We start from the raw sequence: 57,671 nt of genomic DNA, 5'->3' as shown, positions 1-57,671 counted from the left end.
AGCCGGCGCTGCCTATACTGCAGCAACTATCCCATGGGAATGCCGGCATGAACGCGCTCAATCACTGGTCGTTGCGCAGCAAGGTGCTGGCTGCGGCGGCCATTGCCATCTTCATCGGTTTTTCCATCACCATCGGCCTGATCGCCACCACGGTTTACCAGGATGCCCGTGCAGTCGGCTATCAGCGTGCCACCGAAGAAGCGCATGCCTATGCCGGCAAGGTGGAAGACTACTTCAGCAATGGCTTCAACCTGCCCCGCCATCTGGCATCGGCCATCCAGGGCTTCCAGATTGCCGGCGCAGTGCCCGAGCGCAAGGCGCTGGACCAGATGATATTGCGCCTGCTGGGTGATTACCCGGATGCCTCCGGCCTGTGGACGATCTGGGAGCCGAACGCGCTGGACGGCAAGGACGATGCCTATCGCGCCGACCAGCCGCATCACGATCCCAGCGGGCGCTATTCGCCGTACATGACGCGCAGCGCAGACGGCAAGATCACGCAGGACCAGATGGTGGCCGGCGAACAGGCCAAGGGGCTGGCTGACTTTGCATCGCACCCGCAAGACTACAAGCCACCCTATGAAGCACCCGGCTGGGGTGATTTCTACTACGTGCCCAAGCAGCGCCAGCAGGACACTGTCACCGAGCCCTACCCGTACGAGGTACAAGGCAAGAAAGTGCTGATGTCCTCGCTGGTAACCATCATCAAGGACAGCAACGGCAAGTTTGCCGGCGTAGCTGCGGTCGACTTGCCCCTGGTCAGCCTGCAGGGCCTGTTTGCGCAGATCAAGCCCATGGGCACCGGCCATGTGGAGCTGCTCTCCAACGGCGGCATGATGGTGGTGGACGAAGAAACCGACACCATCGGCAAACCGGCCGATCCGAAAAACTACCCGGATGGCTTTGCCGACAATATCAAGGCGGGCAAGGCGTTCGAATTCGAGCGCGATGGCGAACTGCACATCTACCGCCCGATCAAGGTGGGCAATACCGGCCAGAACTGGTCGCTGGGCGTAGCCATTCCCATTTCGGCCATCGTGGCGGATGCCGCAGCGGCACGCAACAAGGCCATCGTGGTGGGCATCGTTGCGCTGGCGGCCATTCTGGTGGCGCTCAGCGTGCTGCTGACCGCGTTGACGTTGCCACTCAAGCGCCTGGCAGTGGCGATGGAAGAACTGGCCGGTGGCGAAGGTGACCTCACCCGCCGCCTGACAGTCAGCAGCCGCGATGAAATCGGCCGTACCAGCGATGCGTTCAACCGCTTCATTGGCCGCCTGCAGGACATGTTCCGCGAGGTACGCACGCAAAGCGATGCAGTGGGCGGTGCCACCGGCCAGCTCAACCGCAGCGCGCAGGAAGTAGCACGGGCCTCGGGCGAACAGAGCGAGGCAGCGACGGCCACCGCAGCCAGTGTCGAGGAAGTGACGGTCAGCATCCAGCATATCGCCAACAGCAGCAGCGAGTTTGCCCGCATCGCGCGCGAGGCCGGCAACACCACCAATCACGGCCAGCAACTGGTGGAGCGTGTGGCCGGCGCGATCGAAACCCTGAACGAGCGCATCGGCAATCTTGCACAAACGATGCAGAACCTCGATACCGAATCCAACAAGATCAACCACATCGTGCAGGCGATCAAGGAAATTGCCGATCAGACCAATCTGCTGGCGCTGAATGCATCAATCGAGGCCGCACGCGCTGGCGAGCAGGGCCGCGGCTTTGCGGTGGTGGCGGACGAAGTACGCAAACTGGCCGAGCGCACCGGCTCTGCCACCGTGGAAATCAGCCAGATCGTGGTGGAAATCCAGCGCGAGATCGGCGCTGCGGTGGGGGGGGTCAGCCATGCGCAGGAGCAGATCAGCAGCAGCGTGGCGCTATCGCGCGAGGCATCGGGCGCCATAGGCGAAGTACGCAACGGCACCGGCATGCTGGTGGACAATGTTTCGACCATTGCCGATGCAACGCGCGAGCAAGCCACGGCCAGTACCGATATCGCCCATAACGTCGAGCGTATCAGCAGCATGACGCAGGTGAACAACGATGCCATCGCCCAGGTATCGCAGGCGGTGGCGCACCTGGAAACACTGGCGGGCACGCTGCGCGAGATCGTCGGCCGTTTCAAGCTCTGATCGCGCGTGGTGAATGCACGCAGCACCCGGCGGCAGGGTTCACCTGCTGCCGGTGCGGGCTGCTTTTACTTGGCCATGCTCAGCGTGTCATCCCACATGATCTGGTTGCGCCCGGCGGCCTTGGCGCGGTACAGCTGCTGATCGGCCGCACGGTAGCGCTGCGCATCGTCGATGTCAACGCCCGCATGCAGGCCGATGCTCACCGTCACGCACTGTTGCGTGGTGCTGACTTCATGCGGAATGCCCAGCGAGGCCACCGCCGCCAGCCCGCGCTCCGCAACCGACAGTGCACCTTCCAGATCGGTTTCCGGCATCAGGATGGCGAATTCTTCGCCGCCCACGCGTGCCACCAGGTCCGACGCGCGACGCAGGCTGCCTGCCAGCGCATTGGAGACCATGTTCAGACATTCATCACCCTTGGGGTGGCCATAATGATCGTTGTAACGCTTGAAGTGATCGATATCGATCAGCGCCAGCCCCAGCGACAGCCCGTGGCGGCGATGGCGCTGCACTTCCAGCCGCAGCGCCTCGTCAAAATGCCGGCGGTTGGCAAGGCCGGTAAGGGCATCGGTAATCGCCAGCCGCTGCAGCAGCTCGCGGTTGCGCTTGAGCTCCAGGTGGTTGCGAACGCGCGCACGTACCGATGCGGCGGTGAACGGCTTGGCAATGTAATCGACCGCCCCCACGCCGAAACCCAGCTCCTCTTGTGCCGGCTGCCCCAGCGCAGTAATGAAGATCACCGGTATTCCCGCGGTGCGCGGATCTGAGCGGATGCGGGTGCAGACTTCAAAACCGTCGATATCCGGCAGCATCACATCGAGCAACACCAGATCGGGCAACGGGCCATCCTGCATGGCGGCCAGCGCATCGATGCCCGTCATGGCAAAGCGCAATTCGTAATGGGGGTCCAGCACGGCGGCCAGTGCTTCGATATTGGCGGGCTCGTCATCAACGACGAGGAGTGTGGCTTGCGGCATGGATCGCATCATTTCACCTTGGAATGCACAGGCCGTTCCTCGCCGGGCAACAGCAGCGGAACGATCCCTGCCAGTATCGTACGGGCACTGACATAGTCGAGTTGTTCGATGGCAGCGGCCAGCTTTGCCGTTGCAGCTGCATCGGCAGCAGCAAGCAGCGGCTCGGCATAGCGGAACTGCTGGCGCGCGCTCAGGCTGCGCAGGCGCAGCAATTGGTCCAGATCATCAAGCGACGCCGTTGTATCCGGCGATTTCTCCCGGTGGGTCTCGGGCACAGCCGGTGCACCGTCACGCTCGAACTGGTTGATGCTGCTGATCACTTCGATCAACGCACTATCCAGATGCTGCAGCTGTGCGTCCAGCGCGGTATCTCCGCTTTGCAGACGTTGTTCTATTTCGCTGGCAAGACGCGCCACCATGGTGGCCTCCAGCGTGGCGGCCACCCCCTTGAGCGTATGTGCCAGGCGATGCGCGGTTTCCACATCGCCCTGCTGCAGCAGATCACGCAGGCGCACCACTGTGTCGCTGTAACCATCACGCAGGCGCGGCAACACGCGGCGCAACGTTTCTTCCCGTCCGCCCAGGCGCAGCAATGCTGTCGGCAGATCAAGCCCCGGCAGCGATGGCACCCGGGCCATGCTGCGGGGCGTGCCGCCGCCATGCAAACCACTTTGTTCAGAACGTGCCCAGCGCAATGCAGTCTCCACGAGTCGTGCCGGTTCGACCGGCTTGGCCATATGATCGTTCATTCCGGCGGCAAGGCAACGCCGCTGCTCTTCGATCATCGCGTGTGCAGTCAACGCGATGATGGGTAATTCCTCGGCACTGCGCAGCGCGCGGATTTCGCGACAGGCCTGCAGGCCATCCAGTTCAGGCATCTGTACATCCATCAGGACCAGATCAAACCGGCTGGACGGTGCAATTGCAGCACGCACCGCCTCCCGCCCATTGACCGCCAGCTCCACTTCCGCGCCGAGCGACAGCAGCAGCTCCTGCTCGAACTCGCGCAACACCTCGGTATCTTCGGCCAGCAGGATACGCAAGCCTGCCAATGGCATGGGGTTGCCTACCCCCGCGTGCGGCGCCTGCACCGGTTCGGAAATCCCCAATACACGCTGCAACGCATGATGCAGCCGGCGCGGCAGTACCGGCTTGTCGATCACCGGCACCACGCAATCTGCCAACCCCAGCGTCGCATCATGATGCGCCGGTGTGGTCAGCAGCAAGAGTGAAGAATGCCGTTCCCCCAACAACTGAAGCGCTTCGTTGGGGCGCAGCACCGGGTCGCCCGCATCGAGCAGCACCGCATCGAAATCATGATTGCTCTCGCGCGCGGCCAGCAAGCAGGCTCTCGCATCATCGCCATCGGCGGCAACGATCACCGAGCACCCCGCATCGGAAAGCTGGCGGTACAGCGCAGCCGCACAGGCATCCTGCTCTTCCACCAGCAACACGCGCTTGCCCAGCGGCGCAATGGCAGGGGCAAGCTCATCGGCCACATCGAGGATCACCGCAAAATGGAAGGTCGACCCCTGCCCGGGCGCACTGAATACATCGATCTCCCCGCCCATCTGCCGCACCAGTTGCTGGGCGATCATCAGCCCCAGCCCGGTACCGCCATAGCGGCGGGTGGTCGAGCTATCCGCCTGCGTGAACAGGCTGAACAGGCGCTTGCGCTGCTCGTCATTCATGCCGATGCCCGTATCGCGGACCGAAAAACCCAGCTCGATCCGCCCATCCGGCGTCAATGCAGCCAGCACGCGCAGCTCCACCTCGCCGCGCTCGGTGAACTTGAGCGCGTTGTTCACCAGATTGAGCAATATCTGCCCCAGACGCAGCGGATCACCCCGCAACGGCGTGGGCACATGGCCATCGATGGCGAAGACCAGCTCCAGCCGCTTCTCGTCCGCCAGCAACATCACGGTATCGGCCAGTTGCTCGAGTACATCTTCCAGTTCGAAATCGACCACTTCCAGCTGCAGCTTGCCCGCTTCGATCTTGGAAAAATCCAGGATGCTGTTGATGATGCCCAGCAATGACTGCGACGATGCACGGATGCGCGACAGCTGCTCGGACTGGCGCGGCGCCAGATCACTGTCGGCCAGCAGATGCGCATACCCCTGGATCGCGGTCAGCGGCGTGCGGATTTCATGGCTCATGTTGGCGAGGAACTCGCTCTTGGCACGCGCCGCCGCGTTGGCCTGCTCGTTGGCCTGGCGCAGCACCTCGGTCTGCTCGTTCAATTGGACCAGCGCATCACGGAAAACCAGCAGGCTTTGCGCCATCACCGCAATTTCGTCGCTGCCGCGCGCATTGATCGAGACATCGAGCTGGCCACCCGCCAGATCGCGCATATGTTGCGAAATGGTCGACAGGCGCCGCACGATGGAACGCCCCACATACCAGAAACCGATCAGCAGCGACAGCGCCAGTGCCAGCGCGGTGGCCGATCCCAACAACCAGCGACTGCCGGTCAGCCGTTGTTCCAGCGTATCGATCTGGCCGTCCAGCTCGCCTCCCACCGATTGCCCCACCTGGCGTGCCGCGCCCACCAGTTGCTCCGCTGCCTGCCGGTTGCGCTCCACCAGGCCCTGCAGATCACGCACCAGCATCAGTTCGCGGTGGGCGATGTCGAACATGCTGCTGGGCTCCATGCCCAGCGCCTCCAGCCCTTCCAGCTCCTTGCGCACCGCCGCATGGTCGGGCAGGCCGCCCATGTCGGTCAGTGCCTTGCGGGCGCGCTGTTGTGCCTCGCGGTAGCTTTTGCGGATTTCGCTAATACGGGTCTCGTTGCCGGAATGCATGGCCTGACCCAGCAAACCGGCCATCAGGTTCACCTCACCACTCAGCCGCTCTGCCGCAGAAAGCGATGCCACCTGCTGCGAGACCAGCAACACCACGGCATTGGTCGAATCCAGCGTCACCGATTCGCTGCGAGCCAGCAGTTGCAGCGTTGACTTGCGGATCATCGGTGTGGCCAGTTTGTCGAAATCGGCCACCGCCATTTGTACCGTTGCCAGCGGCATGGGCTCCTTGCCACGCGGGCGCAATGTTTCCAGCAGTTTTTGTGTGGCCACGCGCCCTTCCGGGCTGGTTTGTGGCAGCGTCCGCTCCATTTCGCTGAGAATGATGCCAGCGCGGTCGCGCCAGCTGCCACTGTTGTTTTCACTAGCCAGCAGCTGCAAACGGTAGGCATTGGTACGCATCTGCATCAATGCGTGCAGTACGGCGAACTCACTGTCGATCAGGCCATGCACGGCAGCGCCGGCAGCGACCGATGCGCGCCGGGTGGCCGACAGCAGATCGGCGTTGGCGGCGGTCAGCACCGGATCCATCGCTACGATGAAGCGTTGCTGGCCTGCCTCGCTCTGTGCCAGCAACGACTGCATGCGCGCATCCAGCACCAGCCGCTCCCCCACCAGTTGATCGGTTTCGGCCACATTGCGTTTCAGCGTTTCCAGCAGCGTGGCCAATCGGGTATAGCTGCCCTGTCCGGACAGCGGCTGCAGCGAATGCCGCAAACCGGCCAGCGTGAAATCGATGCGTTCCTCGGCCGAGGTTCTGGCCTCCGGGGTGGTCGCGCCCGCCAGCGCACCCAACACTGCAGCCACTTCACGGCTGCCCGCCTGCAACTCTGCAGCAGCAACGGATGCCGGAAAACTGTGATTGGAGACAACCCGATAGGTTTCACTGACCGAGCGGAACGCCCACAACGCCGCACCAGACGCAATCAGCGTACTGGCAGCAGCAAAGCCGAAAGCCAGACGCAGGCGGAATGCGATCGACCGGTAAGCAGAAGCGGGTTGGGCTGACGATCCAGCAGCGTTCATCTTGCTCATCTTTGGACTATTTATATATTTGCTGGCTGCCTATCCGGCACAGGTTAACCATTGTTTGCAGCAAGTGCAGACTATGAACTATGAATGAAATTCGCCAAATCAGCTTCATCTTATCTTTCTTGTATTCTTCATTATTTTGTCCTGATTAGAAAGGAGTCATGATGTCGTCAGCCAAGCCGATCCCCGTCAGCGCCCCGCAAGGCACACCCAGCCTGCGTGCGGCCTATCAGGCCTGGCTCAATGCCAATAGCCCCAGAAGCAACAAACCTGCCGTTACGGCAAGCCGTCCGGAAGGCGCGTTGAAGATAGGCATCGTCGGCGCCGGCATGGCCGGTCTTTATGCCGCGCTGGTCTTGCAGGAAAACGGCCATACCTGTCATCTGTTCGAAGCGCAGCCGGACCGGCTGGGCGGACGCGTGTATACGCATCGCTTCAACGCTGAAAAAAACCAGTACTTTGAAGCCGGCGCGATGCGCCTGCCCGATACCGAAGAACAACAACCGCTGTTCCATCTGGTGGATTACATCAACCAGAAAGTGCCCGCCAGCAAGCGGATCGAACTGATTCCTTACCAGCTTTACGACGACACCGGCGATCTGGTTTTCGTGAATGGCCGGCGCGAATTGTCCGGCCAGACCATGAGCGTGGCGTTTGCCAATGCGCATCCGGAAGCACTGGGCTTTCCGCTCTCGCCGGAAGACCGCAACAAGACCGCCTCGCAATTGCTGGATGAAGCGCTGTCCCCGTTCCTGCAGTTGCTGGAAAAGGACTTCGATGCCGGCTTTGCCGAGATCGTCAAATACGACAACCTGTCGCTGTTTACCTACCTGACTGAACTCAAAGGCTGGTCGATCGAGAAGGTCAACTACGTTGAGACCATGACCTCGGCCACCAACCAGTTCCAGCAAAGCTTTACCGAGCTGGTGATCGAGAGCATGGATTTTTCCGGTGCGCAGTGGAAAACCATTGCCAACGGCATGGACCGGCTGCCCAATGCCTGCGCGGACGTGATCGGCCGCGATCACATCACCATGGACGCGCCGGTACGGAAGATCGAAAACTTGCCGGATGGCCGTGTGGCCGTGCACTACCGCGAGCGCGATGTCCAGGTGTTCGATCGGGTGATCCTGGCGCTACCGCCTGCCGCGGTTCGCATGATCGATACCCCGCAATGGTCTCCGACCAAGACGCAGGGCATACGCGCGATGCACTTCGAGCCGCTGTACAAGATCGGCATGCGCTTCAAGAGCCGCTTCTGGGAAAAAGTGCCGCGCCCTGCCAACGGAGGTCAATCGATCAGCGATCTGCCGTCGCGCTGGTGCGTGTACCCGTCATATGGCATCGGCGACGACGATGCCGGCGTGCTGCTGCTGTACTCGTGGATGACCGATGCATACGACTGGCTGCCGCAACAGGAAGATGAACGCATCCGGCTGGGACTGCGCGATCTGCAGACGCTGTACGAAGGCGTGGTGGATGTGCACGCGGAATTCATCGAAGCGTTTTCGGTAGCCTGGCCGGACAAATGGGCAACCGGTGACGCCATGTTCTTCCCCGGCCAGTTCCGCCGGCTGTTCAATGTGGCACGCGAGAACGAAGGGCACATCTACTTTGCTGGTGAGCACCTGAGCGTGCACCATACGTGGATCGTTGGCGCCATCGATTCGGCGCTGTATGCATGCCAGCAGATACTGGGCGATACGGAGCTTGAACCATTGCATCGCGAAGGCGCTGAACTCGTCGGCAACGATTACGACTATAGTGCGTGCGCAGCTGCCCCTGCACCGTCGAAATAAAAGGAAACCCCCATGCGTACGTTGCTGGCATCGCTGTTGTTGCTGTTCGCTTCGGCCCATCTGCACGCCGAAGAGGAAACGCCAGCACGTACGCTCAAGGTGATCGGCTCATGGAGCATGCTGAGCCAGTATCAGGATTACGAGATGCCTTTCTGGAGCAAGACTGTCCCCGAGATGAGCGGCGGCCGTATCACCACCGAGGTGAATGCCTTCAACGAAATGGGCCTCAACGGCGGTGAAGTGCTGCGCCTGATGAAGCTGGGGCTGACCGATTTCGGCACCACCATCCTCTCCTACGTATCCGAGCAGGACCCGCGTGCCGAAGCCGTCGATCTGGCGGGGCTGACAACCGATCTGGCCGCCAGCCGCAACGTGGCGCATGCCTACATGCCGGTGCTGGATAAATACTTCAAAGCCAGGCACGGTGTTCACGTGCTGGCACTATGGCCTTATTCGGCACAGGAGCTGTTTTGCAGCGGGCCGATCAAGAACCTGAGCGAGCTCAAGGGCAAGAAAGTACGCGTAAGCCTGCGCACCACCAGTGATCTGATCGAAGCGTTTGGCGCCACCACGGTCAACATTCCGTTTGATCTGACCTACGCCAAGGTCAAATCCGGCGAGGTCGACTGCCTGGTCACCGGTACCTTGTCCGCGCATTCCGCAAAAATGTATGAGGTGACCGATCACCTCTACAACCTGCCACTGGGCTGGAGCGTGCTGATGCTGGCCGTGAACAGCAGCAGTTGGGAACAGATCGCCCCGCAAGACAAGGCCACGCTGGAAAAAGGCATTGCGCAGCTGTCTGATCAGCTCTGGCAAGCAGCCAATGCACAAACCGAACTGGGCATCGCCTGCAATAGCGGCGCCGCCAGTTGCACCTTGCCCAATCGCGGCAAGATGACAGTCGTAACCCCCAGCGCCGCAGACAAGGCCAAGCTCAAACAGGTAGTCAAACAGGTGGTGGTCAAGCGCTGGCTCGACCGCTGCGGGCCGGATTGCCGGGAAGAATGGAACAAGACCGCCGGCATGGCTGCGGGCATGAGCATTCCGCAATAGCCCGGGCAGATAGCAAAAAGCGCGGCCAGGCCGCGCTTTTCTTCGTGCGGCTCATGGCAGTCAGCAGCGCACTTCCAGGTTGTCGATCAACCGGGTTTTACCCAGCCGCGCGGCAATCAGGATCACCAGATCGTGATCGGTATGCGTGGCCGGCTTGAGTGTTCTGGCGTTGCGCGTTTCCACGTAATCGATCTCGCTCCAGCCGCGGATACGCAGGTCCGCCACCACTTCAGCAGCCAGCTTGGCATAGTCGCGCTCGCCGCCCAGGATGGCTTTTTCCATGCGTGCCAGATGGTAATGGATGCGGGGTGCCTCGGCCCGCTCGGCGGTGCCCAGATAACCATTGCGGCTGGACAGCGCCAGGCCATCGTCTGCGCGACCGGTATCCACCGGGATGATCTCGATCGGCATGTTCAGCTCTTCCACCATGCTCTTGATCACGAACAGCTGCTGATAGTCTTTCTTGCCGAAACAGGCCACATCCGGCTGCACGCAATTGAACAGCTTGGTCACCACGGTGGCCACACCACGGAAGTGGCCGGGGCGGAATGCACCGCACAACTCATCCTGGATGGCCGGCGGTTCCACCTTGTATTGCTGGATCACGTGCGGATACAGCTCGCGCTCGTCCGGGGCGAACACCACGGCCTGCCCGCACTCGGCAGCGATCAGCTGGGCATCCTGCTCCAGCGTGCGCGGGTAGCGGTCGAAATCCTCGCCCTGCCCGAATTGCAGCCGGTTGACGAAAATGCTGACCACCACCTGATCGGCATGTTTCCTTGCTTCGCGGATCAGCGCCATATGGCCGGCATGCAGGTTGCCCATGGTGGGCACGAAGGCCACGCGGCCTGCGGTCTTGCGCCAGGCGCGCAGCTCGGCAATGGTATGGATGATATGCATGATGGCTACCGGAAAAACGGCCCTCAGGCCGGGATGAAATCAATAGGTTGGGCGCGATACGCGGCAACACAAGTCAGGCGGGTCAGTTGCTCGACCAGTGTTGCTGGCGGGGCATCAAAAATCTGCGGGTAGGTACACTCGCCCGGATGCCGGATTGCGAACGCCAGTTGCTCGTGCGGCGGGTCGAACCGGCAATCGATGCCGGGCTTGTTGCCACGCGCATCACAGCGATACCAGCCGGTGCCGGGCAGATACGCGGCAACAAAGCCGTGCAGGCAATACGGCGCTGCGGCGCCATCCAATGTCAGGCGCTGGTAGCCAAAGCCAGCCGGGATGCCATTGGCGCGCCACAACGCCACCAGCAGATGGGATTTGGCAAAGCAGAAGCCGGTTTTCACCGCCAGCGTTTGCGAAGCGGAACACGGCACTTCTTCGCGGTTGAAATCGATGCAATGCGCAATCTCGTCGCGTACCCAGTCAAAGCAGCGGCCTGCGGTAATCAGCACATCGGGCCCCGCCCGTTGCGCGGCCAGTGCCGCAACCTGCGGGTGCCGGAAATCGATCACATCGCTGGCCGCCAGATAGCGGGCCAGATCGGTTGCCTGCATCAGAAACAGTGCTCGTCAGACGGGAAGGTACCGGCCTTCACCGCTTTAACATACGCTTCCACGGCGGCCTGGATACTGGTTGAGCCCTGCATGAAATTCTTCACGAAACGCGCTTTCTTGCCCGGGTAAACACCCAGCATGTCGTGCATCACCAGCACCTGGCCATCGCAATCGGGCCCGGCACCGATACCGATGGTGGGGATTTCCAGCGATTCGGTCACCGCCCTGGCCACGCGGGCCGGCACCATTTCCATCAGCACCAGCGCGGCGCCGGCACCTTGCAGCGCCAGCGCATCGCGCTTGAGCACTTCGGCCTCGGTATCCGATTTGCCCTGCACCTTGTAGCCGCCATAAGCATTCACCGATTGCGGCTGGAAGCCGATATGCTCGCAAACCGGGATGCCGCGCTGCACCAGGAAATCGACGGTTTCCGCCATCACCATGCCGCCTTCGAGTTTGACCATTTCGGCACCGGCAGCCATCAGCCGCGCGGCATTCTCGAATGCCTGCTGCGGCGATAGCTGGAAGCTGGCGAAAGGCAAATCAGCCAGCACCAGCGCATCACCGGCGCCACGCGCCACGCATTCGGTGTGGTAGATCATCTGCTCCATGGTCACTGCCAGCGTATTACGCTTGCCCTGGATGACGTTGCCCAGTGAATCGCCAATCAGCAGCACATCCACACCGGCTTCGCTCATCAGCGTGGCGAAACTGGCGTCGTAACAGGTCAGCATGGCGATCTTCTGGCCATCCTGCTTCATTTTCTGCAAAGTCGAGAGCGTCGTTTTCATGGGCATTCCATGGAGTTGGCATGTATTCAAGGCCGGAGCGGGCGAGCGGGATGGCGCTGCGCCCGGTCACGGCGTGCAGGCACTTGTGGTGCGCTGCATCATCCAGCTTACACTGACGAAAGTCCCCTACCATCAGGGATTCCGGCAGGTAGCCAGATCATTCTTCGTGCAGGCTGATCGGCTGGCCCGCTACCGAGCCCAGAAAGGCCTTGGCCGCCCCCAGGCCGGGGATCACCACATCCGGGGCGATTTCCAGCAGCGGATTGAGCACGAATGCGCGTTCGGCAATGCGCGGATGCGGCACGGTCAGGCCGGGCTTGCTGATCACGCTGTCGCCGTAAAGCAGCAAATCCAGATCCAGCGTGCGCGGCGCATTGCGGAATGAACGGATGCGGCCATTGATGGCTTCGATGGCAAACAGCGCTTCCAGCAGCTCATCCGCCGACATGCCGGTTTCGAGCAAGGCAACCGCATTGATGAAGTCCGGCTGATCGGCATAACCCATGGCCGGGCTGGCGTAAAAACTGGATACCCGCAGCAGCTCGGTACCCGGCAGGCGGGCCAGCAGTTCGCAGGCGCGGCGCAACTGGCGCGCCGGCTTGCCAAGATTGGCGCCCAGCGCCACGAAAGCACGCGTGCTCATTGCTCCGAACCGCCACCATCGGGCTTGTCGGTCGCCGCTTTTTCGCTGGCGGGCTTGCGGCGCGGCTTCTTGCGGCGTTTCTTGTCACCGGCACCGGCAGCGCCCTTGCCAAGATTGGCCACCATGGCGGCGCGGGTATCCTGATCACAGTACTGGAATTGCGTCCACCACTCGGCCAGCGCCTTGTCGGCCAGGCCGCATTCGGCGCGCAGCACCAGGAAATCGTAACCGGCACGGAAGCGCGGCTGCTCCAGCAGGCGATGCGCACGCATGCCCACACGCTGCTCGAAGCGCGGCTGCAGCAACCAGATTTCCTTCATGGCCGCACTGTAGCGGTTGGGAATGGCCAGCTTTTTCTCGACGCGCGCTTCCACATCGTTCATTGCGTTCACGAGCGCCGGCATCGCATGCTCGCCGGCGGCTTCGTTCTTTTTCCAGCGCAGCTCCACTTCCTGCCACAGCAGCGCGGCAAACAGGAAGCCCGCGGAGACCGGCTTGTCTTCTGCCAGCCGCGTATCGGTGTTTTCCAGCGCCTTTTGCAGGAAAGCGCTGCTTTCCGGGCGCGAGAGCAAGCGATCAAGCAGCGGCAACACATGCTTGTGCAGCTTTTCATCCCGCAGCATGCACATGCATGCCCATGCCTTGCCGGACAGCAGCAGCTTCATCATCTCGTCGAAAATACGTGCCGACGGAATGTTCTCCAGCAGGTCTGCCAGCTCGGCCATCGGCTTGCGCGTGGCGGGGGCGATGGTCAGCCCCAGCTTGGAGGCCAGCCGCACCGCGCGCAGCATGCGAACCGGATCTTCACGGTAACGCTGCACCGGATCGCCGATCATCACCAGCCGCTTCGCTTCGATGTCTTCCACGCCATGATGGAAATCGACGATTTCCTCGGCATTCGGGTCGTAGTACAGCGCGTTGGCGGTGAAATCGCGCCGCGCGGCATCTTCTTCGATGGTGCCGTAGACGTTGTCACGCAGGATGCGGCCCGCATCATCGGTGGGGGCATCGGATGCACCACGGAAGGTGGTAACTTCGATGATTTCCTCGCCGTCGCGGTCGTAGAACGGCACATGCACGATGCGGAAGCGCCGGCCGATGATGCGCGAACGATGGAATACGTGGCGCACCTGCTCGGGCGTGGCACTGGTGGCGACGTCGAAATCTTTGGGGCTTTTGCCCAGCATCAGGTCACGTACCGCACCGCCGACGATATAGGCATCAAAGCCCGCGTCCTGCAGTTTGTCGCACACCTTGAGTGCATTGGAATGCAGCATTTCGCGACGTATGCCCAGATGCTTGGCGTGTAACACCTTCTTGCCTGGACGGCGCAAAACCTTGCCGATCAATTTACGGATCATGAGTTCTTTATTATCTGCGAGTAAGCGCAAAAAACGCATTATACAGAGCGGCGCCGTTGCGACTGTGCCGGTTTGTTATCCGGCGGACTGCCGCTGTTGCGATGCCACACTGCACGGCACGATAAACGCATTAGCGTTTTCACTCCACGCCATCCATCGGGGCACGCCATGTCGACTTACCAATACCGCATCGTCAACGTTTTTGCCGAAACCACTTATGCCGGCAATCCGCTGGCCGTATTCGAGGATGCCCGCGGGCTGGATGATGCTGCCATGCAGGCGCTGGCGCGCCAGCTCAACCTGTCCGAAACCACCTTCATCTTCCACAGCGATGCCGCCAACGCACGGGTACGCATCTTCACCCCCGGTTACGAGCTGCCATTTGCCGGCCATCCCACGCTGGGTACCGCGGCCACGCTGGACAGGCTGCATCAGCTGGGTGGCCAGGTCACGCTGGCGCTGGAAGCCGGCATCATCCCGGTGCGCGTGGATGGTGAGCGCGCCACGCTCACCGCCAACGCACCCGCGTATCGCGATGCCGCCCCCGGTGATGAACTGGCCGCTGCGCTGGGCTTGCCGGCTGCCGCCATCGTCGGCACGCCGCGCTTTGTCGATACCGGCACCGAGCAGCTGGTCATCCAGCTTGCTAGCCCGGAAGCCGTGGCCGCCGCCGCGCCGGATCTTGCCGAATTCAACCGGCTGACCTTCAACCGGCAGCAACGCGCGTGCGCGCTGGTGTGGGCGTTCGATAGCGCTGCGCCCGGCACCATCCAGGCACGTTTCTTCTGGGTGCAGCACGGTCAGTTGGGAGAGGACTACGGCACCGGCTCGGCCTGCGCCAACCTGGGTGGCTGGCTGCTCGATGCCGGCCATGCAGCGCCGTTCAGCTACACCATGATCCAGGGCCAGGGCACCGGCCGGCTGGCACACCTGCAGCTATCGGTAGCTACGGAGCATGCCATCCGCGTGGGCGGGCGGGTGGTGGAAGTGGGTAGCGGCAGCTTCGGATACCCGTGAATGCGCGCGCGGCAAAGCGGTTTGCGGAACAAGGCATAAATCCCGCAGTCCCAGCGGGGCCGGCTGCCGCTGGCTCCCGTATAATTCCTTTTCTTTGCACCGCAACATAAAGCCACCGCCCCATGAAATCCCGCCGTCTGCTTGCTTCTGCCCTGCTCTCCCTCGTTGCGGTCCAGCCCGCGCTTGCCTTTACGCCCCCGGTGCCGGCCATTGCCGCCAAGGCCTACTACCTGACCGATTTCCAGAGTGGCCGCACGCTGGCGGCACTGGATGCCGACAAGCGCATCGAGCCCGCGTCGCTGACCAAGCTGATGACCGCCTACCTGACCTTCAAGGCAGTGAAGGAAGGCCGCATCAAGACCGACCAGATGCTGACCGTTTCCGCCAAGGGCTGGAAAACCGAAGGCTCGCGCATGTTCCTGGACCCGAAAGTACCGGTACGCGTGGATGACCTGATGCGCGGCATGATCGTGCAAAGCGGCAACGATGCGTGCGTGACGCTGGCGGAAGCCATTGCTGGCAGCGAGGAAGTATTTGCCCAGTTGATGAACCGCGAAGCGGCGCGCCTGGGCATGAAGAACAGCCACTTCACCAATTCCACCGGCCTGCCGGATGCGAATCTCTACACCACCACCGCAGACCTGGGCATTTTGTCGGCGGCGATCATCCGCGACTTCCCCGAGTTTTATCCGATCTATTCGATGAAGTCGTTCAAGTACAACAAGATCGACCAGCCCAACCGCAACCTGCTGCTGCAGCGCGACCCGAGCGTGGACGGCCTGAAAACTGGTCACACTGAAAGCGCCGGCTTCAACCTGATTGCCAGCACGCACCGCGATGGCCGCCGTTTGATCTCGGTGGTGGTGGGCACTACCGGTGATATGGTGCGCGCGGATGAATCCGCCAAGCTGCTCAACTGGGGGCTAAACTTCCATGACACCCCCAAGGTGGCCGCAGCAAGGCAACCGGTGGGCGAGGTACGCGTATGGAAAGGCGCGGCAGAGAGCGTGAAGGCCGGCGCGGCACGTGATCTCTTCATCACCGTGGACAAGGGCGATGGCGCCAAGGTGAGCAAGCAGTTTGTGCCGACCGCCCAGCTGGTTGCACCGGTGAAGGCTGGCCAGCAGATCGGTACGCTCAAGCTCAGCGTGGGCGGCAAGCCGCTGCAGGATGTTCCTGTGGTTGCGCTGGACAACGTACCGGAAGCCGGCTTCTTCGGGCGTGCGTGGGACAGCATGAAAATGAAGTTCAACTGATAACCGTGGGCGCACTGCATGCCGGGACATGATCCGGTACGTAGCGCCCATGCACGGATGGCTGCACCGGCATGCTGGCGCAGCCTCTGCAGCGCGAGTGAGCAATATGGCGGATATACCTGATCTGATTGGCTATCTGAATGGCCGCTTCGCGCCGCTTGCCGAGCTGCAGGTGCCGGTGCTGGATCGCGGCTTCCTGTTCGGCGACGGGGTTTACGAGATGATCCCCGTGTACGGGCGCCAGCCATTCCGGCTGGCCGAGCATCTGCGCCGGCTGCAAAGCAGCCTGGATGCGATACGCATCCCCGCGCCGCACACGGCGGCAGAATGGTCCGACATCATCCACACCCTGATCGCCCGGCAGGATTTTGCCGATCAATCGCTGTACCTGCAGGTAACGCGCGGGCCGGCTTACCCGCGCAACCATGCATTCCCGGCCGAAGTTACACCCACGGTGCTGTTGTTTGCCGATCCGCTGCTGCCCCCTGCACCGGCATTGCTGGAGCAAGGCATCGCGGCGGTCACGCAGGCGGATATCCGCTGGCTGCGCTGCAACATCAAGGCCATTTCGCTGCTGGCCAATGTGCTGGCCAAACAATATGCCACCGATGAAAACGTGGCGGAAACCATTCTGCTGCGGGATGGGCTGCTAATCGAGGGCTCAGCCAGCAATATCTTCATCGTGCACGATGGCGTGATCCTGGCCCCGCCGCCATCACACCTGATGCTGACCGGGATCACCTATGACCTGATCATCGAGCTGGCCGGCCAGCATGGTCTGCCACTCAGCGTGCGGGAAATCGGCGAAGCCGAACTGCGCGCCGCGGATGAGGTATGGCTGACATCATCGGGCAAGGAAATCCTTGCCATTGTCGAGCTCGATGGCCAGCCAGTTGGAAAAGGCGTGCCCGGCCCCATTTATCAAGCCATGCACGCGCACTACCGTTCATTCAAGAACGATGTGATGCGACAAGGCAAGGACCAATAGAATGACCCAATTTACCGATATCCCCAGCAAGAAGCTGGAAGACCTGGTGACGTTCCCGGTACTGATTCCGGTCAAGGCCGTCAGCCACAAGCAGGTGCCGCAGGACGACTTCCACGCCGCGCTGCTGGACGTGACTGCGCAGCATGTGCCGGGCTTTCATGCCGGGCTGGTCACCATTCGCAGCTCCAGCTCGGGCAATTATTACTCGGCCACGCTATCCATCACCTTCGACACCATCGAGCAGGTGCACGCGGTGGACGTGGCGCTGCGCGCGCATCCGCTGGTGCAGATGCTGCTGTGAGCAATGTCGTGCTGCGGCCAGCCACCGCCATCCGGCAACTGGGGCTGGCCGACTACACCACCACCTGGCAACAGATGCAGGCGTTCACCGCCGCACGCAATGACGAGACGCCGGATGAAATCTGGCTGCTGGAGCACCCGCCGGTGTTCACGCTGGGCCAAGCTGGCAAGCCTGAGCATATCCTGCAACGCGGTGACATCCCCATCGTGCAGATCGACCGTGGCGGCCAGGTGACCTACCACGGCCCCGGCCAGCTGATTGCCTACACGCTGTTCGATCTGCGCCGGCTGGGGCTGGGTGTGCGCGAGCTGGTGCGCCGGCTGGAAAACAGCGTGATCGCCATGCTGGCCGATTACGACATCGAGGCGTACGGCAAAGTGGATGCGCCCGGCGTGTACGTGCGCGGCAGCGCTGGTGACGAGGCCAAGATCGCCGCGCTGGGCTTGCGCATCCGCAACGGCTGCTGCTTCCACGGCCTGTCACTCAACGTGAACATGGATCTGGCACCGTTCGGCATGATCAACCCCTGTGGTTATGAGGGTCTGCGCGTGGCGCAACTGGTGGATTTTGGCGTGAACGAGACACCCGGGGGCATCGCGGGTAAAATGGCCGACAAAATTCTGCAACAAATCAATTGACTAACCGTACCCCAGCCGGCGCGGTTTCAGGCCCATGACTGAAGAACTCAAGATTGCCTCCAACGCTGCAGGCGTGAAACACAAGGGCGAAGCCAAGACTGCGCGCATCCCGATCAAGATCGTGCAGCTGGAAACCCGGCTGAAAAAGCCGGAGTGGATCCGCGTGCGCGCGCCCGACACCAACAGCCGCTTCTACGAGATCAAGGAGATTTTGCGGGAGCAAAAGCTGCACACGGTGTGCGAAGAGGCATCCTGTCCCAATATTGGCGAGTGCTTCGGCAAGGGCACCGCCACGTTCATGATCATGGGCGATATCTGCACCCGCCGCTGCCCGTTTTGCGACGTGGGCCACGGCCGCCCCAACCCGCTGGACGTGGACGAACCCCGCCACCTGGCAGAAACCATTTCCGCGCTGCGGCTCAATTACGTGGTGATCACCTCGGTAGACCGTGATGACCTGCGTGATGGCGGTGCGCAGCACTTTGTCGATTGCATCGGCAACACGCGCGCCATGTCGCCCAATACGCAGATCGAAGTGCTGGTGCCCGATTTCCGTGGCCGCCTGGATATCGCGCTGCAGATTTTTGCCAACGGCCTGCCGGACGTGATGAACCACAACCTGGAAACCGCCCCGCGGCTTTACAAGCAGGCACGGCCGGGTTCGGATTACATGCACTCGCTCAAGCTGCTGAAAGACTTCAAGGCCATGTACCCGGACGTGAAAACCAAATCCGGCATCATGGTGGGCCTGGGCGAAACCGATGAAGAAGTGGTGCAGGTGATGCACGACATGCGCGCGCACGACATCGACATGATCACCATCGGCCAGTACCTGCAGCCATCCAATGGCCACCTGCCGGTGCTGCGCTACGTGCACCCGGATCAGTTCAAGGCCTGGGAAACGCTGGCGTACGAGCTGGGCTTCAAACACGCCGCCGTCGGCGCCATGGTGCGCTCGTCTTACCATGCGGATCAGCAGGCTCATCACGCGGGGATTTGATTTCCCGCGCTGCGGGAAATCATGAAAAACGGGACAGCGGCCCTGTTTTTTTGCTGCTGCAGGGCTTTGTTGCACAACGCCCTGCACCTGAGCCCCATCGGTAAACTCCGGCCATGACCAAACCGGTAATCCCCCCTGAAATTAACCGTCGTCATAAGTAGAATTTTCTCCCTGAACGACCGAGGAAGTTTTACATGAAGCGCTCACGCTTTTCCGACAGCCACATCATTGCCATTCTCAAACAGGCCGAGAGCGGCTCACCCGTTCCTGAACTGTGCCGGGAACACGGCATCAGTTCGGCCACTTTCTACAAATGGCGCAGCCGCTTTGGCGGCATGGATGCCTCACTCATGGCCCGCCTCAAGGAACTCGAAGACGAGAACCGGCGGCTCAAGAAGATGTATGCCGAAGAACGCCTCAAGGCCGAGATCGTGCAGGAAGCACTCACAAAAAAGTGATGAAGCCATCTCTCGTCGACGAGAGATGGCACAACGCGCAGTGCGGGATTTCGGCTGCGCCATTGCTGCAGCCTGCAAGGCATTCGGTATCAGTCAGACCTGCTATCGCTACCAGTCCAGAGGTTCCGGGCTCAACCATGAAATCGCCGACTGGCTGATCCGGCTGACGCACAACCAGCGCAACTGGGGCTTTGGCCTGTGCTTTTTATACCTGCGCAACGTGAAGGGATACCGCTGGAACCACAAGCGGGTGTACCGGATTTACCGGGAACTGGCGCTGAACCTGCGGATCAAGCCCAAAAAGCGCATTCTGCGAGAGAAGCCCGAACCCCTTGCAGTCCCGCAGGTCGCCAACCCGTGCTGGTCGATGGACTTCATGCACGATCAGTTGGCGGATGGGCGCAGCTTCAGGCTGTTCAACGTCATTGATGACTTCAACCGGGAGGCGCTGGCCATGGAGGTGGATCTGTCCCTACCGGCAGAACGGGTGGTACGTGCACTGGATCAGGTCATCGAATGGCGCGGTACACCCGATGCCATTCGCAGTGACAATGGTCCGGGTATATCGGCAGCACGCTGACGCACTGGGCTGCCAAACGGGGCATCCAGCTACTGCATCTCCAGCCGGGCAAGCCTCAGCAGAATGCTTATGTTGAGCGCTACAACCGCACCGTACGATATGACTGGCTGGGCCAGTACCTGTTTGAATCGATCGCCCAGGTTCAGGTGCATGCAACGAACTGGATGTGGACTTACAATCACGATCGCCCGAACATGGCGCTTGGGGGCATCACCCCGAAACAGAAGCTGGCATTAGCCAAATGACGTCTATTCTGACCTCGCTTAAAAACGGGGGGATTACCGGACAAGCTCCCAAGCATTTTCAGCTGTGATTCGTCCAATCGTCGCCGAGATAGAATTCATTCCGCTGCTGAAGTCTCCGCGTACCAAGCAATGGTAGTATCTAGACTCGAAAACGAAAGCGCGCCGGCGCGTCATTGTCGCGGATGCTAGTGTGGGTACGTTGAATTTCAGTGTGATCGAGTTCGAGTGGCGTAAGGGAGAGCATTACAAGTTAGGCATTGTTGGGAAAGTCGATACTCCCCGGCTTCGCGATACTGAATTACATTCAGTCTTGTTTGCGGTCGCAAAAGCGGAAGGCTGCTGGGAGAAAGCAAAGCACCCCAACCAAGTAGGCGTAGCAGCGCTAAAGCATACATGGCCTACCACTCTCGATTGCGCCAAGAGCTTGCGCATGAGAATGGAGAATTTTATTGAGGCCGGGGCTAATATAGGCAATTAAGAATGGAATGGGCGCCAAACCTTCGATCAAACATGGAAATCACCGTTCAAGCACTCCGGAAAGGGGCCAACGCGTGAAGGGCATTGCTATCCAAGGCGCTCCACTCCTGAACCGATTCCTCAGAATGGCGGTCATGGCTGGCGTAGAAAGCGCAGTTCAAATCCACATTGATCGCGGAGACGACCTCAATGCCCGAGACAACAAGGGCCAAACGCCTCTTATGCTTGCTGCGGCCCGCAACAAGGCCACTATCTGTAAACTCCTACTAGCTGCTGGCGCCGATGCCGATTTGCTGGATCCTTTGGGAAGCAATGCCTACGCCATCGCCCAAGCCACAGGAGCTCTTGATGCAGCTGCGGTAATTGAGGCAGCGTGTGTGCCGAAGTCAGCCTCCGCCGGTGACAATGGTCTGGATGGGCATACGCATTTCATTCAGGATGAGTGTTGGGAGCAAGCTGAGAACGACATAGCTTTCGGTGGGAATGGTTGTGCGGGTCCAGTGCAGCCGACCGGAGCGCTCGCTGCAATCTTGGAGCTTAAGTCCGCTACCGTTGCCGTAGCCTCACAGGCTTCTGACGATGAGTGCGACGAGTTTGACTTGACAGGCTGGGAAGCCGAAGAAGACCAGCCGCCACCCGAGGGCGACCAGACCCTTTCTACGGCTGCTTTTGAGATCCAAAGCGCAATCAACGAACACCAGCCCATCGACACGTCCGCCGACTGGGGCGACTTTGAGGCTTTCCTGCCCGACAGGGCGACGCCCCTGCCTTGTTCAGATGACAGCGAGGCACGCGAACGGCTGCGCCTGGTTGTGCTTCGCGCCATTCGTGAGGGTAGCGTCCCGCATTCAGCCATCGAAGACTTGACGCGTGGCGATGATGGCGAGTCCGACGCGGAAGCCGACGCGCTCTTGGGTATGGTCATCAACGACCTCGGTGCTGAGACGGACGAGCGATTTGAGTATTCGGCTCCGCACGAGAGTTTTGAGGTGTTTGTCGCGCCCGGCGAGAATTCTGACGAAGAGGAGGTGGTTGCAGACGCTTTGGCGTTCGTGGACGACCTCGCTGGGCGCCGTAATGAACCTTTGCGTATCTACCAGCGGGAATTCCAACGCGAAGCGCTGCTTACCGCTGCGGCTGAAGTCGCCTTAGGCCAAGCCATGGAGCGCGGAATCGAGAGATCGCTCGATGCACTAGCCGCCTGGCCATCCGGCATCGGCGCCGTGCTGGAAGCGGCCCGCGAGGTAGCGCGAGGCGCGAAGCCCCTGCGCTGCATGTCGTCCGGCTCGGAAATTGAGCCAGAAGAGACTGAGTTCAACTCCAAGTTGGAGCTGCCGGCCGAGAGCGAAGCCATTGACGCCGAAGAAAGCGACTCCCAATTTGACCTTGACGCCAAAGAATTCCCCGACAAGCTGGCGGAGTTCTGTACCAGCGCGGAGCTCTTGTCGAACCTCGCTGTCGATACGAGCCAGGACACGCCCGAATGGGAAGCGTGCCGAAGCACCCTCACATCGTTGGGCCTGACCCGCGGCTTTCTCGTGGAGCTGGCCGACTCCGGGCTCGCTGGAGAATCCGAGCGCTCCCTGGCGTTCGCGCAGGCAATGAAGGGTTATCGGCGCGCGCGAGACCAAATGGCCGTCGCCAACCTGAAGCTCGTCTTCTCCATTGCCAAGAAATACATGTTCAGCGGTCAGCCACTTGACGACCTGCTGCAAGAGGGGAACATCGGCCTTATCAAGGCTGTGGACCGCTACGACTGGAGCAAGGGCTTCAAATTCTCGACTTATGCCACCTGGTGGATTCGCCAGCAGATCGGGCGCTTCATCGCCGACAAGGGCAAGACTATCCGCCTTCCAGTCCACGTCTACGAGAAGACCCAACGAATCGCGCAGGCTGCCTGCGACTTTGAACTCAAGCATGGTCACGGCCCCTCTGTTGAGGAGATCGCGGCGCTCGTCGAGTTGCCCGCTCACAAGGTCTCGACTCTCTCCCGCCTGGGTATGGACCCGCTACCTCTCCATGGGTTGCCCGACATCGACGACCTCATCACTGCCGACGCCAAAGACCATTTCACACTCTGCGACCCGATGGAGATAGTCGAGGACATCCAATTAGGCGAATCCGTGGATCGCTTCCTGAGCATGCTCAAGCCCAAAGAAGAAAACGTCCTACGCATGCGCTTTGGTATCGGTGTTCAAAAGTCGATGACGCTCGAAGAGGTCGGCGTTCACTTCGAAGTGACACGCGAACGTATCAGGCAAATCGAGGCGACTGCTCTTCGCCGATTGAGGCATCCTGCGCGGCTCGACCGGTTCTTGCTCGAACTGGGCCTAACCCCAAGGTGCAAGCTGAGAGTTAACACATCAAGCGATTCCGACAGCGACTTTGAATGCGACGCACCAATCGCAATGGTCGCCTTCCCTGCTCCAGAGCCCAAGGTGGCCGCCCGGCGACCCGAGCAGCAGATGGACACCGGGCCCATGGCCCTAGACAAGGTCTTGGATCAGGTGCGAGAGGCTGGCATCCTCGTTGAGGACTCCCTTGAAGGCGATACACGCAGGCTGTGGGTACACATCACAAATACACCCGACAACCGCTCCCGCAAGATCGTCCGAAAGCTGATTGCGCTTGGGTTTGAATACTGGCCAGGGAAAGGCTATTGGCGATGAAGCCCAAGACAAGAAGCGCGCCGCCGCGCGCGATGGCGATGCTCGAATCTCTGCGGGGCCTGGGCTACTCAACCGGCGCGGCCTTGGCTGACATCATCGACAACAGCGTGTCGGCTGGCGCCTCCGAAGTCCGCCTTGATTTCACTTGGGACGGTTCCAAGAGCCGCATCGCGATCCTCGACGACGGGCGCGGGATGGACGATGCCGAGCTCGAAAGCGCAATGCGCCTGGGCGACAAGAACCCGCTTGACGCGCGTTCGGCCCACGATCTCGGGCGTTTCGGCATGGGCCTGAAAACCGCGTCCTTCTCTCAGTGCCGCCGACTCACTGTCGCCACCCTCAAAGGCGGCGCCGCAAGCTGCCTGCGCTGGGACCTCGACGAGCTCGCTGCAAATCCAGATGGTGGTTGGCTATTGTTCGAGGGGCCTGCCCAAAGGTCCAAACCTTTCCTCGCTAGTCTGAAGGGCAAGAAGACCGGAACGCTCGTGCTGTGGGAGGCGATGGACCGCGTCGTGACCGCCGGCTACACCTCTGATGATTTCCACGACCTCATCGACACCGTCGAGTCCCATCTGGCGATGGTCTTCCACCGCTTGCTCCAAAGGCCGCGAGCCAAGCTCAAACTGCTCGTCAACGGCCGGGCAGTTGCTCCATGGGACCCCTTCATGACGGGCCACCCCGCGAAGCCTTGGACGTCGCCGCCTACCAATCACGCCACTGACTACGGGACGGTCACGGTGCAGGCGCATGTCCTTCCGCACCGCGACAAGCTGACCGCCGTCGAGTATGACGAGAACGCCGGCCCGGCCGGCTGGACCGCGCAGCAAGGCTTCTACGTCTACCGCAACGAGCGGCTATTGGTCGCGGGCGGTTGGCTTGGCCTTGGGGGCTCACGCGCGTGGAACCGCGAGGAGGCCCATCGCCTGGCGCGCATTCGGCTGGACATTCCGAACACGGCCGACGCCGACTGGAAGATCGACGTTCGCAAATCGACGGCTCGGCCACCCGTGTCGCTGCGGCCGTGGCTCACCCTGCTCGCTGAGAACACCCGCGAGCGAGCGCGCCGCGTGTTTGCCTACCGAGGCACGCCAGCTCCGGCGAAGGGCAGCGTCCCCATCGAACAGGCCTGGCGCGTCGAGCGAGTCAAGGCCGGCATGCGATACAGCATCGATGAGGCGCATCCGTCGGTGGCCGCCGTCTTGGAGAGCTCTGGCGCCCTCGCCCCGTTGGTCAAGTCGATGCTTCGGGTGATCGAGGAGACCGTGCCGGTGCAGCGCATTTGGCTGGACACAGCCGAGAACAAAGAGACGCCGCGCACGGGATTCGAGGGCGAGCCCAACGCGGCGGTTGTCGAGGTTGCCAGCGTGCTCTTCGACGATCTCATTGAGCGCAAGGGCCTGAACATCGAGGAGGCGCGCAAGTCGATGTTGCGCACGGAGCCGTTTCAAAAATATCCCGCGCTCATCGCGAAACTTGGGAGCAAAAAATGACCGCAGTGGAAGAGGCAGCAGCGCAAGCCCAGTTGCTGGAAGATGTCATCGCCACCGCGCAGCGGCTGGTGAAGGCGGAGAAAGACTCGTCGAAGATCACGCCGGCCTTCATCGCCGAGAAAGTGAAGCTTGCCGCCGAGATATTCGCCAGCGACCCACCTGTGACGCTCGACGAGGTCAAGCTGGTCTCCACGCTGATCCAGCGGTTCAGCCACCGCATGGGCAAGGCCACTACGCTCAAAGACAACACCGGGCACATCGACTGGCTCAATGCTGCCCGCAAGAAGGACTGGCACTACTGGCGCCGCTACCGCGACTATCAGGAGTCGAAACTCTCTGACGTGGTCGTCGATGGCCTCGACGAGTCCACCAGCGACATCCTAGGCCTTCTCGAAGACCCGCTGCGGACAGACCCTTGGGACCGCCGCGGCTTAGTCGTCGGCCATGTACAGTCGGGCAAGACCAGCAACTACACCGGCCTCATCAACAAGGCCGCTGACGCGGGCTATAAGATCATCATTGTGCTGGCGGGCCTGCACAACAACCTGCGCTCGCAGACCCAGATTCGCCTTGAAGAGGGCTTCCTAGGCTACGAGACGACGCAGGGCGGCGATCCTGGCGCATCCATCGGGGTGGCCGCGTTCGGCGAGGACCTCAAAACCAACTCAGCGACGACGCGCGCCGAGAACGGGGATTTCAGCAAGGCCATCGCCAAGCACTTCAACGGCATCTCTCCCGAGGAGCGCCCTTGGATCTTCGTGGTCAAGAAGCAAAAGACCGTGCTCACGGAGCTTCTCAAGTGGATTCAAAAACGAGTGGCCGACACGCCCCACCCGCTTCCCTACACAATCCCGCTCCAGCATCCCCTCCCGGACGGGAAGGAGTGGAGGCTTGTGACCAAGCTGCCACTGCTGGTGATCGACGACGAGGCGGACAACGCGTCGGTGGACACTGGCGAACAGCTCTTCAACGAGGACGGCACGCCGGACGAGGAGCACTCGCCCAAGACCATCAACAGCCTCATCCGGCGGGTCTTGCACTCGTTCAGCCGTAAGGCCTACGTGGGCTACACGGCCACGCCCTTTGCCAACATCTACATCCACCACAAGGGCGCAACCACCGCCGAAGGCCCGGACCTGTTTCCCAAGGCCTTCATCATCAACCTGGCCGCGCCGTCGAACTATGTCGGCCCCGCCAGAATGTTCGGCAAGCTGACCAAGGAAGGCCGCGTCGGCGCTCTGCCGCTCTCGCGCAGCATCCTCGACCACTACGACCCGGAGGCCGAGGCGGGGTGGATGCCACCCAAACACAAGAAGACCCACGTTCCGGTCCACAACGGCCAGGAGACGATCCCCAAGTCCCTGCGCGAGGCGATCCATTCCTTCATCCTCGCCTGCGCGGTTCGCGAGCTGCGCGGCCAAGGGCTCGAGCACAGCTCCATGCTGATCCACGTCACCCGCTACGTGGCGGTGCAGGACCATGTGCGCGAGCAGGTCGAGGAGACCGTGCGCCGGATGCGCCAGAAGATCACCCGCGGCAGCGACGCGGACGAGCTGATCGCGCAGATGCGCGCGATCTGGGACGAGGACTTTGTCCCGACGTGCGACAAGGTCGCTGGGCTCTCGGCGCCCGAGGAGCTACCTCCTCCGATGCCCTCTTGGGACGACGTGCTCGCCAAGCTGCCCGACGTGCTCGCCGACATCGACGTGCGCTCGATCAACGGAACGGCCAAGGACGCGCTCGACTACGCCACGCCTGGCGCGGCCTTGAAGGTCATCGCGGTCGGCGGCGACAAGCTCGCTCGGGGCCTAACGCTCGAAGGCCTCTGCACCAGCTACTTCGTGCGCACAACGAAGATGTATGACACGCTGATGCAGATGGGCCGTTGGTTTGGCTACCGCCCGGGATACTTGGACCTCTGCCGGCTCTACACGTCGCCGGACCTAGTGAGGTGGTTCGGCCACATCGCCGACGCCTCCGAGGAGCTGCGCGAGGAGTTCGACTTCATGGCTAAGGCCAAGCTCACGCCCGAGCAATACGGCCTCAAGGTCATGTCGCACGAGACACTCACGGTCACATCGCCCTTGAAGATGCGCAACGCGCAAACGCTGTCGCTGAGTTACAGCGGCACACGCCCGCAAACCATCCTCTTTCACCGCAGCGCGGCCATCCAGCAGGCCAACCTCGACGCGACCGACGCGCTTGTCACCGCCCTCGGGACAACTTTCGTGGATGGCCCGAAGTATCTGCGCGACGGCGACACCGACTCGTGGCCCGGCGCGCGCCTTTGGAGCGACGTGGACGCCTCTCACGTCCTGGCGTTCCTGACCGCATACATAACCCACCCAAACGCAACGAGCGCGAAGGCTGCGGTGCTATCCGACTTCATCGCTAAGATGCTCGACATCGGCAAGTTGAAGCGCTGGAGCGTCGCCGTGCTCTCCGGCGGCGACGGCGTTGGCGAGCCCTATACGTTCCCCGGCGGCTTCGAGGCCAAGTCGCTGCAAACCCGCAAGATCGACGGCACGCCCGGCGCAAAAGACCCGGCGATGTTCGCCATCGGCGTTCTGACCGATCCGAAGGACGAGGGCATCGACCTCGACGACGGCGCGTGGCGCGACGCGCTCGCCCGCACCCACGCGGCGTGGAAGCCCGACCCGGCGCGGGGCCGCGTCAATCCGCCCACGATCCCGAGCGGCAAGGGGATTCGCGAGGCGCGCGACCGACTCGGCGGCGACGCCGACCGCGGCCTGCTGCTGCTCTATACACTGTCGCCCTACAAGGGCAAGGCCAAGGCTCCCGAGAACCTCATCGTGCCCGGGTGGGAGAAGCCCATCATGGCCTTCGCCATCGCCTTCCCGTCGGCCGAGAACAGCATTCGCGTGGAATACGAAGTGAACCTCCTCTATTGGATACAGGAATATGGCCCGTCCGAGTAACGAATTCCTGATGGCTTGGTCATCGCTCACCAGCGCCGACAACGAGCCAGGATGGCAAGCCATCGCGCTGCCCTCCGCTGGGCCGCTCGAACTGCGCGCAGGCCGGCGCTCGCCCGACAACGCCGAGGCGGTGTTGGTGTGCTTCCCATCCGCGAAGCTCGCCACCGCCGACAAGCTCTCCGAGGGCCAGGGCTTTGCCGTCGAGCGCGCGGACCCCGACGGCAGCGGAAAGCTTTGGCTCGCCCTGACGCGCAAGGCGGCCGGCAGCGCAGATCTCTTCGCGTCCATGGCCTGCGATATCGTGGGTGCGCTCGACGAGGCGATCGCGGCAGGTTCCGACTACCGCAAGCTCCTTCGTGTCTTCATTGGCCGCGTGGGCGCGTGGCAGGAGTTCATGCGCAAAGGGAGCCAGGCCCTGAGCCCCGAAGCCGAGATCGGCCTGATCGGCGAGCTAGCGTTGTTGCGGGCCATCATCGAGGCGGGCGTGGCGCCAGCGACTGCCATCGAGTCGTGGGTGGGACCGCTCGACGGCATCCAGGACTTTGAGATCGGCGCGGGCGCTTTGGAGGTCAAGGCCACGCTGTCGGTGGCCGGCTTCCCCGCCCGGATCGGCTCGCTCGAGCAACTCGACGACTCCACGCGACAACCCCTCTTTGTGGCCGGAGCTCGCCTGCGGCAAACCGAGAGCGGCCAGAGCCTGCCTGGCTTCGTCGATGCGATGCGCCAGGCCATCAAGGGCGACGCGGAGGCAGAGCGGCTCCTGTCCGAGCGCCTGCTGGCCGCGGGCTACATCGACTCTCACGCCGACCGCTATCCAAGGAAGTTCGAGCAGGCCGGCACGCGCGTGGTGGAGGTCGCGGGCAACTTCCCCCGGATGACCTCGGGCACGGTGCCGGCGGGCATCATGAAGGCCATATATGAAATCGACCTCGACAAGACGCCCGGCGACAACGTCGGGGCCGAAGGCGCATTGAAGAAACTGGGAGCGATCTAAGAATGAATTTGCCTGAGTTCCTGCGCGAGACGCAGGCCGCCGTCCGCTCGCAGATGCGAGACGGCGCTCTGTATGAGGAGCTGGTCTTCTCCGGCATCGTGATGGACCACATGTCTGACATCGGCATGACGTTCGAGCCCGTCGAGTGCCACTTCGAGGGCAAGGTCGGCAACACCAACCTGCGCCTGAGCGGCTACTCGCTGTCCGAGGAAAGCGACCAGCTCGACTTGTTCGTGAGTCTCTACGCCAATGTCGATGTGCCTACGCCAGTCCCCGACTCGGAGACCAAGACTGCCGTCGAGCAGTGCCTACGCTTTTTGACGTTGTGCGCCGAGGGCAAGATGGCGCCCAAGCTCGACCCGTCGAGCGACGTGCGCTCGCTGGCCGAGACGCTGCGGGCCATCTATGACGACTTGGAGCAGATTCGCGTCTACGTTATTACTGATCGCGTCGCAAAGTCCAAGAGCTTTAAGACCCGCGACATCGGCGGGAAGGCCGTGCGCCTGGAGGTCATGGACATTGAGCGGCTGCACCGGCATTGGTCGGAGGGCAAGCCGCGCGACGAGCTGGTGGTGGACTTCACGGAGGTCTCAGGCGCTCCGCTGCCCTGCGTCTTCGTGCCCGGCGAGAGCGACGACTACGACTACGCCCTCACGGCGATCCCGGCCGAGGCGCTGCGCCTGCTCTACGAGAAGTTCGGCGCGCGGCTTCTCGAGGCCAACGTCCGCTCCTTCCTGAGCGTCAAGGGTAAGGGCGTTAACGCTGGCATCCAAAACACGCTGCGCTCGGCCCCAGAGCGATTCATGGCCTACAACAACGGCATCGTGATCGTGGCCGACGAGATGCGCCTAGGCAAGCCTGGCGACGGCTCCGCCGGCATCGCCTGGCTCAAGGGTCTGCAAATTGTAAATGGCGGGCAGACTACCGCGTCGATCTATTTCGCTAAGAAGAAGTATCCCGACACCGACCTCAGCCGCGTGCGCGTGCCCGCCAAGATCATCGTTATGCGCGCGCAGGACTCGGCCAAGGAGGAGGCGCTCGTCTCCGACATCAGCCGCTTTGCAAACAGCCAAAACGCCGTGCGGCAATCGGATCTGTCGGCCAACAAGCCTTTCCACGTCGAAATCGAGAAGCTCTCGCGCTCGGTCTATTGCCCCGATGGCGTGGGCCAATGGTTCTACGAGCGCGCCTCGGGCAGCTACAACACGCTGCTTGCGCGCGAGGGCACCACGCCAGCCAAGCTCAAGGCATTGAAGGACGCCATCCCCAACGCGCGCCGCGTCACCAAGACGGACTTGGCCAAATACATCACCGCTTGGGACAAGAAGCCCGACATCGTCAGCCTCGGCTCGCAGAAGAACTTCGACAAGTTCATGGCCGGCCTGACGCCTGCCGACGGGCAAGAGGCACCGCTGCCTACCGTCGCCGATTTCAAGGCCATGATCGCCAAGGCCAAGATTTACCGCGACGCGCAGAAGCTCTTGCGGCCGATGTTTCAAGCCTTCCAAGCCAACGTCACCGCCTATACGGTGTCGCTGGTGGCTGAGAAGCTCGGCGACCGCATAGACCTCGACCGCATTTGGGCCAAGCAGGCGGCATCGCCGGAGCTGCTCGCGCAGATCGCCGTCTGGGCCAAGGAGGTCAACGACGTGCTGCACTCCTCGTCCGGCGGCAAGATGGTCTCCGAGTGGGCCAAGCGGCCGGAGTGTAAGGAGGCGGTGATGAACGCGAGCTACTCGATCCTAGCGACCAATATTCCGGAATTGAAGTAAGCCAGCAATCCGCATGCGGTGCACTTTGTCACTAATGCTCCTTCAGTGGGGACCGCGACTCAGTTTCTGTGCCAAACCAAAGTGTAGATATGCTCCATCGTTAATCGAGTTCTAGCCGTCGCGTTGTACCGGTAATATGTAGTGATAACTTGCCTAAAACAGGGAGTAGCATATGGCACAGCGCGTGACGCTCGACGCAATGATACCTCGCGAGGATTTCGCTCTTGCTGACGAAGAGTTTACCCTAGACCTCTTTCAAAACTTTTCCATCAGCTATCTGTTGTCCGATTCAGCGATTCTGAAACTGTTACGGAAACCTGACTTTCAGCGAGAAACGAACCATTGGTCGCCAGAGCAAGTGGCCACTTTAATTGCGAGCTTTCTCGACAATGAAGTTATTCCCTCCCTGATTCTGTGGAAGTCCCCAACCTACGTCTTTGTAATTGATGGCGGTCATCGACTAAGCGCACTTCGTGCTTGGATAGAGGATGACTATGGAGATGGGGCGCTGAGCTTGGCCTTTTACAAGGGCGAAATATCTGAAGAGCAGAAGAAGGTTGCCAAACGAGCTCGACAAGTAATAGAGCAGAAAGTAGGAAGATTCTCCAGCCTTCGAAATCTCAGTGGTACAAAGATTTCAGATGATCCGGACGCCTTGCGACGTGCAAATCGACTCTTTACGCGCGCCCTAAACCTACAGTGGGTGCAGGGGAATGCAGATGTTGCCGAGACCTCTTTCTTTAAAATCAACTCCCAAGGAACACCGCTTGACGACACCGAAGAAATGCTCATAAAGAATCGTCGCAAACCAATTGCGATTGGGGCAAGGGCTATTCTGCGCTCAGGAACTGGCCACAAGTATTGGTCACGTTTCTCGCTGGAATGCAGGGAGCAGCTAGAAGGAACCGCAAACGACTTTTATAAGCTTCTTTTTGAGCCAGAGTCGAATCTACCATTGAAGACGCTGGACGTACCTTTTGGCGGCTCAGTGTCACCAGTCGAGGCGCTATCGCTGTTGATAGATTTTTTGACTGTCTCCGGTGCTCGACAGGCCGAAGGGCTAACAATTGACAAACAACTTGATGATGAGACTGGCGAAGAGACTATTGGCGTACTTCAGCGATCTTTCGAAATATTTAATCGAATTACAGGCAATACTCCTGGAAGCTTAGGGTTACATCCGGCGGTTTATTTCTATAACGAGAGGGGGAAATACAACCGCTTCTTGTTTCTTGGCATGACCGCACTTATTACCGAAAGAGTTAGAAATAACGACAGCAACTTCTTTAAGAAATTCACACGTGCTCGGAGCGCTGTCGAGCAATTTCTCGTGGCCAATAAGTCACTTATTGCCCTTGTTCAACAAAATATGAGCAAGGCCCAAAGAGTACCGCGGATGAAGAAGCTGTTCGAGTACCTCATTGATACGGTATCGAGTGGAGAGATTCTAGTAACTGAGGACGCAATAGCACACCTAGGCCTTCGCGGAAAGATTCTGGATGTCAACTCGATCCACCCCCCCCTAAATTTCAGCGACGACACAAAATCCATGATGTTTGTGACGGCCGCTCTCGCAAATGCTTTGAAATGTCCGATTTGCAATGGATATCTGCACCCAACTAAATCGGTATCCTACGATCACATCATCCGTCGTGAGAATGGAGGAACCGGCGAGGTTACCAATGGGCAAATGACCCATCCATTTTGCAACACCGGCATGAAGAATTAATTAACGAATGATAGCCGCTATCCGACTCGTGGAAATCGAGGGACCACATGAGCGCAATCAGGTGGCGGCCAATTCCACTTGATCGGCAGCTTCGTGTAGAACCGATTCCACGGGCTTTTCAGTCAGCAGATGCGCCACTAGATGAGCAATCTTGCTAGCAAGCAAGGGTGGAACTGCGTTCCCTACTTGATGGAATTGCTGTGTCCGATTTCCTTGGAAAAAGTAGTTGTCTGGGAAGGTTTGGAGTCGCGCAGCTTCCCGAACCGTAAGGCTCCGGCACTGAACCGGATCGTAATGGATGAAGCAATGCCCGTCCTTGGAAATGTGGCTTGTAATGGTGGTCGAGGGGCGTTCAGCCACCTGAACCCGAAAACGATCCGGAAACTTTCCGCTCTCCCAATTTTTGTGTGCAGGACTGAGGTCGGGAAGATCGAACTGCTCGTGCCCGAAAGGTGAGGCGCCAGCGGCCTTTGCAAAGGCCGCTGCATATGCGTATCGCCTCAGATCGGATGTCATGTGTCCGCGAGCTTCATGGTTGAGCCATTTCGACAGTTTGGGATCCAGTAGCCAACTGTCCAGTGTTGCGATCCCTGTACTTCCATCTCCGTTGACCTTCGTATAGCGCAATCCACCCCTGTCGAGAGGAGCCCCTATGCCTTCGCGGGCAACCAGCAATTGATCGGCAAGCTCCTTTTTGCCTGCGGCGACCGCTGCAGCATGTAGATGCTGGAAGTGTCGTTTGACTTCAATATTCCAGTTCGAATCGGAATCGGCCTGCTTGCTGAGTGTGCTACGAAGCTTGGGAAGAGTCCCGATAAGGTGCTTTACGGTAGGCGCTTGCGCCAAGTCAAGCAAGCCAACCTTCGCGCGGACATCATCACGGATACCAAGTAAGATAACCCGATGTCTCGTCTGCGGAATTCCATACTGCTCTGAACAGATGACGAACTGGCTGGAGTCGATATCCTCCGGATTCATTCCCTGAGTGAATGTGGCATCAGCGACTAAAGAATGTATCGTATAGCCAGGGAGGCCAGATTCCACCCCCAGCGCAGCATCCGGGTTGGCCAGATCGACCAAGATTTCATGGAAGATTTGTCTGTCGGCAACTTTGGCCGTAAGTATTCCCCGTACATTTTCCATTATGAAGATAGAAGGGCGATATCGCTGGATGATTCGCAGATATTCACGATACAGAAAGTGTCGATGGTCCTCTTCCGGTTTGTAATCGGAATTACCACGGTTTCGAGAACGTCCGACGACCGAGTAGGCCTGACATGGGGGACCGCCTATGAGTACCCATGGTTTTGAGACATCCAGATGATTCACAAGGACACTGTCGAGCTCTTCATTTCCGGCTTGAGTCCCGAGCGTTATCTGTCTAGCCTCATTGCCGGCAGCGTTCCACGCTTCTTCAGTCTCGGCGGTCCAAGGTTGTAGTGCATCGCCGTTACAGAACCGGTAGTAGTCTTCAAGTCCTACAGAGTTGGTCGACTTGAGGATGCGATAGAAGGCACGCAGCCGCAGGGTTTGCCAAGATGACTGATCCATCTCGGCCGACACAACGATCCTGAACGCCTTTCCGTCCGACAACGACGAAAAACCTTCCCCAAGGCCACCCGGTCCAGCGAAAAGGTCAACGATAGGGATTGGTTTGCTGCTCATTGTAAGGTAACTCGGATGCTGTTCTGTTGATTCCAGGATACCAGGAACACGACGAGGATGAAAACGTGGATATCGTTGGACCCAAAGTTCGTTCGCGGATGATGTCGAACATACGCGGGCAAGACACCAAGCCGGAGCTACAGGTTCGTTGCTTCCTGCACTCCAAGGGGTTCCGTTTTCGACTGCATGACAAGCGGTTGCCGGGTCGCCCGGACATCGTTCTTCCCAAATATCACGTCTGCATTTTGGTGCATGGTTGCTTTTGGCATCGCCATAACGACTGCCGTTACGCAACGGTGCCGCACACGAGAGCAGACTTCTGGAACAAGAAGTTTGATGAGAACGTCAAGCGAGATAGAGAGACCACCGACCAACTACTTGTCATGGGGTGGCGCATAATAACCATCTGGGAATGCGGGCTCAAATCCCGCTCATCAGAATCGTTAGAATGGCTACCCAAGATCGTTCAATCTGGTCCTGCCTATCTGGCCTGGCCTTAGTGCAGCTGAGCTAGTTTGCGTGCGCCCGTTCGATCAGATATTGGTTGGCCTCTTCTGGCAGACAGCGTTGCGGCAAATTCTTTGTAGCATCCAGGTGCATCTTTGCAATCCTTCAGTAGCCAGTTCCACCGTACGCCCGCCGCCGCCACACACTCCGCAGTCGGTTTGGCCACCTACCGATCAACCACCACGCCAGCCCTACTAAACGGTGTCGCTCGACCAGTTTGCGGCTCTCGATGAGCACTCGCCTAGCTGCCGTAGTCGGATTTGCTTGACCGGTTCTCGCCACGACGTACGTAATCAATCTTTGCCTCGCATCACCAACGAGCAGCAGTCTGGCCATCTGGATCGCGCAGCAGCACCTCTTCGAAATCCACAGCTTGCGCGATACGGTGTGGCCGGCCGAGGTAGAGCACTTCGGCGCCTGCCACGAAGGACAATTGCGCTGAGGTATTCATGCGGTCGCACTCCAGATCGGCGATGCCATGGTCAGCTTCTCGTTCAGGTCCGCACTAATTTGGCGCGTCCCCGACCAAGTACCATAGCGTCGGGATCAGCGCGGGCCGGTGCCACTCGTCCTGACGGCAGGCCGCCAGGAGGCTGGTTGGCGTAGTGCGACACAGCTCGGCAAGGTGGTCGACGAGCAAGGCCATATGCACTTCTTCCACCGGCCCTCGCCGCACGAACGGTAGCAGGAAGGTCGCATTGTCGAGGTAGGGCGTACGGATCTCGACCTCGGTAACGATCTTGAAGCGCCAGCCCTGTTGCCGAGCGTAGCGGATTGCGGCCTTGAACTCCGGGCGCAGATCGGGCCAGTCGTCGCGCAGGTCGCTGCGGTACTTCACTTCGTACAACACGGTACGGCGCGGCAGCCCGTGCAGCTTTAATGTCGCCAGCACGTCCGGCGTGTAGGTCCGCGCTCGGCCCTTGTCGTCCTTCCAATCGAGCGCGATCGGCTGCACCTCGAAGCGCTCGACGACTCGGTCAAACTCAAGCAGCGCAATGAAGTCGCGTCGAGCGTGGATTCGAACATGGCGGTGCCCTCAGCCTTGGCGTGGGCGGCAACGCCGATGACGTTGCGGTAGTTCTTAGGTATCTTGCGGACTGGCATCGTTCCCTCTTTTGCTACACGATACGCTCACTGGCACAGAGGAAATTATGGGGGCGACAGACGTTCAGTCGCTCAGGTCGTTGTAGAATCGGCCGATTTGGTGTCGCTGGAACAATAGAACGATGTAAGTGTCATTTGATTTGCCGCCAAGGGTGGCTAATGAAAAAACGGGGCGCTGCCCCGTTTTTTTATCCCGGCAGCAATGCCGTGATGAGGCGGCGCTCTCCATTACCGTTGTGCAGTCGTGGCTGACAAGCCGGCACCACAGGTTCAAACTGGAAGCTTGACGACCTGAAACCCAGAGCCAGCATGCAGGAACCGCCCAAACACCAGCTTTCGATGACCGTACTGATGATGCCCGAAATGACCAACTTCTCCGGCAACGTGCATGGCGGGCAGTTGCTCAAGCTGCTGGATGAGGTGGCTTATGCATGCGCCAGCCGTTATGCCGGTACTTATGTGGTGACCTTGTCGGTGGATCAGGTGCTGTTCAAGCAGCCTATCCATGTGGGAGAGCTGGTGACGTTTCTGGCCAGCGTCAACTACACCGGCCGCACGTCGATGGAAATCGGCATCCGCGTGTGCGCGGAGAACATCCGCACGCGCGAGCAGCGGCATACCAACAGTTGCTATTTCACCATGGTGGCAATGGGAGAGGATGGCAAACCGGCGGTGATCCCTCCGCTGCAGCCGGAAGACGCCACCGCGATTGCCCGCTGGCAGGCAGCAGAGCATCGCCGGGCGTTGCGCCTGCAGCAGTCGGCAGGTGCCGGTTCAGCCCAGCGGGGCGAATAGCGCGCGGATGCCGGCCTCCGGGTGTGCGGCGGCGATGGTGAGCGGCGTTTGCCGTTGCCGGTTGGCGCGCTGGGCATCGGCACCGTGTGCCAGCAAGGTCTTGATTACCGGCAGTGCTTCCGGGTTGCGCTTATACAGCAGCAACTGGTGCAGGATGTTGTTGCCTTCTTCATCCACCAGATCGGGGTTGGCGCCGGCATCCAGCAGGCGGGCGACCACCTCGGCCCGGAGGCCCTGTGCGGCCAGCATCAGCGGCGTATAGCCGCGTTTGTTCTGCGCATCGATCTGCACCGGCTGGCCCAGCAGCGCATTCACTGCATCCAGATGCCCATTGGCGGCCGCCCAGTGCAGCGCGTGAAACCCACCCAGATCCGCGCGGTTGTGCTCCGCCTTGCGGCTGAGCAGGTATTGCACCACCGGGGTATGCCCCAGCTCCGCCGCCCAGATCAGCGCGCTCTTGCCCAAGTCATCCGGCCTGTCGTGCGAGACCCCTGATTTGACCATGGCCTCCACCCGGTCGCGTTCACCGCGCTGGGCTGCCTCGATCAGCGTGAGTGAGGTGTATTGCGGCCGCACGCCCTGGAATTCCATGTGCGGATCTTGGGTATGTCCCCAGATATCGGGCACCACGGCGGGCTTGATGTTGCGTTGCCAGTCATAGGCGCGCATCAGCGCCATCAGCTCGTGCACCACCGAAGGCGGAAAACCCTGGCGATCGCCGCGCTCGTCGATCAGCAGGTCTTCGAAGTATTTATCCAGATGACGGCTGCCCCACAGATCGACAATGGTGCTGGCGATACGCGGGTAACTGGCAACCAGCTCGGCGGGAAACTGCTCCTGGTATTCACCAAGGCATGACCTGAGTTGCTCTGCGATCAGAATCGGCTCCATTGGTCGTTGTCCCCGCGCTGGTAAAGGCTTGTTTTTCAAACTAGACCAGCAAACGGGTGCTCACAAGCCATCAGATGACGGGGGCATGGTCGGGCCACCCTCCCGCCCGCCGCCCAGCGTGCGCAAAGCCACCATTTCCCGCCCGAACCAGCCACTGATGCGCCGGGCCAAGGGATGCGCGCTGCCGCCGAGCAGGCGATGGACGGCCGCCTCGCCATACACAGGCCGGCCGCGTTGCCGGGGCGTCAATTCGGCATCCTCGCCTGCGGCAGGCCAACGCAGATCGATCAGCCGGCAGCAATCATCGGCATCGAACCACCACTGCCCGCGTTCATCGCGGTACGCGCGGACGGTGAAGCCGCCATAGGCCAGTCAGTGATCGGCATCCTTGTAGGTGGCCACTTTCAGGCGGCCGAACAATGCCGGGCCGATTTCCAGCAATGGCTTGGCCATCAGGAAGGCTGCTGCCGCGCCGGCAAACGGCAGCAAGGTCAGGTCCCGCTTGTAGGCGAAATACAGCAACGCGGCGGCAATGGCCAGCCGGATGGCAAACATGCCCAGTATCTGGATCAGGTCGTTGCGGTCATCGCGCATGGTGTCCTCTCTGCCCTGCTTGCAGCGTAGTCGATGAACGTGGTGAAACCCGGCGCACTGCCGTGGCTGGCCTGAGCTGCGTGCAATGGCACGGGGATGGGGATGGGGATGGACAAAAGGCCCAAGCCCTGCATGGATCGATGCGCCCGCCGTGCCAAGCCGGCCAACTGGCACCAAACAAAAAAACGCCACCCGAAGGTGGCGTTTTCCGCAGCAGTACAGCTGGAGTACAACAGGAAAGCCGGACTTAGAAGTCCATGCCGCCCATGCCACCCATGCCACCTGCACCGCCAGCGCCTGGTGCGGAGTCGTCTTTCGGCAACTCGGCAACCATGGCATCGGTCGTCAGCAGCAGGCCAGCGATCGACGCGGCGTGTTGCAGTGCCGAACGGGTCACCTTGGCCGGGTCCAGCACGCCCAGTTCAACCAGATCACCGTATTCACCAGTCGCGGCGTTGTAACCGAAGTTGCCAGTACCTTCCACAACACGGTTCACCACTACCGACGGCTCATCACCGGCGTTGGCAACGATCTGGCGCAGCGGCGCTTCGATGGCTTTCAGCACGATCTTGATACCGGCGTCCTGATCGGCGTTGATGCCCTTCAGTTCGCCCAGGTTGGCACGTGCACGCAGCAGCGCAACGCCGCCACCCGCCACGATGCCTTCCTCGACGGCAGCACGGGTAGCGTGCAGCGCATCTTCAACGCGGGCCTTCTTCTCTTTCATTTCGACTTCGGTGGCTGCGCCAACCTTGATCACGGCAACGCCGCCTGCCAGCTTGGCAACGCGTTCCTGCAGCTTTTCGCGATCGTAATCGCTGGAAGCTTCTTCGATCTGGCGACGGATGGTGCCCACGCGTGCCTTGATGGTTTCTTCCTGGCCGGCGCCGTCGATGATGGTGGTGTTTTCTTTCGCCACTTCGATGCGCTTGGCCTGGCCCAGTTCTGCCAGCGTGGTTTTTTCCAGCGTCAGGCCGACTTCTTCAGCGATGACGGTACCGCCAGTCAGGATGGCGATGTCTTCCAGCATGGCCTTGCGACGGTCGCCGAAGCCCGGTGCCTTGACGGCCACAGTCTTGAGGATGCCACGGATGTTGTTGACCACCAGGGTAGCCAGCGCTTCGCCATCGACATCTTCAGCAATGATCAGCAGCGGGCGGCCCGACTTGGCTACTTGCTCCAGTACCGGCAGCAGATCACGGATGTTGCTGATCTTCTTGTCGAACAGCAGCACGTACGGGTTGTCCAGCAGGGCGATCTGCTTGTCCGGGTTGTTGATGAAGTACGGCGACAGGTAGCCGCGGTCGAACTGCATGCCTTCAACCACGTCGAGTTCGTCTTCCAGGCCGGTACCATCTTCGATGGTGATCACGCCTTCCTTGCCAACCTTGTCCATCGCTTCAGCGATCTTGGCACCGATGATTTCATCGCTGTTGGCCGAGATGGAACCAACCTGCGCGATTTCCTTGCTGGTGGTGGTGGGCTTGGCAATCTTCTTCAGCTCTTCGACCAGGGCGATCACCGCCTTGTCGATACCGCGCTTCAGATCGGTCGGGTTGAAACCGGCAGCCACGTACTTCAGGCCTTCGTTGACGATGCCTTGTGCCAGCACGGTAGCAGTGGTGGTGCCGTCACCAGCGATATCGGAAGTCTTGGAAGCCACTTCCTTCACCAGTTGTGCGCCCATGTTCTCGAACTTGTCCTTCAGTTCGATTTCCTTGGCAACCGATACACCGTCCTTGGTGATGGTCGGCGCGCCGAAGCTGCGCTCCAGCACCACGTTACGGCCCTTCGGGCCCAGCGTTACCTTGACGGCATCAGCGAGGATGTTGACGCCAGCCACCATGCGGGCACGGGCGGAATCACCGAATTTGACTTCTTTAGCAGCCATTGCATTTACTCCGATTCATTGAATTCTGGGGTTGCCGCACACGGTGTGCAGCAGGATTCCGGGAAGCATTCGATTCGAGGGCAAGGCGGCAAGCAAGTCTCGACGCAGCCGTACACAAAGTACGGCGAGGAGACACGCAGCGCAGCCAACGCAGTCATCGGATCGAAGGCAAACCGGAATCAGGCTTCGAGGATGCCGAAGATATCTTCTTCGCGCACAACCAGCAGTTCTTCGCCATTCACTTTGACGGACTGGCCGCTGTACTTGCCGAGGATGACCTTGTCGCCAACCTTCACTGCCAGCGGACGAACGGAACCGTTGTCCAAGAGCTTGCCAGTGCCGATGGCAACGACTTCGCCCAGATCCGGCTTTTCAGCTGCAGCGCCAGGCAGAACAATGCCGGAGGCGGTCTTTTCTTCAGCTTCAACACGCTTGATCACGACGCGGTCGTGCAAGGGACGAATACCCATCTTTCAATCTCCTGTTGGAAAATCTGTGCATGTGCAGACATCGGGATCGCGTGCCGGTAGGCCGCGATCTGCTGTTAGCACTCAATGCTAACGAGTGCCAATGATAGGGACGGCACCACTGCATTTCAAGAGCGGAGTGCATAAAAAAACCCTTGGCCGGCTGCAGGTTTCGGGTACAAACCACACCGCAAGCCAAGCAACTTGCCGGACGGCGAGCCATTCGCCTATCTTTCTGCACGATAACGACAGCCCTACAAGAACCTGCTCCATGCTGCTATTGCCACTGCCAGCCCAGCCCGACTGGCGCCGTCCACCATGGATCACGCTTTTCCTGATCGTTGCTTGCTGCTTCATTTATTTCGGGCTGCAGTTCAATGACGACGCCCGCCGCGAAGCCGCCTTTGCCGCTTACCGCGACGCGGGCCTGCACGAGCTTGAGGTACCGCTTTACCTCAAGGATCTGGAAAAGCGCGGCAAAAGCCGGCTAGCGAACGAACTGGGCAGGGATGTGGAGAAAAAATGGCCACTGACGGTCATTGCGCTGCAGGCGGATACCGATTTCCAGCGCCGGCTGGCGGCAGATGAAGTGATCACGCTGCAAACCGTGGGGCACGATGCATGGCGCGCCAATCGCCACCAGTTCGAAGCGTTATACAAGCAGATCTTTACCGAAAAATACGCGCTGCGCGCCAGTGACCCCAAACCGGTAGCGCTATTCATGCATATGTTCATGCATGGCAGCGTGATGCACCTGGCCGGCAACATGATCATCCTGTTCATCGTTGGCTACACGGTGGAAATGGCGCTGGGCGCCGGCCTGTTCCTGGCGTTCTATCTGCTGGCCGGGCTGGGCGCGACCATCCCTGATTTTCTGGGCAGCGCGCCGCCGTACATGCTGTCGCTGGGTGCGTCCGGCGCGATTGCCGGCGTGATGGCCATGTTCGTGGTGCTGTATGGCCGGCGCAAGATCCGCTTTTTCTACTGGGTGCTGGTCTATTTCAGCACCGTCACCGCACCGGCACTGCTGGTGCTGCCGCTGTGGTTGCTCAAGGAAGCGGTGATGAACAGCAGCGATGCGGAAAGCCATGTGAATTACATGGCACACTTTGCCGGCTTGCTGACCGGCGCATTGCTGGTGGCTGCCTATCGCTGGCAACGTGGCGGGCGCTCGGCCGACAAGGTGGTCCTGGATGAAAAAGCCCGCCAGAATGATGCGCAACGCAAGGAAGCAGAAAAATGGTCGGCAGCACTCGATTTCGAACGCGCCGCCAAGGTATATGCGGCCATGTCCGACGCACAGCCTGATGATGCCGGTCTTGCTGCCGATTTCTACAAGAGCGCCAGGCTGCAGACCGAAACCGGTCTGCGCCACCGTGCCACGCTGCGCGTGATGCTGCTGGCAGCACACGGCCACAAGGCCCTGATGCATGAATCAGCCGATGCCTGGCTGTGGCTGCTGAAACAGCGTCTGGCCGTGCCCAGGCTCACACTGCCCCAATGGCTCAAACTGGCTGCGGGCTGGCTCGACTGCGGCAACGCAGCCAGTTGCGACGCACTGTTGCAGATGCTGCTCAAACGGGCGGCAGATCAACCCGCATTGCCGGCGTTGCTCTACCGCACCGGCCGGGTCTACCGGGATCAGGGTGAGCCTGGAAAGGCAAAATCCTGCTGGCGTCTGCTGCTGCAGCATTACCCCAAGGCAACGGAAGTGCAGTGGGTGATGGCCGATCCTGCTTTCAAGCCCTGAGCACCACGACCACCCGGCGACCAAGCATCGCTGCCCCTGCCATCAGACTTGCGGGGCGGTATCGCCCAGGCGGGCAATGACCTGCTGCAACTTGCGCGCTTCCTCACACGCCGGGTGTTGCGGATAACGGGTCAGCAACGCATCGAGCATCTTGCGCGCCTGCGCATCGTTGCGCTGCCGTTCGCACAGGATACGCGCAGCCAGCAACATCGCCCGCGCGGCATCCGCATGCCCGGGGTAGCGCTGATCAAAGCCACGGATCAGGCTGACTGCCAGCGCGGTGTTGTGCTGCTCGTGCGCAAGCTGCGCCAGCTGCAGTGCAGTCGTGCCGTCTGGCGGCGCAAAACCGGGGATGCGCACCTGCACTTTTTCCAGCAGTGCCAATGCCTGCCCTGCCCGGCCGCTGCCTACCAGCAAGCCCAGGTAACTGGTTGCGGCAGAACGCAGCAAATCGGTTTCCGCTTCCATCGCCAGTAGCAGCTTTACATAGCGTTCATGAAAAGCAAGATCCACCGGGTAATCACGCGTGGCGCCGCGCAGGCGGGCCAATGCGCCCTGCATGTCACCTTCTTTCAGCAGCCCGGCCACATCATCGGTAATGACCTGCTGTGGCGTTCTTTCCGCTTCCGATTCCAGATGCACATAAAGCCCGAGCGGCTCGTGGTACTGGTACAGCACGTAACCCATCAAGCGGTACATCACCACGATGAAATACATGGAAATGAACACACTGACGTACTTGGCCACGAAACCATGGCCAAACACGTGGGGCGCCCAGGACGTGGCAACACTGGAACTGGCGCTCAACAGCGCCACGCAGGCCCACAGACCCAGATAAGGCAAGCCGATCTGCGTGGTCAATGCCAGCAGATGCACGGGTGAAATCGATTCGGCAAGGCTATCGGACAAGGTCAGCTGCATCAGGCTGGCCGGCCACACCACCATCATGAGCAAACCCAGTATCAGCGCAAAGCGGGGGCCGATAAAGACAATTGCCGCAACGATCACGCAACCGGCAATCAACAGCGCGGCAAAATGTTTATACGGTCGCGACTTGTGACCTTCAGCGGGCTGGAAAGCAAGGCTTTCAGACAGAAAGCCCTGTGCGCTGCGCTCAAGTACCGAGAAAGCAAAGCGGAAAAAACCGATCGTCAGCATCAGCAGGCCAAGGCCGCTGAATATCCCGACACCCATCACGCTGATCAGCAACGTGGCGCCGATGGAAAAGCACAGCAGCGCCGGCAATGCATCCATCTTGAATGGATAAGCAAAAAAACTGGGGAAGCACTCCCAATAGGGGGTGATTTTGCGCATAAGGCGATCCACGAACAGGTCACGGTGAGCACTCTAGCGCATGGTCAATCTTGACATAAGCATAAAGCGGCCTGCGGCATCGGATTGTCGCAATTGAACGTCATGCAGCACGCACGCATGACCAGACCCATGCCATCGGGAAGCAGTGGCGCGCCCGGCAACGGGTCGGGGCGCCAGCCCGGATTGGCACCAATGTTGCTTATATACGGGTAAGGCATTGTTCAGCCTGCCCATTGACCGCGGCTTTACAAGCACGGCGGTATCCAAAAAAGGGGCAGAACGGCAGAACGGCATTGCCGTACCGGCAAGAATGCCCGGCAATTCCTGCCCATGCGGCTTGCCACGACATGCCGCATCCCGAATTCGCAGTGCATATCCGTTAGCGAGGTAACACCATGGTTTCCCCATTGGCTTCAACCAATCTCTACAGCAGCAAGAGTAGCGGGCTGGATGTGTATGAAATGGTGAGCAAGACCATGCAATCGCAGAATACACAGGCGCCCAAGATCAACGCCGCGCTCACCAGCGACAAGACCAAGCTCTCTGGCCTGGGGCAATTGCAGAGCCTGCTGGCCTCGTTCCAGTCGCTGGCCAGATCATTGTCGGGCAGCGGGCTATCTACCTCGGCCACGTCATCGACCAAGGATGTGCTGAACGTCATCACCTCGGGCAGTGCCGTTGCCGGCGCGCACACCATCAAGGTGGACCAGCTGGCGCAGGCACAGGTGCTGGCCGCCAAAGCGCAGGCCAAGGCCGATACCAATATCGGCAACGGCGGCCCGGTGGCGATCAAGATCGAGCTGGGTACCACCAGCGGCGATACCTTCACCCCTGCCGGTACCGCCAAGACGATCACCATCACCAACGGCGATACCAGCCTGCAGGGCATCGCCAAGGCGATCAATGCCGCCAATGCCGGCGTGACCGCATCGGTGACGCAAACGGCGGATGGCTATGTGCTGAGCCTGAAATCGGCCGGTGGCGCAGCCAGCAGCATGCGCATTGATGCCAGTGGCGATGCCGCTGTACAGGGCTTGCTCGATTTCGATCCGGCCGGCAAGAAGAGCCTGACGCAAACCGCTGCGGCGCAGGACGCCATGTTCACCGTCAATGGCACCAGCAAGACTAGCGCCACCAATGTGCTGACCGACGCAGTGCCGGGCACCACCCTCACGCTTACCGGCAAAGGCAGCACCACGCTGACCATTGCGCAGGACAGCGAGCAGATCACCAGGAACATCACCTCGCTGGTCAGTGCGTACAACACGCTCAATACCAAACTGCAAGGCTTGCAGGACAAGGAGCTGCAGGGCGACAGCACTGCCAGCCGCATCCAGGGGCAGCTGGCACGCATTTTCAACAGCGCCAGCGGCACCGGCAGCGACGGCAGCTTTCTCAACCTCAACCGCCTGGGCATCAGTACCAGCAAGACCGGCGAGCTGACGGTAGACGCGGAAAAGCTGAAGGCGGCAGTTGCTGCCGACCCCGCAGCCACCGCCGCCTTGCTGGGCGGCAAGGAAAAGGGCCTGGTGGACAAGCTGGGCAGCCAGATCGACGCGGTGCTGGGTACGTCGGGCACGATCCAGAAGCAGAGCAAGGCGCTGAATGCCGATATCGCCACGCTGACCGTCAAGCGCGCCAACCTGGAAAAGGCGCTGACCATGCAGGCACAGGCGCTGGCCCAGAAATACTCGCAGATGGGGCAATTGGGCGGCAGCACCGGCACGCTGTTCGACCTGATGTAAACCTGGCGTATACCTGCCGGCCAGGTGCCGGCGCGGGCCTTCAGCCCGGGGCCTTTCGGGCAGGCACGATATAAGCGGACGCTGCCGCACCGGGAATGGCAAAATCGGGCGTTGCTTCCCATCTGCGCCACGCCCCATGACACAACCCGACCTGCTGGCCCGCAGCCTTGCTGCCGTCTGGCACCCCTGCACGCAAATGAAGCGGCACGAAATGCTGCCGCTGGTCCCGATCACGCGCGGCGAAGGTGTGTGGCTGCATGGCCAGGATGGCGAGCGCTACCTGGATGCGGTATCGAGCTGGTGGGTGAACCTGTTCGGCCACGGCGCGCCGCGTATCAGGCAGGCGATCAAGGATCAGCTCGATACACTGGAACACGTGATGCTGGCCGGCTTCACGCATGAGCCGGTGGTGCGGCTGTCGGAACGGCTGGCGGCGCTCAGCGGGCTGGGCCATGCGTTTTATGGCTCGGATGGTGCATCCGCCACCGAGATCGCGCTGAAGATGGCCGCGCACTACTGGAAAAACCGCGGCCACGCCGGCAAGCACCGCTACGTGTACCTGGAAGGCAGCTATCACGGCGAAACCGTCGGCGCACTGGCCGTCACCGATGTCCCGGTGTTCCGCAGCGCATACGCCGAATTGATCGGCCAGCACTTCTGCGCGCCCAGCCCCGATGCACGCCGCGCCGCCAACGGTGAAAGTGCCGAGCAGGTGGCGCTGCGCGCTGCTGCCGCACTGGAAACCCTGCTGGCATCACACCATGGCGAGATCGCCGCTTTCATTCTGGAGCCGCTGGTACAGGGCGCCAGCGGCATGGTGATGTACCACCCGTGCTACCTCGCCGAGGCACGCCGGTTGTGCAGCCAGTACCAGGTGTTGCTGATTGCCGATGAGATCGCCGTGGGCTTTGGCCGCACCGGCAGCATGTTTGCCTACCAGCAGGCCGGCATCACGCCCGACCTGCTGTGTCTGTCCAAGGGCATTACCGGTGGCTTTCTGCCGCTGGCGGCGGTACTGTGCAGCGATGACATTTACGCGGCGTTCTATCACGACGATGTCAGCCGGGGGTTTCTGCACTCGCATTCGTATACCGGCAACCCGCTGGCCTGTGCGGCCGCCAATGCGGTGCTCGATCAGTTCGAAGCAGACGATGTGCTGACCAGCAACCGTGACAAGGCACAGCGCTGGCATGCGCTGTTCATGCCGCTGGCGCAACACCCGCAAGTGCAGCATTTCCGCCGTTGCGGCATGATATGGGCGTTCGAGGTACAAGACGCCGGTAATGGCTTTGCGCTGCGCCTGTTCCAGGCTGCACTGGCACGCGGCATACTGTTGCGCCCCATCGGCAACACGGTCTACTTCATGCCCCCTTACGTACTGGGCGACAATGAGGCAAACTTTCTGTCAGAACAAACACTGGCGGCGCTGAACGCCGCACTCGCTACCGAAGCGGAACCCGTTGATGTCCCTCTTGCTTAACCTTCCGGAAATCGACCCAAAACTGGCAGGCATGGTCGAAACCGACCCGAAGAAGCTGCGCGACTGGCTGATCGGCCTGCCCACGGCCAACGTAGTGGAAGCCGGGCGCATGGTCTACGACGCGCTGGCCAGCTGTAACCGTACCAAGATCGACCCGGATGACCGCGTCAAGCTGCTGGATCTGTACAAGACCACGCTGGAACTGCTCAACGGCGGGTTCGAGAATATCTACATCGTGCCCGGCCTGCCGCTCAAGGAACAGGCACGCCAGGCATCGCAACTGGCACGCAGCCTGTGGCTGGAACTGGCAGATGGCTACAAGCGCGCCATTGTGGACAAACTGGAAAAGCGTAGCCTGTTCAGCTCCAACAAGCAGATACCGCTGCTGATCCAGACCACGCTGCTGATCTACTACCGCGTGCTCAAGCTGTGCAGCCGCGTCTATACCGGCCTGCCTGATGGCGTATGGCAGGAGGCGCACCAGCTGTTCCGCCACGCCGCAGAAGCCAAGCTGCTGGAAGAGCCCGAAGACATCACCATTGCCCAGCAGTACAAGCGGCTGTTGATGCTGGCGCTGGCCGACCCGCAGCGCTATGCGCCAGCCGAGCTCGACAAGGTGATCGAGCTGACAGACAACTATGCCAACCTGATCCATTTCCAGGGCGTGACCGAGCTGGCCAGCACCGCCGGTTTCTTCTTGGTGCGGCTGGACCGCGATGAAGGGCCGTTCTACGTGGGCGCGCGCAATGGCGACGACTACAACGGCCTGGCGGTACTGATCGATACCATCGAACTGGGCAAGAAGCTGCACCGCGCGCTGGCCGCGCTGGAGCAGAAAATCCCGCAGGCCAACGACCGTGCCAAGGCGATGATGTGGCTGGAACTGCTGCGACGCGTTTCCAGACAATGGACCATCGCCCCCAAGCGGCTGTTCAACCGTATCCGCACCGATGCGGAAATCGAAATCTGCCTGGGCCTGAATGCCAGCGCAGCCTGCACCGGTGCCATGCCCATAGACCCCAGCATCGACGAAGATGCACCGTCGACAGAGCCGCCCAGCACCCGCTGGCGCGTCCTCAACGAAAGCCCGGGCGGCTATGCGGTGCAGACCCGGCTGGCGCCACACGAAGGTGTGCGCGCGGGGGAAATCGTGGCGCTGCGCCCGCCATTCTCGAATGAATGGCTGGTGGCCTCGATACGCTGGCTGCAACAGGGCGAACAAAGCCAGATCGAAATGGGCTTGCAGATCATGACGGCGCGCGCGCAGGGCGTGCTGCTGAAGGTGGCGATGCCCAATACCGGTAACGGCGGTTACCAGCCCGCATTGCTGATGCCGGAAGTACCTGCACTCAAGCAGCCGGCACAGATTGCCACCGCGCGCGGCATGTATGCGCCATTGCGTGAACTGTCGGTGCTGACGCCGGATGGCGAAGTGACGCTGCGCGCCACCCGGCTGGTGGAGCAGCAAATGGGTTACGACCTGTTCCAGTACCAGCCGAGCTGACCCGGCCACCGTGCCTGGGCCGCATCCGCCGCCCGGATCAGTGCAGGCAGCCCCTCAGCCCCCGGGCCACTGCAGTGGCGATCAGTGTGCGCGTGGCTGGCAGCGCCAGCCATGCTTCCTGCTGCGGGTTGACGATCACGCCCGCTTCCAGCAACACCGCCGGCTGGCTGGCGGTTTTCAGCACCACCAGATCATCGAACCAGTAGATGCCGCGCGCGGCATCGGCCAGCGGGCGATTCTCTCCGGCAACGGCTTCGGCATGATGCAACGTCGGGCGCATGCCGGCGGCCTGCAACGCATCTGCCAGCTGCAGCGCGCACGCCAGGCTGGCCTGCGGATCAGCGTTCTTGCGGGAAACGAACAGCGAGTACCCGGCAAAGCGGCCCGCTTGCGGCAGGTATTGTGGCTGCACCGAATCGTGGTGGATGGACAGCAGGAAATCCGCCCCGGCCGCGCGCTGCGTGCGCTCGGTCAGCACATCGATATCCCCTTCCGCACCGATCAGCCGCACCACATTGCCATCCGCCGCCAGCGCATCGGTCACGCGCTTTGCAAGCGCAGCGTTGAAATCGAACTCGTGCTTGCCGCTGGCGCTGGTGGCGCCCGGCTTGTTACGCGAATGGCCAACGTCCACCGCCAGCAACGGCGCCGCAACGGCGCTAGCCAGATGAAATAACGCCAGCAATGCCCAATAGCATTTCATTTGCGCTTCGCCCTGGGGTGGAACTGATCGTAACTGTCGGTCAGGTATTTGATATCCAGATGCGTGTACACCTGCGTGGTGCTGAGGTTGGCATGGCCCAGCATTTCCTGCACCGCGCGCAGGTCTTTCGATTCCTGCAGCAGGTGGGTAGCAAAGCTGTGGCGCAGCTTGTGCGGGTACAGTGGCTCTGACAGGGCCAGTTGCCGTGCCACATGCTTGCAGCGCATCTGTACCGCTCTGGTGGTCAATGCGTGGCCGTTGCGGGCAATGAATACTTCGGCGGGGTCGTTACCGTGCAGCAGCTGCCCGCGTACTACCAGCCAGGCGCGCAATGCGCGGATGGCCTCCCCGCCAACCGGCAACTGGCGCATCTTGTTGCCCTTGCCCAGCACGCGTGCAAGGCCGGCATCCAGATCCAGTTCCAGCCGCTGCAGGCCAACGATCTCGGAAACGCGCAAGCCGGACGAATACGCCAGCTCGAACATCGCCTTGTCGCGCAGCGCCAGTGGCGTATCGACAGGCATGGCGTTGAGCAGGCCCTGCGCGGCATCGGTATCGAACGCCTGCGGCAGGCGCTGGCCGCGCTTGGGCGGGCGCACGCCCAGCACCGGGTTGCCGGGCCAGCCCCGATCACGCTGCATCACGCGGAAGAAGCTGCGCCAGGCCGACAGCATGCGCGCAATGGTACGGGGGCTGTAGCGGCGGGTACGCAGCATGCGCACGAAGCCGCGAATATGCCGCGCCTGCAGCGCATCCAGCCCATGACCTTCGCCATGTTCACGGCTCAGCAGCGCAAGCTGTTCCAGGTCGCGGCGGTAATTGCTGCGGGTATGCGGGCTGGCGGCGCGCTCACCCGCAAGTACCTGTGCGAAATGATCGAACGCAATGGCCTCGAACGAGCCCGGCAGGATGCCCGCCGGCTCAGCCGCCTGCCTGCTGTCAGTACGCTTCGCCATCGACCGCCAGCGGCGCGTCCACCAGTGGCGTCACACGGCGGATTGCGGCGGAAACCAGATCGGCCAGCCGCTGCAGGTAGAGCGTGCCCATGTCCGGATAGAAACGCTCGACATCGTCACTTGCCATCACCAGCAGGCCGAACGGCTCTTCGCCGGTACGCAACGCGAACTGCGCGAACGATTTGAGGTTCTGCGCATCGTCGAACCACGCCTGCACTTCATCGGTGACGTAAGGGCCACAGTAGGGCGACACCAGATTGGCCGCCAGCTTGCGTGCCGCATCGCCCACCGGCGCAAACTCGCGCAGATTGGAATCGGACGGCAACCACAGGCGCAGCGCCACCTGCGGCACCTGGAAGCGTTCTTTCAGGTGGAACTCCAGCGTGCCAACGATGCTGGCCAGATCTTGTGCCTGCATCAGGTCCACGCTCAAGCGGTGCAACCGCTCGGAAATCAGGTCGTTTTCCTCGCCGAACTGCAGCAGTTCGCCCAGGCGCAGCTCCAGCGCGCGGTTCTTGTCGCGCAGCGTGAGCAATTGCCGCTCCGCCAGTGAGATCGCCTGGCCGCGATGGCTGTGCGGCACATAGATTTCCGCAACATCGTCCGCGTAGTCATCGAAGAAGGCCGGGTTTTGTTTCAGCCAGGCAAGAATGTCATGCGCTTGCATCATGTCCCCTTGTTCTGCATAGGCGGTTTGCACCGCTCAGAGTTGGATTTCGCCTTCGAATACCGTTACCGCCGGGCCGGTCATGTACACCGGCGCATCACCGCCCGCCCAGCTGATGGTGAGATCGCCGCCGTGGGTGCTGACGCGCACGCGTTCATCCAGCAGGCCGCGCAGGATACCGGCCACCACCGCCGCGCACGCACCAGTGCCGCAGGCCAGCGTTTCGCCCGCACCGCGCTCGTAGACGCGCAGCTTGATAGCATCACGGCTGACGATCTGCATGAAGCCGGCGTTGACCTTGCGCGGGAAACGCGGGTGCTTTTCAATCAGCGGGCCCACCTGCTGCACCAGACCGGTTTCGACATCGGCCACCACTTGCACGGCGTGCGGGTTACCCATCGATACCGCGGTGATGTCATAGCTGGTGTCCCCCACCTGCAGCGCATGGATCACTGCTTCGTGATCGGCCACGAACGGCACCTCGGCCGCACGCAGCTCCGGTGCGCCCATGTTCACGGTGATTTCACCATTGTCTTCCAGCTTGGGGTAGATCACCCCGCGCGCGGTTTCCACCGCCAGCTCGCGCTTGTCGGTCAGGCCCTGGTCACGCACGAACTTGAGGAAGCAGCGCGCGCCATTGCCGCAGTGCTCGACCTCTTCGCCGCTGGAATTGAAAATGCGGTAGCGGAAATCATTGCCCGCCTGCGCGGCGGGCTCCACCAGCAGCAACTGGTCGAAACCCACGCCGAAGTGGCGGTCGCCCAGGCGCTTTACCGTTGCGGTATCCAGCGCAATGGACGTGCGCACGCCGTCGAGCACGATGAAATCGTTGCCCAGGCCATGCATCTTGGTAAAGCGGAGTGTCATTTGCGCCAAGCCTTTGTGTTCATGCTGCAAGGCTAACCGCCAGCGCGCTGCGGATCAAGCCGCAAAGCCATTCGGGTTGGCCGATTGCCAGCGCCAGCTGTCCACGCACATGTCCTGCAGGTTCTTTTCTGCCTGCCAGCCCAGTAACGCCAGCGCGCGTGCCGGATCTGCATAGCAGGCGGCAATGTCGCCAGCGCGGCGCGGCGCAATCCGGTATGGCACCGGCTTGCCGCTGGCGGCCTCGAATGCACGCACCAGATCCAGCACCGAATAACCCTGGCCAGTGCCCAGGTTGGTGGTGACGAGGCCCGGCCGCTGCGCCAGCTTTTCCAGCGCCTTGACGTGGCCGCGCGCCAGATCGACCACGTGGATGTAATCGCGCACGCCCGTGCCGTCCGGCGTCAGGTAATCATTGCCGAATACGCTCAGTTCCGCCCGCTTGCCCACGGCCACCTGTGCCACATACGGCATCAGGTTGTTGGGCGTGCCTTGCGGGTCTTCACCGATCAGGCCGCTCTCGTGCGCGCCCACCGGGTTGAAGTAGCGCAGCAGTGCCACGTTCCAGCTGGCATCGGATACATGCAGGTCACGCAGCATGTCTTCGATCATCAGCTTGCTGCGGCCATACGGGTTGGTGGCCGATAGCGGGAATTCTTCGGTGATCGGCACTGCATGCGGGTCGCCATACACGGTGGCGGAGCTGGAAAACACCAGGTTCTTCACGCCAGCCGCAGTCATGGCTTCCAGCAGGCGCACCGTGCCCACCACATTGTTGTCGTAATACGCCAGCGGCTTCTGCACCGATTCGCCAACGGCCTTCCAGCCGGCGAAATGGATCACCGAATCAAAGCGGTATTGCGCAAACGCCGCATCCAGCGCTGCGCGATCGCGGATATCGCCCTCGATGCACAGCACCGGCTGACCGCTGATGGTTTCCAGCCGGCGCAATACTTCCGGCTTGGCGTTGTAGAAGTTGTCGAAGATCACCGGCGTGAAACCGGCCTTGAGCAATTCGATATAGGTGTGCGAGCCGATATAGCCAGCGCCGCCAGTCAAAAGCACGTGCATGCAAACTCCTATCGCCGTTCCTGCCGCCAGAGCAGGAAAAGCGCAATGATCATGAACAGCACAGTCGGCACCGAGACCACGAGTGATGCGGGCCAGCTGTTGAGCTCACCCAGGTAAACGACGATGCGATTGAGGAAGTGAAACGAAAGCCCCACCAGAATGCCGGCAAACAACCGTACACCCACATTGCTGCTGCGGCGTTGCGTCTGCGCAAAGGGCAGCGCGATCACCAGCATGGACAGGCAGGCCAGCGGGTAAAAAAGCTTGCCCCACAGCGCCAGTTCGTAACGCTTGGTGGTCTGCCGGTTGCGCTTGAGGTGATCGATATAGCTGTACAGCGAGCGCGCCGACATCTGCGATGGCTCCACCAGCAGCACCGCCAGCATTTCCGGCGACACCTGCGTTTGCCAGGTGGCTTGCGGCTTGGCCTTGACCGTGACGCCCGCCTCACCCGGCAGGAAGGTGGTTTCCCGTGTTTGGGTGAGCTCCCACTGCCCCTTGCCAAGGAAGCGACCCTGTTCGCCCTCGATGACGCGGCCGATCGACAGCCCTTCGCCAAACTCGTAGATGCGCACTTTGAAAATGGTCAAGTCCGGCAGCATTTCACCGATATTGACGATCTGCCTGCCATCCTTCACCCACACGCCGGAGCGGAACTCGCCCACCAGCATGGCCTTGGTGGCGGAAAGCCGGTACTGGTTGGCCATCTGCTTGGTGGCCGGCGCCACGTACTCGCCCAGCGCCACGGTAACCACACCATAGAGGCTGCCGATGGCCAGCAACCAGCACAGCAGCCGCTTGACCGAAATGCCGGCCGAACGCATCACCGTGAGTTCGGATTGCCCGGACAATGCCGCCAGCGCGAAAATGCCACCGATCAGCGCCGCAATGGGCATCAACTCGTAGGCGTTGGCAGGAATCTGCAGCAGCACGTAGATCAGCGCGTCCTTCAGCCCGTAGCCGCCCTTGCCCAGCTCGGATAACTCGGCAATCAGGTCGAAAAAGGTATACAGGCCCAACAGGCCAGCCAGCGTGAACAGTACGTGCAGCGTGAGTTCGCGGAACAGGTAGCGGAAAAGAATCGTCATCATCCCATCCGCAAACGGCTGCGCCATGCAAACAAAGCAGCGGTTGCCGCTGCGGCAATCAGGTGCAGCGGCCACATGCCCAGCCAGACCGGCACGCGGCCATCGGCAATCCACGCCTGGTTGATGTTGATGCAGTTGTAGTAGAGGAAATAAAGCGCCACCGCGTACAGCAGGTTGAGCGAGCGCCCGCCGCGCGGGTTGAAGAACGCCAGCGGAATGGCCATCAGCGACAGGATCAGCGCCGAAATGGGGATGGCGATACGCCAGGCCAGTTCGGCCTGGTGTTCGGGATCGTGGCTGTTGAGCAAGGTCAGCGTATCGCTGGCGCGCGTGGACGGGCTGGAGATGGGGCGCTCGTTGGCATCGATGCGCAACTGCGCCTTTTCGAACCGGACTGTTTCATAGTCAGCCTGACCCGGGGTACCGCGGTAAAGGCGGCCATTGCCCAGCCACAACCAGCGTTCGCTGTTGGCATCCACCGTCATGCCACCCCGTTCGGCCAGGATCACCGATACCTGGTTATCCTTGCGCAGCTGCACGAACACGTTGCGCCCGTTGGCATGCTCGCCGGTGAAGTCCTCGACGAAATACACGCGGTCCGCGCCCGATGATTCACGGAATACGCCCGGAGACACCTGGGTGGTTTCCTGCCGCGCCATCGATTGCTGGCGGAACACATCGCCTTTGCCCAGTGCCCACGGCCAGCCATACAGCGACAGCGCGCCGATCAGTATCACCACCGGCAGCGCAAACTCCAGCACCGGGCGCAGGAAACTCCTGATCGACATGCCGCTCGCAAACCAGATCACCATTTCATGATCGCGCCACAGGCGGGTAAGCACCGCCAGCACGCTGACGAACAGCATCAGCGACATCAGCACCGGCAGGTAACGTACGGCGGCAAAGCCCATCAGCGCCCACACGGCGCTGGACGCAAGCACACCCACAGACGCCTGGCCCATGAGCTTGACGACCTGGGTTGTCAGCACCATCAGCAGGAGTACCGAGAATACGGCAAGGGCCATCCACGACAGTTCGTGGATCAGGCTTTTTCGAAACAGCATACGTAAAGCGGCTCTGGGTTTGACTGGACAGGGGGGCTGGGAAATAATCGGGCGATCAACCCTGCAGGGTGATCGCAGCGTAAAGACGGCGACCCACACACCCTTTTCAATATCAGGCAGCCCGGCAACCGGACCATGGTCTGGATGCAGCTGCCTGTCGCCACCTGCGCCAGCATGGAGATCGCCATGGAATTTAGCATAAATCTCGCCGCCCCCGAAAAAGCCCAGGCCGAATGCCTGGTTTTAACCGTCTCAGGTAAAAAATTACCAAGCGGCCTAGCCAAACTGGATGCCGCAAGCAATGGCTGGCTGAGCGCATTACTGGCCAGCGGCGAGCTGGGCGAAAAAGCCGGCAGCGTGCTGACCTCGCATCTGCCCGGCACGCAAACACCCAACGACAACAAGCTGCAAAAGCTGGTCCTGCTGCAGACCGGCAAGGAGGTGGACGCTGCCGGTGCGCGCAAACTGGCCGATGTGATCGCCAAAACACTGGTAGGCGGCAAGCTTGCCAGCGCAGCCGTGTGGCTGGGCGGCATCAAGGATGTGGCGACCGATGCGCTGACCGCCGCCATTTCGCAGGCGATCGTGTTTGAATCCTACCGTTTCACCGCATTCAAATCCGAGCCGGAACCGGCATCCAGCCTGGCGCGGGTTGATTACCTGATCGCAAAGAAAGCCGATACCGAAGCAGCCGAAGCGGGGCTCGCACGTGGCCTGGCAGTGGGTCATGGCATGAATTTCACGCGGGAACTGGCCAACCTGCCACCCAACGCCTGCACCCCGACCTATCTGGCCGAAGAAGCGGTCAAGCTGGCACGCCACTACGGCATGAAGAGCACGGTGCTGGATACCCCGGAGCTGGAAGCACTGGGCATGGGCTCTTTCCTGTCCGTAGCCAAGGGCTCAGTGCAACCCCCCAAGCTGATCACGCTGGAATACCGTGGCGGCAGCAAGACCGGCAAACCGGTTGCACTGGTCGGCAAGGGCATCACTTTCGATTCCGGCGGCATTTCGCTCAAACCGGGCGAAGGCATGGATGAAATGAAATACGACATGGGCGGCGCCGCTGCAGTACTGGGCACCTTCCGTGCCGTGGCCGAGCTGGGCCTGCCGATCAATCTGGTGGGCGTGATCGCCACCTGCGAGAACATGCCCGCAGGCAATGCCAGCAAACCAGGCGATATCGTGAAATCGATGGCGGGCACCACCATCGAGATCCTCAATACCGATGCCGAAGGGCGCTTGATCCTGTGCGATGCGCTCACCTACACCGCGCGCTTCGAGCCGGAAGTGGTGATCGACCTCGCCACGCTGACCGGTGCATGCATCATTGCGCTGGGCCATGTGGCAAGCGGCCTGTACGCGAACGACGACGGCCTGGCCGATGCGCTGCTGGCGGCAGCGGGCAATACCGGCGACAAGGCGTGGCGCCTGCCGCTGTGGGATGATTATCAGGAACAGCTGAAATCCAATTTTGCCGACGTTGCCAATATCGGCGGGCGCCCGGCCGGATCGGTCACTGCAGCGTGCTTCCTGGCACGCTTTACCAAGAATTATACCTGGGCGCACCTGGATATTGCCGGCACCGCGTGGAAATCGGGTGCAGCCAAAGGCGCTACCGGCCGGCCGGTGCCGTTGCTGGTGGAATACCTTGTGCAACGCAGCGTGAAGAAAGCAAAGAAATAAGGCCACAATAGCAATATGGAAGTCACTTTCTACTTCAACGTGCGCAACCGCGAGCAGGCGCTGTGCCAGCTTGTGGGCAAGGCGCTGGCACGCGGCATGCAGCTCAATGTGCTGGCCGGCAGCGAAGCCGCCGCAACCGCGCTAGACCGTTTGTTGTGGGAAGTGCCACAGATCGGCTTTCTGCCGCATTGCGCGGCAGACGCAGACATTGCAGCGATCACTCCCATCGTGATCGATCACCGCTATGAAAAACTGGCGGTGCGCGATGCGCTGTTCAACTGGACCGATGGCGTGCCGCAGGGCTTCCAGCAGTATGAACGGGTGGTGGAAATCGTCGAGCAGGATGAGGAACAGCGTGCTGCAGCGCGCGAGCGCTGGCGCGCCTATCAGGGACATGGCGTCACCCCGGTGGCGGTGGACATGCTCAAGCTGGCACAGGGAGGCGCAGCATGAGCCGCCCCGATGACGACAGCATGAGCCCGCTGTTCAACAAGATGGATGCGCTGATGGCACGCCATCGCGGCACGCCACCGCGCGATGAACACATCCCCGTGCTGACGCACGAGGCCGACGACCTGATGGAGCTGGTTCCCGCACCGCCGCCTGCGCGCGCGGCGGAGGAATCGATTCCCGTCCTCACGGATACCGTGGAAACCGGCGGGCTGATGTTCGATCCGGCAGAATTCCTGACCAGGCGCACACCCGCACCAGCCCCGAAACCAGCGCCGGTAGCCACGCCGGTTGCCAAGCCCAGCGAACCGGAATTCCTTGATCTGCCGCTGCTGGACCTGACCGCGCTGACTGCGCAGCCCGCCTATACGCCTGCCTTTGACGACACCGACTTTGTTGCAGCGCTGTCGCCACAGGTGGATGCAAAAGCAACGCAGCCGGAAGAACTGCCGATTCCGGTCGTGACCGATACCGTTGAAGTGGATGACGTGATCGAGGTATGGGCGCCGACCGGGAGTGCAGTGGAAGACTGGGGCGATTTGCCTGCCGATGCTGCGGCCGACTCGTTCACGCTGGCACTGGATGCCGAAGCTGCCGAAGCGGCCGAAGCTGCCGAAGCGGCCGAAGCTGCCGAAGCTGCCGAAGCTGCCGAAGCTGCCGAAGCTGCCGAAGCTGCCGAAGCTGCCGAAGCTGCCGAAGCTGCCGAAGCTGCCGAAGCTGCCGAAGCTGCCGAAGCTGCCGAAGCTGCCGAAGCTGCCGAAGCTG

46 protein-coding genes and 1 pseudogene are annotated in these 57,671 nt (G+C 61.1%); 25 read left to right on the top strand and 22 right to left on the bottom strand.

Translation table 11 applies throughout. From position 1 onward, the window contains the following. Positions 1-47: 47 nt before the first annotated feature. Positions 48-2,126 (top strand): methyl-accepting chemotaxis protein, encoded by a 2,079-nt coding sequence (locus tag IGB42_RS17725; RefSeq protein ID WP_159674156.1) that lies wholly within the window; start codon positions 48-50, stop codon positions 2,124-2,126. A gap of 65 nt (positions 2,127-2,191) precedes the next feature. Here the strand turns inward: IGB42_RS17725 and IGB42_RS17720 are convergent, their stop codons facing one another. Together IGB42_RS17720 and IGB42_RS17715 are read right to left on the bottom strand one after the other, a co-directional pair. Then, the gene (locus IGB42_RS17720; protein ID WP_201799993.1) at positions 2,192-3,103 is read right to left on the bottom strand and encodes a diguanylate cyclase; all 912 of its coding nucleotides are present in this window, start codon (positions 3,101-3,103) and stop codon (positions 2,192-2,194) included. 8 nt (positions 3,104-3,111) lie between these two features. Beyond that, positions 3,112-6,933, bottom strand: a complete 3,822-nt coding sequence (locus IGB42_RS17715) for a response regulator (protein ID WP_159674152.1) — start codon at positions 6,931-6,933, stop codon at positions 3,112-3,114. 170 nt (positions 6,934-7,103) lie between these two features. On the opposite strand from IGB42_RS17715, the gene IGB42_RS17710 reads away from it, so the two are divergent. Both IGB42_RS17710 and IGB42_RS17705 read left to right on the top strand, forming a co-directional pair. Next, positions 7,104-8,738, top strand: a complete 1,635-nt coding sequence (locus IGB42_RS17710; RefSeq protein WP_159674150.1) for an NAD(P)/FAD-dependent oxidoreductase — start codon at positions 7,104-7,106, stop codon at positions 8,736-8,738. A 12-nt stretch (positions 8,739-8,750) separates the two neighbouring features. Then, positions 8,751-9,794, top strand: a complete 1,044-nt coding sequence (locus IGB42_RS17705) for a TRAP transporter substrate-binding protein (protein ID WP_159674148.1) — start codon at positions 8,751-8,753, stop codon at positions 9,792-9,794. Between the two features lie 60 nt (positions 9,795-9,854). On the opposite strand, the gene panC is transcribed toward IGB42_RS17705, so the two are convergent. The 5 genes from panC to pcnB form a co-directional block, all read right to left on the bottom strand. Next, positions 9,855-10,694, bottom strand: coding sequence for a pantoate--beta-alanine ligase (gene panC, locus IGB42_RS17700; RefSeq protein WP_159674146.1), 840 nt, complete (start codon positions 10,692-10,694; stop codon positions 9,855-9,857). 23 nt (positions 10,695-10,717) lie between these two features. Beyond that, entirely contained in the window at positions 10,718-11,302 is a 585-nt protein-coding gene (locus IGB42_RS17695; RefSeq protein ID WP_159674144.1) for a transglutaminase family protein, read from the bottom strand. Then, the gene (panB, locus tag IGB42_RS17690) at positions 11,302-12,093 is read right to left on the bottom strand and encodes a 3-methyl-2-oxobutanoate hydroxymethyltransferase (RefSeq protein WP_159674142.1); all 792 of its coding nucleotides are present in this window, start codon (positions 12,091-12,093) and stop codon (positions 11,302-11,304) included. Before panB ends, IGB42_RS17695 begins: the two co-directional genes overlap by 1 nt. 157 nt (positions 12,094-12,250) lie before the next feature. Next, on the bottom strand, positions 12,251-12,736 hold the full coding sequence (gene folK / locus IGB42_RS17685) for a 2-amino-4-hydroxy-6-hydroxymethyldihydropteridine diphosphokinase (RefSeq protein ID WP_159674140.1): 486 nt from the start codon (positions 12,734-12,736) through the stop codon (positions 12,251-12,253). Continuing rightward, entirely contained in the window at positions 12,733-14,097 is a 1,365-nt protein-coding gene (pcnB, locus tag IGB42_RS17680) for a polynucleotide adenylyltransferase PcnB (RefSeq protein WP_159674138.1), read from the bottom strand. Before pcnB ends, folK begins: the two co-directional genes overlap by 4 nt. Before the next feature lie 168 nt (positions 14,098-14,265). On the opposite strand from pcnB, the gene IGB42_RS17675 reads away from it, so the two are divergent. The 13 genes and pseudogenes from IGB42_RS17675 (at position 14,266) to IGB42_RS17615 (ending at position 32,650) form a co-directional block, all read left to right on the top strand. Beyond that, positions 14,266-15,114 carry a PhzF family phenazine biosynthesis protein gene (locus IGB42_RS17675; protein WP_159674128.1) on the top strand — a complete coding sequence of 283 codons (849 nt, stop codon included), beginning with the start codon at positions 14,266-14,268 and terminating at the stop codon, positions 15,112-15,114. A gap of 122 nt (positions 15,115-15,236) precedes the next feature. Beyond that, positions 15,237-16,370 (top strand): D-alanyl-D-alanine carboxypeptidase family protein, encoded by a 1,134-nt coding sequence (locus IGB42_RS17670; RefSeq protein WP_159674126.1) that lies wholly within the window; start codon positions 15,237-15,239, stop codon positions 16,368-16,370. Between the two features lie 106 nt (positions 16,371-16,476). Then, positions 16,477-17,358 carry a D-amino acid aminotransferase gene (locus IGB42_RS17665; protein WP_159674124.1) on the top strand — a complete coding sequence of 294 codons (882 nt, stop codon included), beginning with the start codon at positions 16,477-16,479 and terminating at the stop codon, positions 17,356-17,358. A gap of 1 nt (position 17,359) precedes the next feature. Continuing rightward, positions 17,360-17,659 carry a YbeD family protein gene (locus IGB42_RS17660; RefSeq protein ID WP_159674122.1) on the top strand — a complete coding sequence of 100 codons (300 nt, stop codon included), beginning with the start codon at positions 17,360-17,362 and terminating at the stop codon, positions 17,657-17,659. Beyond that, complete coding sequence (gene lipB, locus IGB42_RS17655) at positions 17,656-18,297, top strand: lipoyl(octanoyl) transferase LipB (RefSeq protein ID WP_255461517.1); 642 nt, start codon at positions 17,656-17,658, stop codon at positions 18,295-18,297. The genes IGB42_RS17660 and lipB overlap by 4 nt, the downstream gene beginning before the upstream one ends. A gap of 34 nt (positions 18,298-18,331) precedes the next feature. Continuing rightward, the gene (gene lipA, locus IGB42_RS17650; protein ID WP_159674120.1) at positions 18,332-19,297 is read left to right on the top strand and encodes a lipoyl synthase; all 966 of its coding nucleotides are present in this window, start codon (positions 18,332-18,334) and stop codon (positions 19,295-19,297) included. Between the two features lie 194 nt (positions 19,298-19,491). Next, positions 19,492-20,580, top strand: a pseudogene (locus IGB42_RS17645) (IS3 family transposase). A 611-nt stretch (positions 20,581-21,191) separates the two neighbouring features. After that, on the top strand, positions 21,192-23,726 hold the full coding sequence (locus IGB42_RS17640) for a sigma-70 family RNA polymerase sigma factor (protein ID WP_159674118.1): 2,535 nt from the start codon (positions 21,192-21,194) through the stop codon (positions 23,724-23,726). Further along, the gene (locus IGB42_RS17635) at positions 23,723-25,216 is read left to right on the top strand and encodes an ATP-binding protein (protein WP_201799992.1); all 1,494 of its coding nucleotides are present in this window, start codon (positions 23,723-23,725) and stop codon (positions 25,214-25,216) included. Before IGB42_RS17640 ends, IGB42_RS17635 begins: the two co-directional genes overlap by 4 nt. Then, positions 25,213-28,155 (top strand): Z1 domain-containing protein, encoded by a 2,943-nt coding sequence (locus tag IGB42_RS17630; RefSeq protein WP_159674116.1) that lies wholly within the window; start codon positions 25,213-25,215, stop codon positions 28,153-28,155. Before IGB42_RS17635 ends, IGB42_RS17630 begins: the two co-directional genes overlap by 4 nt. Next, the gene (locus IGB42_RS17625; RefSeq protein ID WP_159674114.1) at positions 28,139-29,149 is read left to right on the top strand and encodes a PD-(D/E)XK motif protein; all 1,011 of its coding nucleotides are present in this window, start codon (positions 28,139-28,141) and stop codon (positions 29,147-29,149) included. Before IGB42_RS17630 ends, IGB42_RS17625 begins: the two co-directional genes overlap by 17 nt. Positions 29,150-29,151: 2 nt before the next feature. Next, entirely contained in the window at positions 29,152-30,921 is a 1,770-nt protein-coding gene (locus IGB42_RS17620; RefSeq protein WP_159674112.1) for an AIPR family protein, read from the top strand. Positions 30,922-31,093: 172 nt separating this feature from the next. Beyond that, the gene (locus IGB42_RS17615) at positions 31,094-32,650 is read left to right on the top strand and encodes a DUF262 domain-containing protein (RefSeq protein WP_159674110.1); all 1,557 of its coding nucleotides are present in this window, start codon (positions 31,094-31,096) and stop codon (positions 32,648-32,650) included. Between the two features lie 57 nt (positions 32,651-32,707). On the opposite strand, the gene IGB42_RS17610 is transcribed toward IGB42_RS17615, so the two are convergent. Continuing rightward, positions 32,708-34,315, bottom strand: coding sequence for a DNA cytosine methyltransferase (locus IGB42_RS17610; RefSeq protein ID WP_159674108.1), 1,608 nt, complete (start codon positions 34,313-34,315; stop codon positions 32,708-32,710). Positions 34,316-34,380: 65 nt separating this feature from the next. Here IGB42_RS17610 and IGB42_RS17605 point away from each other — a divergent pair, with 65 nt between their 5' ends. After that, positions 34,381-34,815 carry a very short patch repair endonuclease gene (locus tag IGB42_RS17605; protein ID WP_159674106.1) on the top strand — a complete coding sequence of 145 codons (435 nt, stop codon included), beginning with the start codon at positions 34,381-34,383 and terminating at the stop codon, positions 34,813-34,815. Positions 34,816-35,132: 317 nt separating this feature from the next. Here IGB42_RS17605 and IGB42_RS17600 read toward each other — a convergent pair whose 3' ends face one another. Both IGB42_RS17600 and IGB42_RS17595 read right to left on the bottom strand, forming a co-directional pair. Continuing rightward, positions 35,133-35,273, bottom strand: coding sequence for a hypothetical protein (locus IGB42_RS17600; RefSeq protein ID WP_159674104.1), 141 nt, complete (start codon positions 35,271-35,273; stop codon positions 35,133-35,135). A 54-nt stretch (positions 35,274-35,327) separates the two neighbouring features. Further along, entirely contained in the window at positions 35,328-35,777 is a 450-nt protein-coding gene (locus tag IGB42_RS17595) for a Tn7 transposase TnsA N-terminal domain-containing protein (RefSeq protein ID WP_236822635.1), read from the bottom strand. Positions 35,778-36,235: 458 nt separating this feature from the next. On the opposite strand from IGB42_RS17595, the gene IGB42_RS17590 reads away from it, so the two are divergent. After that, the gene (locus tag IGB42_RS17590) at positions 36,236-36,721 is read left to right on the top strand and encodes an acyl-CoA thioesterase (RefSeq protein WP_159674102.1); all 486 of its coding nucleotides are present in this window, start codon (positions 36,236-36,238) and stop codon (positions 36,719-36,721) included. On the opposite strand, the gene IGB42_RS17585 is transcribed toward IGB42_RS17590, so the two are convergent. From IGB42_RS17585 to IGB42_RS17570, 4 genes are all read right to left on the bottom strand, one after another. Further along, entirely contained in the window at positions 36,701-37,612 is a 912-nt protein-coding gene (locus IGB42_RS17585) for an ankyrin repeat domain-containing protein (protein WP_159674100.1), read from the bottom strand. The two genes, IGB42_RS17590 and IGB42_RS17585, sit on opposite strands and share 21 nt — an antisense overlap. Before the next feature lie 372 nt (positions 37,613-37,984). Next, positions 37,985-38,206, bottom strand: coding sequence for a hypothetical protein (locus IGB42_RS17580; protein ID WP_159674098.1), 222 nt, complete (start codon positions 38,204-38,206; stop codon positions 37,985-37,987). Between the two features lie 247 nt (positions 38,207-38,453). Then, positions 38,454-40,097, bottom strand: a complete 1,644-nt coding sequence (groL, locus tag IGB42_RS17575) for a chaperonin GroEL (protein ID WP_159674096.1) — start codon at positions 40,095-40,097, stop codon at positions 38,454-38,456. A gap of 179 nt (positions 40,098-40,276) precedes the next feature. After that, positions 40,277-40,567 (bottom strand): co-chaperone GroES, encoded by a 291-nt coding sequence (locus IGB42_RS17570; protein ID WP_159674094.1) that lies wholly within the window; start codon positions 40,565-40,567, stop codon positions 40,277-40,279. A 268-nt stretch (positions 40,568-40,835) separates the two neighbouring features. Between IGB42_RS17570 and IGB42_RS17565 the strand changes: the two genes are divergently transcribed. Beyond that, complete coding sequence (locus IGB42_RS17565; protein ID WP_159674092.1) at positions 40,836-42,314, top strand: rhomboid family intramembrane serine protease; 1,479 nt, start codon at positions 40,836-40,838, stop codon at positions 42,312-42,314. A gap of 42 nt (positions 42,315-42,356) precedes the next feature. Here the strand turns inward: IGB42_RS17565 and IGB42_RS17560 are convergent, their stop codons facing one another. Beyond that, complete coding sequence (locus tag IGB42_RS17560) at positions 42,357-43,628, bottom strand: tetratricopeptide repeat protein (protein ID WP_159674090.1); 1,272 nt, start codon at positions 43,626-43,628, stop codon at positions 42,357-42,359. Between the two features lie 395 nt (positions 43,629-44,023). Between IGB42_RS17560 and fliD the strand changes: the two genes are divergently transcribed. The 3 genes from fliD (at position 44,024) to IGB42_RS17545 (ending at position 48,357) form a co-directional block, all read left to right on the top strand. After that, on the top strand, positions 44,024-45,373 hold the full coding sequence (gene fliD / locus IGB42_RS17555; protein ID WP_159674088.1) for a flagellar filament capping protein FliD: 1,350 nt from the start codon (positions 44,024-44,026) through the stop codon (positions 45,371-45,373). A gap of 136 nt (positions 45,374-45,509) precedes the next feature. Beyond that, positions 45,510-46,853, top strand: a complete 1,344-nt coding sequence (locus IGB42_RS17550) for an adenosylmethionine--8-amino-7-oxononanoate transaminase (RefSeq protein ID WP_159674086.1) — start codon at positions 45,510-45,512, stop codon at positions 46,851-46,853. Continuing rightward, positions 46,837-48,357 carry a hypothetical protein gene (locus IGB42_RS17545; RefSeq protein WP_159674084.1) on the top strand — a complete coding sequence of 507 codons (1,521 nt, stop codon included), beginning with the start codon at positions 46,837-46,839 and terminating at the stop codon, positions 48,355-48,357. Before IGB42_RS17550 ends, IGB42_RS17545 begins: the two co-directional genes overlap by 17 nt. 37 nt (positions 48,358-48,394) lie before the next feature. On the opposite strand, the gene IGB42_RS17540 is transcribed toward IGB42_RS17545, so the two are convergent. The 7 genes from IGB42_RS17540 to lptF are packed head-to-tail and all read right to left on the bottom strand — an operon-like array spanning position 48,395 to position 54,770. After that, positions 48,395-49,060, bottom strand: a complete 666-nt coding sequence (locus IGB42_RS17540; protein WP_159674082.1) for an N-acetylmuramoyl-L-alanine amidase — start codon at positions 49,058-49,060, stop codon at positions 48,395-48,397. Further along, positions 49,057-50,016 (bottom strand): tyrosine-type recombinase/integrase, encoded by a 960-nt coding sequence (locus tag IGB42_RS17535; RefSeq protein ID WP_159674080.1) that lies wholly within the window; start codon positions 50,014-50,016, stop codon positions 49,057-49,059. Before IGB42_RS17535 ends, IGB42_RS17540 begins: the two co-directional genes overlap by 4 nt. Further along, positions 50,000-50,686: a DUF484 family protein gene (locus IGB42_RS17530; RefSeq protein ID WP_236822634.1), complete on the bottom strand. Its 687-nt coding sequence runs from the start codon at positions 50,684-50,686 to the stop codon at positions 50,000-50,002. Before IGB42_RS17530 ends, IGB42_RS17535 begins: the two co-directional genes overlap by 17 nt. A 33-nt stretch (positions 50,687-50,719) precedes the next feature. Beyond that, the gene (gene dapF, locus IGB42_RS17525; RefSeq protein ID WP_159674078.1) at positions 50,720-51,550 is read right to left on the bottom strand and encodes a diaminopimelate epimerase; all 831 of its coding nucleotides are present in this window, start codon (positions 51,548-51,550) and stop codon (positions 50,720-50,722) included. 54 nt (positions 51,551-51,604) lie between these two features. Further along, positions 51,605-52,618, bottom strand: coding sequence for a UDP-glucose 4-epimerase GalE (gene galE / locus IGB42_RS17520; protein ID WP_159674076.1), 1,014 nt, complete (start codon positions 52,616-52,618; stop codon positions 51,605-51,607). An 8-nt stretch (positions 52,619-52,626) separates the two neighbouring features. After that, on the bottom strand, positions 52,627-53,709 hold the full coding sequence (lptG, locus tag IGB42_RS17515; protein ID WP_159674074.1) for an LPS export ABC transporter permease LptG: 1,083 nt from the start codon (positions 53,707-53,709) through the stop codon (positions 52,627-52,629). Further along, positions 53,706-54,770: an LPS export ABC transporter permease LptF gene (gene lptF, locus IGB42_RS17510; RefSeq protein ID WP_159674072.1), complete on the bottom strand. Its 1,065-nt coding sequence runs from the start codon at positions 54,768-54,770 to the stop codon at positions 53,706-53,708. Before lptF ends, lptG begins: the two co-directional genes overlap by 4 nt. A gap of 186 nt (positions 54,771-54,956) precedes the next feature. Here lptF and IGB42_RS17505 point away from each other — a divergent pair, with 186 nt between their 5' ends. The 3 genes from IGB42_RS17505 to IGB42_RS17495 form a co-directional block, all read left to right on the top strand. Then, a complete protein-coding gene (locus IGB42_RS17505; protein ID WP_159674070.1) occupies positions 54,957-56,456 on the top strand; it encodes a leucyl aminopeptidase in 1,500 nt (499 codons plus the stop codon). A 15-nt stretch (positions 56,457-56,471) separates the two neighbouring features. Continuing rightward, the gene (locus IGB42_RS17500) at positions 56,472-56,909 is read left to right on the top strand and encodes a DNA polymerase III subunit chi (protein ID WP_159674068.1); all 438 of its coding nucleotides are present in this window, start codon (positions 56,472-56,474) and stop codon (positions 56,907-56,909) included. Continuing rightward, the coding region (locus tag IGB42_RS17495; RefSeq protein WP_374705058.1) for a hypothetical protein at positions 56,906-57,671 on the top strand (766 nt) is incomplete at its 3' end. The genes IGB42_RS17500 and IGB42_RS17495, both read left to right, overlap by 4 nt.

It is taken from the genome of Andreprevotia sp. IGB-42, assembly GCF_009848685.1.
In the GTDB taxonomy this organism is placed as follows: Bacteria; Pseudomonadota; Gammaproteobacteria; order Burkholderiales; family Chitinibacteraceae; genus Andreprevotia.
The sequence above is the reverse complement of the archived record's forward strand: the minus strand, read 5'-3'. Positions and strand labels throughout refer to the sequence as shown.

Bases quoted from the DNA above. Each gene is read 5' to 3' on its own strand.
- IGB42_RS17725 (WP_159674156.1), top strand. From the start codon at position 48: ATGAACGCGCTCAATCACTGGTCGTTGCGCAGCAAGGTGCTGGCTGCG.
- IGB42_RS17720 (WP_201799993.1), bottom strand. From the start codon at position 3,103: ATGCCGCAAGCCACACTCCTCGTCGTTGATGACGAGCCCGCCAATATC.
- IGB42_RS17715 (WP_159674152.1), bottom strand. From the start codon at position 6,933: ATGAACGCTGCTGGATCGTCAGCCCAACCCGCTTCTGCTTACCGGTCG.
- IGB42_RS17710 (WP_159674150.1), top strand. From the start codon at position 7,104: ATGTCGTCAGCCAAGCCGATCCCCGTCAGCGCCCCGCAAGGCACACCC.
- IGB42_RS17705 (WP_159674148.1), top strand. From the start codon at position 8,751: ATGCGTACGTTGCTGGCATCGCTGTTGTTGCTGTTCGCTTCGGCCCAT.
- panC (WP_159674146.1), bottom strand. From the start codon at position 10,694: ATGCATATCATCCATACCATTGCCGAGCTGCGCGCCTGGCGCAAGACC.
- IGB42_RS17695 (WP_159674144.1), bottom strand. From the start codon at position 11,302: ATGCAGGCAACCGATCTGGCCCGCTATCTGGCGGCCAGCGATGTGATC.
- panB (WP_159674142.1), bottom strand. From the start codon at position 12,093: ATGAAAACGACGCTCTCGACTTTGCAGAAAATGAAGCAGGATGGCCAG.
- folK (WP_159674140.1), bottom strand. From the start codon at position 12,736: ATGAGCACGCGTGCTTTCGTGGCGCTGGGCGCCAATCTTGGCAAGCCG.
- pcnB (WP_159674138.1), bottom strand. From the start codon at position 14,097: ATGATCCGTAAATTGATCGGCAAGGTTTTGCGCCGTCCAGGCAAGAAG.
- IGB42_RS17675 (WP_159674128.1), top strand. From the start codon at position 14,266: ATGTCGACTTACCAATACCGCATCGTCAACGTTTTTGCCGAAACCACT.
- IGB42_RS17670 (WP_159674126.1), top strand. From the start codon at position 15,237: ATGAAATCCCGCCGTCTGCTTGCTTCTGCCCTGCTCTCCCTCGTTGCG.
- IGB42_RS17665 (WP_159674124.1), top strand. From the start codon at position 16,477: ATGGCGGATATACCTGATCTGATTGGCTATCTGAATGGCCGCTTCGCG.
- IGB42_RS17660 (WP_159674122.1), top strand. From the start codon at position 17,360: ATGACCCAATTTACCGATATCCCCAGCAAGAAGCTGGAAGACCTGGTG.
- lipA (WP_159674120.1), top strand. From the start codon at position 18,332: ATGACTGAAGAACTCAAGATTGCCTCCAACGCTGCAGGCGTGAAACAC.
- IGB42_RS17640 (WP_159674118.1), top strand. From the start codon at position 21,192: ATGGCTGGCGTAGAAAGCGCAGTTCAAATCCACATTGATCGCGGAGAC.
- IGB42_RS17635 (WP_201799992.1), top strand. From the start codon at position 23,723: ATGAAGCCCAAGACAAGAAGCGCGCCGCCGCGCGCGATGGCGATGCTC.
- IGB42_RS17630 (WP_159674116.1), top strand. From the start codon at position 25,213: ATGACCGCAGTGGAAGAGGCAGCAGCGCAAGCCCAGTTGCTGGAAGAT.
- IGB42_RS17625 (WP_159674114.1), top strand. From the start codon at position 28,139: ATGGCCCGTCCGAGTAACGAATTCCTGATGGCTTGGTCATCGCTCACC.
- IGB42_RS17620 (WP_159674112.1), top strand. From the start codon at position 29,152: ATGAATTTGCCTGAGTTCCTGCGCGAGACGCAGGCCGCCGTCCGCTCG.
- IGB42_RS17615 (WP_159674110.1), top strand. From the start codon at position 31,094: ATGGCACAGCGCGTGACGCTCGACGCAATGATACCTCGCGAGGATTTC.
- IGB42_RS17610 (WP_159674108.1), bottom strand. From the start codon at position 34,315: ATGAGCAGCAAACCAATCCCTATCGTTGACCTTTTCGCTGGACCGGGT.
- IGB42_RS17600 (WP_159674104.1), bottom strand. From the start codon at position 35,273: ATGAATACCTCAGCGCAATTGTCCTTCGTGGCAGGCGCCGAAGTGCTC.
- IGB42_RS17590 (WP_159674102.1), top strand. From the start codon at position 36,236: ATGCAGGAACCGCCCAAACACCAGCTTTCGATGACCGTACTGATGATG.
- IGB42_RS17585 (WP_159674100.1), bottom strand. From the start codon at position 37,612: ATGGAGCCGATTCTGATCGCAGAGCAACTCAGGTCATGCCTTGGTGAA.
- IGB42_RS17580 (WP_159674098.1), bottom strand. From the start codon at position 38,206: ATGCGCGATGACCGCAACGACCTGATCCAGATACTGGGCATGTTTGCC.
- groL (WP_159674096.1), bottom strand. From the start codon at position 40,097: ATGGCTGCTAAAGAAGTCAAATTCGGTGATTCCGCCCGTGCCCGCATG.
- IGB42_RS17570 (WP_159674094.1), bottom strand. From the start codon at position 40,567: ATGGGTATTCGTCCCTTGCACGACCGCGTCGTGATCAAGCGTGTTGAA.
- IGB42_RS17565 (WP_159674092.1), top strand. From the start codon at position 40,836: ATGCTGCTATTGCCACTGCCAGCCCAGCCCGACTGGCGCCGTCCACCA.
- IGB42_RS17560 (WP_159674090.1), bottom strand. From the start codon at position 43,628: ATGCGCAAAATCACCCCCTATTGGGAGTGCTTCCCCAGTTTTTTTGCT.
- fliD (WP_159674088.1), top strand. From the start codon at position 44,024: ATGGTTTCCCCATTGGCTTCAACCAATCTCTACAGCAGCAAGAGTAGC.
- IGB42_RS17550 (WP_159674086.1), top strand. From the start codon at position 45,510: ATGACACAACCCGACCTGCTGGCCCGCAGCCTTGCTGCCGTCTGGCAC.
- IGB42_RS17545 (WP_159674084.1), top strand. From the start codon at position 46,837: ATGTCCCTCTTGCTTAACCTTCCGGAAATCGACCCAAAACTGGCAGGC.
- IGB42_RS17540 (WP_159674082.1), bottom strand. From the start codon at position 49,060: ATGAAATGCTATTGGGCATTGCTGGCGTTATTTCATCTGGCTAGCGCC.
- IGB42_RS17535 (WP_159674080.1), bottom strand. From the start codon at position 50,016: ATGGCGAAGCGTACTGACAGCAGGCAGGCGGCTGAGCCGGCGGGCATC.
- IGB42_RS17530 (WP_236822634.1), bottom strand. From the start codon at position 50,686: ATGATGCAAGCGCATGACATTCTTGCCTGGCTGAAACAAAACCCGGCC.
- dapF (WP_159674078.1), bottom strand. From the start codon at position 51,550: ATGACACTCCGCTTTACCAAGATGCATGGCCTGGGCAACGATTTCATC.
- galE (WP_159674076.1), bottom strand. From the start codon at position 52,618: ATGCACGTGCTTTTGACTGGCGGCGCTGGCTATATCGGCTCGCACACC.
- lptG (WP_159674074.1), bottom strand. From the start codon at position 53,709: ATGATGACGATTCTTTTCCGCTACCTGTTCCGCGAACTCACGCTGCAC.
- lptF (WP_159674072.1), bottom strand. From the start codon at position 54,770: ATGCTGTTTCGAAAAAGCCTGATCCACGAACTGTCGTGGATGGCCCTT.
- IGB42_RS17505 (WP_159674070.1), top strand. From the start codon at position 54,957: ATGGAATTTAGCATAAATCTCGCCGCCCCCGAAAAAGCCCAGGCCGAA.
- IGB42_RS17500 (WP_159674068.1), top strand. From the start codon at position 56,472: ATGGAAGTCACTTTCTACTTCAACGTGCGCAACCGCGAGCAGGCGCTG.